Genomic DNA, 57,671 nt, shown 5'->3' with positions numbered 1-57,671 from the left:
TCGAGGCGGCGGGCTACGGCCGCCCCCGCACGGACCCGCGGGCGGTGCTCGACCGCCTCAGGGCCGGGGCCTGACCGGCGCCGCACGTTTTCCCGTCCGAAGATTCCACTGGAGACCGCACCATGACACCGCAGATGCCCCATACCGGCGCCTGGAAGACCTTCACGCTGGTCAGCTTCGCCGCCGCCGCCATGCTGACGATCGGCATCTTCTTCCTGCCCGCCGAGATCTGGATCAAGGGCTACCTCGCCATGGCGTCGCTGTTCCTCACGGGCACGACCTTCACCCTGGCCAAGACCCTGCGCGACGAGCACGAGGCGAAGCGACTGATCAACAAGATCGAGGACGCCGCCACCGAGCGCGTCCTGCGCGAGGCGGTGCCGGGCCGGCTCTGACCGGATCCCGGAGGCCCGTTCAGCCCGGGGCGTCCAGGAACGCGGCGAGCACCCGGGAAAATTCCGGGGTCCGCAGGTAGCCGTAGGACTTGTGCCGGTTCTCGGCGCCGTCCGGCCTCCGGTAGGCGTTGATCACCGGCACGTCCCGCACCCGCACGCCGGCGGCGTTCGGCGCGTAGAGGGCCGCGAGGTCGTCGCCCACCGTGGCGATGTCCTGGCGGTCCATCAGGTTGGTCCAGGCGGCGAGCGCCGCCGGCACCCGGAGATCGCCGTGCTCGTCGGCGAGCTTCAGCTTCAATTCGGCGAGCCCGAGGGGGGCGCCGAGGGTGACGAGGTCGCAGCGGGGCATCGGCGTCCCGTCCGCCTCGGCGGCGCGCAGCACGTCGTAGGCGATCAGGCCGCCCATCGAGTGCGCGGCGATCAGCACGCGGTCCGCCGCGGCCGCCGCGGCCGCCGCCAGGGCGTCGCGCAGGCGCGCCCGCGCCGCCGCCCGGAACGCCGCGTCCTCGTAGTAGCCCCACAGGTCGTCGAGGCGGTATTCCAGGATCAGGTCGTCCACCGGCGTCAGCCCGGCGGCCTCCTGCAGGTGCGACAGGCCGCGGTAGATCCGGTCGGTGAGGGTCGGCTCGGCGCGGTCCGGCTGCCCCGCCGGGGAGGGGAACGGCCCGAGGCCGTGATCGGGGCGGTAGGGCTCGCGGTTGCGGTCGCCCGCGAGCGGCTGCGGGTAGCGCAGGTCCGCCCAGTACACGAAGGTGAAGGACAGGTCGGCCTCCGCCACCCGGAGCCCGAGATTGCGGTCGAGCCCCTCGCGGATCGCGGCGCGCCACCAGGCGGCCTTCTCATCCCGGGGCGGCTTGTTGGCGAGCCCGTGGATGCCGATGATGTGCGCCCGACCCAGTGTCCGCTCCCAGACCGACGAGAGTGCCGGCCGGGCAAGATAGGGCCGCCCCGCGCCGACGGAACTGCGGCTTAGTTTCCGCGCGGCCCGTGATCCCTGCCGCCGCCCGCAGCCCCAGCCGTCCCCCGCCGTCACGCCCCGCCGTCCCCCCCGCCGTCACCCCATTGCCACGCGGCCGCTCCGCCATAGCTGCGCTGCGGGAACCGGATCGGGCCCGGGGCCTTCTCCCACGACAGATGATCCTGCCGCGCTTGCGTCCCGGTGCGCGCGGCCAATGACGAGGACGGTGGCCCGATGCGGCGCGCCCACAGCATGGAATTCGGGGCCGAGATGGTCGAGGGCGGCGTCCGCTTCGCCCTCTGGGCGCCCACCGCCGAGAGCGTCGACCTCGTCGTCGACGGCGCCGACCACCCCCTGCCCGAATCCGGCGGCGGCTGGCGCCGCACCGCCCTGCCCGGGGTGAAGCCCGGCGCCCGCTACGGTTTCCGCATCGACGGCGACCTCGTCGCCCCCGATCCCGCCTCGCGCTTCCAGCCGGACGACGTCTCGGGCCTCAGCGAGGTGATCGACCCGCGGAGCTTCGAGTGGTCCGACGCGGGCTGGACCGGGCGGCCCTTCGAGGAGGCGGTGATCTACGAGTGCCATGTCGGCACCGCGACGCCGGAGGGCACCTATGCCGGCCTGCAGGCCCGGCTGCCCGACCTCAAGGCGCTCGGCGTCACCGCCATCGAATTGCTGCCGCTCGCCGACTTCAAGGGCTCGCGCAACTGGGGCTACGACGGCGTCCAGCCCTACGCGCCGGACGGCGCCTACGGTCGCCCGGACGATCTCAAGCGCCTGGTCGACGCCGCCCACGGTCTCGGGCTGATGGTCTATCTCGACGCGGTCTACAACCACTTCGGCCCGGCCGGGAACTACCTCCACGCCTACGCCAAGACCTTCTTCACCGAGCGGCACCAGACGCCGTGGGGCGCGGGGATCAACTTCGACGGCAAGGAGAGCGGCGCCACGGTGCGGCAGTTCTTCATCCAGAACGCCCTGTACTGGCTGGAGGAGTACCGCTTCGACGGCCTGCGCTTCGACGCCGTCCACGCGATCCTCGACGATTCGCCCCGCCACTTCCTGGCCGAGCTCGGCGAGACGGTCCGCAAGACCTTCCCGGACCGGCAGATCCACCTGATGCTGGAGAACGAGGCCAACCAGGCCCGCTGGCTGGAGCGGGACGCCGCCGGGCGCCCGAAGATGCACGACGCCCAGTGGGCCGACGACCTGCACCATTGCTGGCACGTCCTGCTGACGGGCGAGGACGCCGGCTACTATAAAAGCTTTGCCGACAAACCGGTCGCCCACCTCGCCCGCTGCCTCGCCGAGGGCTTCGCCTACCAGGGCGAGCCGTTCCCGACCCTCGACAATCACCCGCGGGGCGAGCCTTCCGGGCACCTGCCGCCCTCCGCCTTCGTGACCTTCCTCCAGAACCACGATCAGGTCGGCAACCGGGCGCTCGGCGAGCGGCTCAACCACCTGGCCGATCCCCGGAAACTCGACCTCGCCCGGGCCGGGCTCCTGCTGGCGCCGCAGATCCCGATGCTCTGGATGGGCGAGGAATGGTCGGCCTCGGCGCCGTTCCTGTTCTTCGTCGACTTCGCGCCCGACGCGGACCTGAACAAGGCGGTGCGCGACGGCCGCCGCCGGGAGTTCAAGAGCTTCGCGGCGTTCGCGGACGACACCTCCAAGATCCCCGACCCGACCGAGGCCGAGACCTTCGCGGCGTCCAAGCTCGACTGGTCCGAGCGGGAACGCTCGCCCCACCGCGAGGTGCTGGCCGAGACGACCCGGCTCCTGGGGCTGCGCCGCGACGCGGTCGTGCCCCTGGCGAAGTCCGGCTACGAGGGCGCCGCCGCCACCCTGCCGCGCCCGGACGTGGTCGACTGCACGTGGCGCTTCGGCGCCGGGACCCTGCGCTTCGTGGCCAATGTCGGGACCGAGCCCTTCGCGCTGGATCCGGGCGGTGCCGAGCCGGTCTGGACCAATGCCCCGGACGGCGCCGGACGCGATCTCCCATCCTGGACCGGCGTGTTCCTGACGGAGTCCCGCTCGTGAGCGCCCTGGAACAGCTGGCCGACCTCGTCGGCGTCGCCGCCGGCTACACCGACGCCTTCGGCAAGCCCGTCGAGACGCCGCTCGAGGTGCGCCGCGGCCTGCTCGCCGCGCTGGGCTTCGCGGTGGAGGACGAGGCCGCGATCGCCGGGAGCCTGGCCGAGGTCGAGCGCCTGCGCCGCGGCCTGATCCCGCCGCTCCTGCCCGTGGAGGCCCGCCGGGCCGCCCGCGTCCCGGTGCGGCCGCAGAACGGCGCGCCGCACACGCTGGTCTGGCGTCTCGTGGACGAGCGCGGCACCGCCCGCGAGGGACGCGCCAACCCGCAGGGGTCGGAGCCGAGCTTCGAGCTGCCGCCGCTGACGCCGGGCTACCACCGCCTCATCGTGCAGGCCGGGCCGACCCGCACCGAATCCTGGGTGATCGCCGCACCCCAGCGCTGCTGGCGCCCGCGCCCCTACACGGAGGAGGGGGCCTCCGACTGGGGTCTGGCCGCCCAGCTCTACGGCCTGCGCTCGGCGACCAATATCGGCATCGGCACATACGCGGATGCCGGCGAGGCCGCCCGCGAGGCCGCCCTGCGCGGGGCGGCCTTCCTGGGCTTGAGCCCGGTCCACGCCCTGTTCGGCTCCGACCGGACCAAGATCTCGCCCTACTCGCCCTCCTCGCGCCTGTTCCTGGAGACGCTGTTCATCGCCCCGCGCAGCCTGCCGGGCCTCGCCGGGTCCCGGGCCGAGGCGCTGCTCGCCGAGCGCGCGGACGCGATCACGGCCTTGCGCGAGGCGGCCCTCGTCGACCACCAGGGCGTCCACGACGTGCTCGACCCGGTGCTCCGGGCGCTCTGGGCCGAGTCGCCGGCCCGCGCCGGCACCGATGCGGGCTTCGAGCAGTTCCGCCAGGAGGGCGGCGAGGATCTCGAATCGCACGCCCTGTTCGAGGCGCTGTCCGAGCATTTCCGGCAGCGGGGCGCCCACTGGCTGGGCGACTGGCCGGAGGATTATCGCCGGGCCGGCACGGACGCGGTGCGGGCCTTCGCGGCGGAGAACGCGGACCTCGTCGGCTACCACGCGTGGCTGCAGTACCTCGCCGACCGGCAGCTCGCCGAGGCCTCCGCGGCGGCGCTCGGCGCCGGCATGCGGGTCGGGCTCTACCGCGACCTCGCGGTCGGCGCCGACCGGGGCGGCTCCGAGATCTGGTCGCATCCCGAGCGCTTCGCCGACAGGGTCTCGATCGGCGCGCCGCCGGACCTGTTGGCGCCGAAGGGCCAGAACTGGGGCCTGCCAGCCTTCGACCCGCTGGCGATGGAGCGCGACGGGCTCGCGGCCTTCCGGGCCCTGGTGCAGGCCAACATGCGCCACGCCGGCGCGATCCGAATCGACCACGCCTTCCAGCTCGCCCGGCTGTTCCTGATCCCGCTGGGCGCCGGCGCCCAGGCCGGCGCCTACGTGGCGATGCCGTTCGAGCCGATGCTGGCGGTGCTGCGGCTGGAGAGCCACCGCAACAAGTGCCTCGTCATCGCGGAGGATCTCGGAACCGCCCCGGAGGGCTTCTCCGACGCGCTGATGCGGGCCGGGGTGCTCAGCTACCGGATCCTCGCCTTCGAGCGCGAGGGCGACGGACGGTTCAAGCCGCCCGCGGCCTACCCGCGGGACGCGCTCACCGCCATCACCACCCACGACCTGCCGACCTTCGTCGGTTGGTGGCGCGGGGTCGACACCGACACCCGCCAGTCGCTGGGTCTCTACGACCAGGAGCGGGCCGAGGCCGAGCGGGGCGAGCGGGTGGTGGAGCGCCGCCGCCTCGCCGAGGCGCTGGCGGCCGAGCAGCTCATCCCCTCCGCCGAGCCCCCGGACGCCGCGCCGTTCGAGGCCGCCGCCCGCTATCTCGCCCGGGCCCCCGCGATGCTCACGGCCGTCCAGTACGAGGACGTGGTCTCGGAACTCGCCCAGGCCAACGTCCCGGGCTCGACCGAGGGCTACCCGAACTGGCGGCGCAAGCTCGACCGGGACCTGGCCGACATCGCCGCCCCCGGCGGGCCGCTGGCGAAGCTCGCGGCCGCCCTCTCGGCCGAGGCGCGGGGCCCGCGCTCGGGCGCCGCGCGGCTCGCCGCGCCGCCGCCGCGCGCGACCTACCGGCTGCAGTTCCACAAGGACTTCACCTTCGCGGATGCGGGGAAGATCATCCCGTACCTGCACCGGCTCGGGATCAGCCACGTCTACGCCTCGCCGCTCCAGAAGGCGCGGCCCGGCTCGACCCACGGCTACGACATCGTCGACCACGGCGCGATCAACCCGGAACTCGGCGGCGAGGAGGGCTTCATCGCGCTCTCCGAGACGCTCCACGCCCACGGGATGAAGCTGCTGCTCGACATCGTCCCGAACCACATGGGCGTCGGCGGGTCCGACAATCCGTGGTGGCTGTCGGTGCTCGAGTGGGGCTCCCTGTCGCCCTTCGCCGACGCCTTCGACATCGACTGGCAGCGGCTCGGCGCCGGGCGCAACCTCGTGATCCCGTTCCTCGGCGACCGCTACGGCGAGGCCCTGGAGAAGGGCACGCTGGAGCTGAGGTTCGACCCCGACAAGGGCGCCTTCAGCGTCTGGCACTACGAGCACCAGCTGCCGATCCGCCCCTTGAGCTACCCGACCATCCTCAACCGGGTGATCGCCGCCATCGGGGCCGTGGACGACGACACCACCGCGGAGCTGCTCGCCATCTCCGAGCGGCTGCGGGCCATGGCGATCGACACCGACGAGACCCGCCGCAAGACCTTCCCCGAGGAGGCCGAGGGGCTGAAGCGCCGGCTCGCCGAGATCTACGGCGTGTCGCCGCTGATCCAGGAGGCCACCGCCAGCACCCTGGCGCTGCTCAACGGCTTCAAGGGCCGCCCGGACAGCTTCGGGCCGCTGCACCGGCTCTTGGAGGCCCAGGCCTACCGGCTCGCCCACTGGCGGGTGGCCTCGAGCGACATCAACTACCGCCGCTTCTTCGACGTGAACTCGCTCGCCGGTCTGCGGGTCGAGCTGTCCGACATCTTCCACCGCTCCCACGAGACCGTGTTCCGGCACGTCCGCGAGGGCCGGATCGACGGGCTGCGCATCGACCACATCGACGGCCTCGCCGACCCGCTGGGCTACGCGCGGGCGCTGCAGGCGGCGGTCGGCCCCGGCTTCTACGTGGTGGTGGAGAAGATCCTGGAGCCGGGGGAGCGGCTGCGGCCCTGGCCGGTGGCCGGGACCACGGGCTACGACGTGCTCAACCAGCTCGACGGGATCCTGGTCGACAAGGGAAAGCGCGCGAAGATCGAGCGGCTCTACACCTGGGCCACGGGCTTCGACGAGCCCTACGGCTTCCAGCTCCGCGCCGCCAAGGCCGAGATCCTGGAGATCAGCTTCGCGAGCGAATTGGAGGTGCTGACCTCCGACCTCAAGGAGGTCGCCGATGGCGACCGGCGCACCCGCGACTTCACCGTCAACGCCCTGCGCCGGGCGCTGATCGAGATCATCGCGCGCTTCCCGACCTACCGGAGCTACCTGCCGCCGGAGCTGGAGGAGGGCGAGGTCGAGCCCGAGGATGTCCGGCTGATCGAGGGGGCGGTGGCCAAGGCCAAGCGCTGGTCGAGCCTGCCCGACCGCTCGGTCCACGATTTCGCCGCCGAGGTCCTGCTCGGGCGGATCGAGACGGCGGGACCCGGCCGGCCGGACCCGCGGGTGGTGCTGCGCTTCCGCCGCCGGTTCCAGCAGCTCACCGGCCCGGTCATGGCCAAGAGCCTGGAGGACACGCTGTTCTACCGCTACGCCTGTCTCCTCGGCCTCAACGAGGTCGGCGGCGACCCGGGCGAGTACGGCATCGACGCGGAGCACTTCCACGACCTGCAGATCGCCCGCGCCCGGGACTGGCCGAGCGCCATGATCACCACGGCGACCCACGACACCAAGCGCGGCGAGGATGCCCGCACGCGGCTCCTCGCCCTCTCGGAGATCCCCGAGGAATGGGCCAAGGCCTGGGACCTGTGGCAGCGGGTCGCCGGCCCGCACCTCGCCCGGATCGACGGCGAGCCGGCCCCCGACGCCAACGACCAGTGGATGTTCCTTCAAGCCATCCTCGGCGCCTGGCCCCTGGAGCTGCTGGAGCGGGACGAGGCAGGCGCGATCGAGGATTTCCGCAATCGGCTGATCGCCTACGGCGAGAAGGCCATGCGCGAGGGCAAGCGCCGGTCGAGCTGGGTCAACGTCGACGCGGTCTACGAGGGCGCGGTCAAGAAGCTGTTCACGGCGCTGATCGCCCCCGGCTCGGATTTCCTCCGGGAACTCCGGCCCTTCGCCCGGCGGCTCGCCCATCTCGGCATGCTGGCGAGCCTCGGCCGGACGGTCCTGAAATGCACCCTGCCGGGCCTGCCCGACACCTACCAGGGCACGGAGATCTGGGACTTCTCCTTCGTCGATCCCGACAACCGCCGCCCGGTGGACTACCCGGCCCTGGAGCGGATGCTGGAAGAGGGTGGGGCGCCCGCCGAGCTGCTGGGCCACTGGCCGGACGGGCGGGTCAAGCAGGCGACGCTGACGCGGCTGCTCGCCGAGCGGGCCGAGCGCCCGGACTTCTACGCGAGCGCCGCCTACGAGCCCGTCGCGGCGACCGGCGCACGGGCCGACCACGTCATCGCCTACCGGCGGACCGATCCCGTCCAGGAAGGCGGCGACCTGTTCGTGGCGGTGCCGCGGCTGGTGGCGGGCTCCGTCGGGGAGGCCGTCTGGTCGGGCGAGGCCTTCGCGGGCACCCGGGTCGATCTCGGGGCCGGCAGCCGCTGGCGGGACCTCGCCTCGGGACGGGTGGTCGAGGGGGAGGGGGCCGATCTCGGGATCCTCCTGCGCGACCTGCCCTACGCGGTGCTGCGGCGGGAACCGTGACCGCGCCGTCGTCGCGCGCGCAGCGACGCGACCCAGGGCAGCGCGACGTTCGCGGACGTGGCGCTGCTGGATCTCTGCGCTGCGCTCGCAGAGACGGGGGCGCTCCGGGCAGTTCATTCGATGCCGCCGCGGCCTTGTCACGCGCGTCTGCTGAGACACGTCGGACCGGATCGCGAGGCACGCCCGCGCGGTTCGGGCGTTACGACACTGGGAACGGGAGCCGAGAGGCAGCATGAACGCACCGACCAAAGCCGCTGCGACGTCCGGGGCCGAGGCCGTCCTGCCGGCCGCGCTGGCGCCCCGGGCCGAGGGGCCGCGGATCTACAACTTGTTCCCGCTCCTGGTCGGGCGCGTCTCGGACTGGACCGCCGAGCTGCCGCGGATCGCCGCGCTCGGCTTCGACTGGGTCTACCTCAACCCGTTCCACCAGACCGGCGGCTCCCGGAGCCTCTACGCGGTGGCCGACCCGGACCGCCTCGACGAGCGTTTCCGCGATCCTGACGGCACGCCCGACGACGAGCAGATCCGCCGCTTCTGCACCGCCGCCGAGGCGCTGGGCCTGTCGGTGATGACCGACCTCGTGATCAACCACACCGCCGACAACGCGCGGCTCGCCACCGAGCGGCCCGACCTGTTCATGAAGGAGCCCGACGGCTCGATCATGCACCCGGCCGCCGTCGATCCGGACGACCCGTCGATCCGCACCGTCTGGGGCGACCTCGCCGAGCTCGACTACCACACCCCCTCCGCCCGGGACGAGCTGACCCGGATCTGGGGCGCCTACGTGGCGCATCTCCAGAGCCTCGGCGCGAAGGGCTTCCGGTGCGACGCCGCCTACAAGGTGCCGCCGGAGACGTGGCGCGTCCTGATCGGGCAGGCCAAGAGCCGAGATCCCGCCTGCCTGTTCGCCGCCGAGACCCTCGGCTGCACCTTCGAGGAGGCCCGGGCCACGGCCGGCGCCGGCTTCGACTACCTGTTCAACTCCTTCGCGTGGTGGGACCTGAGGAAGCCCTGGGCGCTCGAGCAGTACGAGCGCCTGCGGGTGCTGGCCCCCTCCATCGCCTTCCCCGAGAACCACGACATGAAGCGGCTCGCCGCCGAGATCGGCGGCGGCCCGGACGCGGTGGCGGCGCATCTGCGCACCCGCTACGCGCTCGCCGCCTTCTTCTCGGCGGGCGTGCTGATGCCGATCGGCTACGAGTGGGGCTACCGCCGGGCGCTGCACGTGGTCGAGACCACCCCGGGCGACCGCGAGAACGAGACCGGCATCGACATCTCCGCGTCCATCCGGGCCATCAACGCCCTGCGGGCGGAGCTGCCGGCCGCCAATGTCGAGGGCGCGCAGATCCGCATCTCGTCCCCCGACAGCGATCTGGTGGCGCTCGCCCGCTTCGACACCGGGCACCCGGCCTCGGCGCGGCACGGGCTGATCGTGCTCTACAACCCGACCGACAGGCCGGTGCCGGTCGAGGCCGGCGCGCTCATCGCCCGCACCGGCGGGATGCTGGGCGCCTTCGTCGACCGGACCCCGGAGGCCGAGCCGATCGCGTTCCATCCCGGCAGCGCCATCGACCTGATGCCGGGCGAGCTGCGCATCCTCGCGGCCACCGCCCAGGAAGTCGCCCGGTTCCCCGAGCGCGGGGCGCCGGACGGGGAGGGGCGGGTCGTGATCGAGGCCGTGGCGCCTGAGATCGACGGCGGCCGCTCGCCGGTGAAGCGGATCGTCGGCGAGTCCCTGCGGGTCGAGGCCGACATCTTCTCCGACGGCCACGAGATCATCGACGCCGCGATCCTGTCGCGGGTCGCCGGCAGCGACGCGTGGCGCGAGGACCCGATGGTCTTCGTCGACAACGACCGCTGGGCCGGGCACTTCCCCCTGGAGCGGAACGCCCGCTACGAGTTCACCCTGATCGCGTGGCGCGACGCGTTCTCGTCCTGGGTGCGCGACACCCTCAAGAAGCGCGCCGCCGGCGTCGATGTCCGCCTGGAGACGATCGAGGGCGTGGCGCTGGTCGGGACCGCCGCCTCGCTGGCCCGGACCCGGGGCGGCCGCGACGCCGACCGGCTCGCCGCGCTCGTCGCCGCGCTCGCCGCCGAGGAGACCGGCTCGGCCGCCCAGCTCGACCGGATCCTCCAGCCCGACGCGTCGAGCCTCGTGCGCCGCAACGCCGAGCGGGTGAACCTGACCCGCTATCCCGTGACCCTGCCGGTGATCGCCGACCGCCTCGCGGCCCGGTTCTCCGCCTGGTACGAGATCTTCCCGCGCTCGCAGTCGATGGACGTCAACCGCCACGGCACCTTCGACGACGTCATCCGGCGCCTGCCCGAGATCCGCGAACTCGGCTTCGACGTCCTCTATTTCACGCCGATCCACCCCGTGGGCCGCACCAACCGCAAGGGGAAGAACAACACCCTCAAGGCCGAGCCCGGCGACGTCGGTTCGGTCTACGCGGTGGGCGCGGAGGAGGGCGGCCACGAGGCCGTGCATCCCGAGCTGGGCACGCTCGCGGATTTCGAGCGGCTGGTCGCGGCGAGCCACGCCTACGGGATGGAGATCGCCCTCGACTTCGCGATCCAGTGCTCGCCGGACCATCCCTGGATCAAGAACCACCCGGAATGGTTCGAGTGGCGCCCCGACGGCACGCTGAAATTCGCCGAGAATCCGCCGAAGAAGTACGAGGACATCTCGAACGTCCACTTCTACGGGGGGGCCCTGCCCTCGCTCTGGATCGAGCTGCGCGACATCCTGCTCGGCTGGTGCGCGCGGGGCGTGCGCATCTTCCGGGTCGACAACCCGCACACCAAGCCGATCCCGTTCTGGGAATGGGTGATCGGCGAGGTCAACGGCCGCTACCCGGACGCGATCTTCCTCGCCGAGGCCTTCACCCGCCCGAAGATGATGAAGAAGCTCGCCAAGGCCGGCTACCAGCAGAGCTACACCTACTTCACGTGGCGCAACACCAAGCAGGAGCTCACCGACTACGCCCTGGAGCTGGCCGGCGAGATGGGCGAGTACTACCGCCCCAACTTCTTCGCCAACACGCCCGACATCAATCCCTACTTCCTCCAGACCAGCGGGCGCGCGGGCTTCGTCATCCGCGGCACGCTCGCCGCGACCCTCTCGTCGGTCTACGGCATCTACAACGGCTTCGAGCTGTGCGAGGCGGCGCCGTACCCGGGCAAGGAGGAGTATCTCAACTCCGAGAAATACGAGCTGAAGGCCTGGGACTACGACCGGCCGGGCAACATCCGCGAGCACATCGTCAAGTTGAACAGGATCCGGCGCGAGAACCCCGCCCTCTGGGACTTCCGCAACGTCACCTTCACGGGCGCCTGGAACGACGCCATCATCGCCTACGCCAAGGCGACGCCGGAGCGCGACAACTGCGTCTTCACCATGGTCAACCTCGACCCGAAGAACCGCCAGGAATGCACCTACGAGGTGCCGCTCTGGCTGTTCGGTCTGCCCGATGACGGCGCCGTCGAGGTCGAGGACCTGCTGCAGGGCTACCGGTTCGAGCTGCGCGGCAAGACCCACCGCATCGCCCTCGATCCGGCCGAGCGATCCTGCGTGATCTGGCGCCTCCGGGCGCCGCGGCGGGTTGCGGGCTGAGGCCGCCCGTGGCACTCGACCCTCCGGCACGCGGCCATGGCCGTTGAATCCGGCGGCGGGCCTGCCCGTCGCCACCCCCCGCACCCGCGCGGCGGCCCCCCGCCCGCGCCCCGGCCGGTCACCGCGCCGGTCCCGTCCGATCCGACCGATGAGGCAGCGACGCGATGATCGATCGCAGCGACCCGCAATGGTACCGTGACGCCATCATCTACCAGATCCACGTCAAGTCGTTCTTCGACTCGAACAACGACGGGATCGGGGATTTCGTGGGCCTGACCCAGCGCCTCGACTACGTGCGCGACCTCGGCGTCACGGCGATCTGGCTGATGCCGTTCTACCCCTCGCCCCTGCGCGACGACGGCTACGACATCGCCGATTACCGGGACATCAACCCGTCCTACGGGACCATGGAGGACTTCAAGGCCTTCGTGGAGGCGGCGCACGAGCGCGGCCTGCGGGTCATCACCGAGCTCGTCATCAACCACACCAGCGACCAGCATCCCTGGTTCCAGGCCGCCCGCGAGGCGCCGCCCGGCTCGCCGGAGCGCAACTTCTACGTCTGGTCGGACACCGACGAGCCGTACAAGGACACACGCATCATCTTCCTCGACACCGAGGCGTCGAACTGGACCTGGGACCCGGTCGCCAAGCAGTATTTCTGGCACCGGTTCTACAGCCACCAGCCGGACCTGAACTTCGACAACCCGGCCGTGCTGGAGGCCGTGATCGAGGTGATGCGCTACTGGCTCGACATGGGCGTCGACGGGCTGCGGCTCGACGCGATCCCCTACCTGATCGAGCGCGACGGCACGAACTGCGAGAACCTCGCCGAGACCCACGAGGTCATCAAGAAGATCCGCGCCGCGCTGGACGCCGAGTATCCGGACCGGATGCTGCTCGCCGAGGCCAACCAGTGGCCGGAGGAGACCGCCCAGTACTTCGGCGACGGCGACGAGTGCCACATGGCGTTCCACTTCCCGCTGATGCCGCGGATGTACATGGCGATCGCCCGGGAGGACCGGCACCCGATCACCGACATCATGCGCCAGACCCCGGAGATCCCGGAGGGCTGCCAGTGGGCCATCTTCCTGCGCAACCACGACGAGCTGACGCTCGAGATGGTCACGGCCGAGGAGCGTGACTATCTCTGGTCGTTCTACGCCGCCGAGCGGCGGGCCCGGATCAACCTCGGCATCCGCCGCCGCCTCGCGCCGCTCCTCGAGAACGACCGGCGCAAGATCGAATTGATGAAGTCCCTCGTCCTGTCGATGCCCGGCACGCCGGTGCTCTACTACGGCGACGAGGTCGGCATGGGCGACAACATCTATCTCGGCGACCGCGACGGCGTGCGCACGCCGATGCAGTGGAGCCCCGACCGCAACGGCGGCTTCTCCCGGGCGAACCCGCAGAAGCTGTTCCTGCCGGCGATCCAGGACCCGATCTACGGCTTCGACGCCATCAACGTCGAGGCGCAGACCCAGGCCCAGACGAGCCTCCTGAACTGGACGCGGCGCATGATCGCGATCCGCAACAACAGCGTCGCGCTGGGACGCGGCACGATCCAGTTCCTGTACCCGTCGAACCGCAAGGTCCTGGCCTGGATCCGCGAGCACGAGGACGAGCGGATCCTGTGCGTGGCGAACCTGTCGCGGGCGCCGCAGGCGGTGCAGCTCGACCTGTCGGAACTGCGCACCGCGGTGCCGATCGAGCTCACCGGCGGCACCGAGTTCCCGCCGATCGGCGACCTGCCCTACCTGCTGACCCTGCCGTCCTACGGCTTCTACTGGTTCAGCTTGAGCGCCGCGCGCTCCGGGGTGGTCGGCCCGCAGCAGGAGCCGCCGGAGCTGTTCACCCTGGTGCTCACCGGCGGGATCGAGACCCTGATGAGCGGGCGCGAGCGCGTCGCCTTCGAGCGCACCGTGGTGCCGCCGTTCCTGACGAGCCGGCGCTGGTTCGGCGCCAAGGGCTCGCGGATCAAGGCCACGAAGGTCGTCGACTGCGCCGCCCTGAAGGACGTCGACGGCAGCGCGCGCTTCCTGCTGCCGCGGCTGCAGGTGCAGCTCGCCAGCGGCGAGACCCAGGAATACTTCGTGCCCGTGGGCGTCGAGGAGGGCCGCGAGGACGAGACCCTCATGCCCTTCGCGGTGGCGCGGGTGCGCCGGGGACCGCGCACCGGCCTGCTCTACGGCGCGGCCGGCTCCAACGACTTCGCCGCCTGCCTGATCGACGACATGCGGCAGGCCCGCGAGATCCCCACGGAGACCGGGCGGCTCGTCTTCGCCGTCACCTCGGCCTTCGACCCGGACGTCACGGTCGACGTGGCCGACATCCGCCGGCTCTCGGGCGAGCAGAGCAACACCTCGATCGCCATCGGCTCGAAGATGATGCTCAAGCTGCTGCGCCGCCTGCAGCCGGGCCTGCACCCCGAGATCGAGGTCGGGCGCTTCCTCACCGAGCAGGCGGGCTTCTCCAACACCCCGGCCCTGCTCGGCACCCTGGAGCATGTCGCCGAGGACGGCACCCGCACGGCCCTCGCGGTCCTGCAGAAGTTCGTCATGAACCAGGGCGACGCCTGGACCCTGATGCTGGAGGGCCTGCGCCGGGACTTCGAGACCGTGGTGCTGACCCCGGAGAGCGAGGCCGCGACCCCCGAGGAGGCGTTCCAGGCCCACCGGCCCTGGGCCGACCTGCTGGGCCGGCGCACCGCCGAGCTGCACGCGGCGCTCGCCATCGAGACCGACGACCCGGCCTTCGCGGCCGAGCCGTTCACCGGGGACGACCTCGCCGTGCTGGCGCGCGACGCCCGCCACCAGGCCGAGCGCGCCTTCCGGGCGCTCAAGGGCCTCGCCGACCGGGGCCTCGACGCCGGCAAGCCGGCCTGCGCGGAGCTCGGCCGGCGCCGGGGCGAGGTCGAGGCGCTGATCGGGTCGCTCACCGCCGCGCCGGTCCGGGGCGCCCACAAGACCCGCATCCACGGCGACTACCACTTGGGCCAGGTGCTGGTCGCCGAGAACGACCTGATCATCGTCGACTTCGAGGGCGAGCCCTCGCGCCCGGCCGACGAGCGCCGGGCCAAGTCGATGCCCCTGCGGGACGTCGCCGGGCTGATGCGCTCCTTCGCGTACGGCGCCGAGACGGTGATCCGGGAGATCACCGCGCGGTTCGCCGACTCCGAGGAGCGGGCGCGGGACGCGGCGACCGCGTGGCGCGGCATGATCGAGGCGGCGTTCCTGGCGGGCTACGAGACCGCGGTCGAGGGCTCCCGGGCGGCGGTGACCGACGCGGATTCCAGGGCCCGGCTGCTGCGCCTCTGCCTGCTGACCAAGGCCCTCTACGAGGTCGACTACGAGGCCAACAACCGGCCGGACTGGATCGAAATCCCCGCCCGTGGGGTTCTCACCATTCTGGACACGGACGGACACGAGCCCGGAGCATCTGAATGACGGCGATCGACGAGACCTTCGCAACGCGGGTCGACCCGGAGGGGGCGACGGCGCGGTCCGCGGATGTCCCGGGCTCCGGCGCCGCGCAGCCGCCGAGCGTCCACCCGGACGCGATCGCCGCGCTGATGGCGGCCAATCACGGCGACCCCTTCGCGGTGCTCGGCCCCCACCGCGTCGGGCCCAGGGCCTGGGAGGTGCGCGCCGTGCTGCCCGAGGCGCGGGCCGCCACCCTGGTCATGGACGGCCGCACCGCGCCGTTCGAGAAGCGCCATCCGGACGGGTTCTGGGTCGCCCGGGTCGAGGGCGAGCACCGGCCGCTCTACGAGATCGAGGTCGAGTCCTGGGACGGCGCCAAGCGCCGCCGCTACGACCCCTACGGCTTCGGCTCCTCGATCGAGCAGTACGACGTGGCGGCGCTCCGCGAGGTCGGCACCAACCTCGTCTACCGGATGCTCGGCGCCCAGTCGGGTCAGCTCGACGGCATCGACGGTTTCCGCTTCGCCGTCTGGGCGCCCAACGCCCGCAAGGTCAGCGTCGTCGGCGACTTCAACGACTGGGACGGGCGGCGCCACCCGATGCGCCTCTGGCAGGACGGCGGCATCTGGGAGCTGTTCGTGCCGGGCCTCAAGGCCGGGGTCCGCTACAAGTTCGAGATCCGCGGCCCCGACGGGTCCCTGGTGCCCCTCAAGGCCGACCCGGTCGCCTTCGCGGCCCAGCACCCGCCGGAGACCGCCTCGGTCACCCACGGGTCGGGCGACTTCGACTGGCGCGATTCCGGCTGGATGAGCACCCGCGGCGCCAAGGACCCGCGCCACGCGGCGATCTCGGTCTACGAGGTCCATCTCGGCTCCTGGGCGCGGGTGCCCGAGGAGGGGAACCGCTACCTGACCTACCGGGAGCTCGCCGAGCGGCTGATCCCCTACGTGAAGGATCTGGGCTTCACCCATATCGAGATGCTGCCGATCACCGAGTTCCCGTTCGACGGGTCCTGGGGCTACCAGCCGGTCTCGCTGTTCGCGCCGACGAGCCGCTTCGGCACGCCCGAGGATTTCGCGGCCTTCGTGGACGCGGCCCACGCGGCCGGCATCGGCGTGCTGCTCGACTGGGTGCCGGGCCACTTCCCCCTCGACGCCCACGGGCTCGGCCTGTTCGACGGCACGCACCTCTACGAGCACGCCGACCCGCGCCAGGGCTTCCACCAGGACTGGGGCACCTACATCTACAATTTCGGGCGCACCGAGGTCGCGACGTTCCTCGCCGCCAACGCCCGGTTCTGGCTGGAGCACTACCACCTCGACGGCCTGCGCGTGGACGCCGTCGCGTCGATGCTCTACCTCGACTACTCGCGCCGCCAGGGCGAGTGGATCCCGAACCGCTACGGCGGCAACGAGAACCTCGACGCCATCGACTTCCTGCGCAAGACCAACGAGGCGACCTACAGCCACGCCCCGGGGACGATCACGGTCGCGGAGGAATCGACCTCCTGGCCGGGCGTCTCGCACCCGACCTACACGGGCGGCCTGGGCTTCGGCTTCAAGTGGAACATGGGCTGGATGCACGACACCCTGCATTTCATGCAGGAGGATCCGATCCACCGCCGCTACCACCACCATAACCTGACCTTCGGGCTGCTCTACGCCTTCTCGGAGAATTTCATCCTGCCGCTGTCCCACGACGAGGTCGTGCACGGGAAGGGCTCGCTGCTCGGCAAGATGCCGGGCGACCGCTGGCAGAAATTCGCGAATCTCCGGGCCTATTACGGCTTCATGTGGGGGCATCCCGGCAAGAAGCTGCTGTTCATGGGCGGCGAGTTCGGCCAGGAGCGGGAGTGGAACCACGACAACAGCCTGGACTGGCACCTGCTGGAGGATCCCCTGCACAAGGGCGTCCAGAGCGTGATCCGCGACCTGAACCAGCTCTACGTGTCGACCCCGGCCCTCTACAGCCGCGACGTCGAGCACACCGGCTTCCAGTGGCTGGTGGCGGACGACCAGGACAACAGCGTCATCGCCTGGGCCCGCAAGGGCGCGCAGTCCGGCGAGGTCGCCATCGTGGTGTCGAACTTCACGCCGGTGCCGCGGGAGGGCTACCGGATCGGCGTGCCGCAGGCGGGCTTCTACCGCGAGGCGTTCAACTCGGATGCCGGGGTCTACGGCGGCTCCAACCTGGGCAACCAGGGTGGGCGCCATACCGACGATCAGGCGAGCCACGGCCAGAAGCAGAGCCTGTCGCTGACCCTGCCGCCGCTGGCGACGATGATCTTCCTGCTGGAGGGGTGAGCCCCTCGTCCCGCCCGCGGGGTGCGCCCCCCGCGGGCCACGCGCGGCGAAGCCGGAGCGCGGGTGCGGGCGCGGCGGCACGGCAGGGTGCGGCTCGGATCCCCTCTCCCGCGCGGGAGACAGGGCGCGTCGCGCTCCGCCATCCCGGCCCGATGTGCAGCCTACGTCGACCCTACGCCGCCCGCCAGCGCAGTCCCACGCTGTTGCCGATGGCGCGGCCGTACAGGCCCGCGTAGTTGTCGGCGGCCTGATCCCAGCCGAAGCGGGCCGTCATGGCCCGCCGCCGCATGGCGTTGAGGCGCTTCTTCTGGCCGAAGGCCTCCAGCGCCCGGCGGACCGCCGCCCCGAAGGACGCGGCCGAGGCCTCCCCGAAGGTGAAGCCCGTCACGCCGTCCTCGACCGTGTCGGCGAGGCCCCCGGTCCGCCGCACGATCGGCAGGGAGCCGAAGCGCTGCGCGTACATCTGGGCGAGGCCGCAGGGCTCGAAGCGCGAGGGCATCAGCAGGAAATCGCTGCCGGCGAACATCCGCCGGGCCTGCGCCTCCTCGAAGCCGACATGCACGCCGACCGCGTCGGGATGGCGCTTGGCCAAGCCCCGGAGCGCCTGCTCGAACCGGCCCTCGCCCTGGCCGATCACCACCAGCTGGCCGCCCCCGGCCACGATGGTCTCGGCCGCCTGCAGGCTCAGGTCGATGCCCTTCTGGTGCACGAGGCGCGACACGATCGCGAAGAGCGGCCCGCGGGAGACCGCGAGGCCGAACTGCCGGCGCACCGCCTCGGCATTGGCGCGCTTGCCCTTCCAGTCGTCGATCTCGAACCGCGTGGCGAGGTGCGGGTCGGTGGTCGGATCCCAGGTCTCGTCGATGCCGTTGAGGATGCCGGCGAGCCGGCCCTGTCCGGCGCGGGTGCGCAGGAGCCCGTCGAGGCCGCAGCCCAGCTCGGGCGTCTGGATCTCCCGGGCGTAGGTCTCGCTCACCGTGGTGACCTGCGAGGCGTAGAAGATGCCGGCCTTGAGGAAGGAGAGCTGCCCGTAGAACTCCGCGCCGTCGACTTGGAAGGCCGAGTCCGGCACGCCGAGCCGGGGCAGGGCGTCCCGGGGGAACAGGCCCTGGTAGGCGAGGTTGTGGATCGTCAGCACGCTCGGGACCCGCCGGCCGCGCCACGCGAGATAGGCCGGGGCCAGGGCCGCCTGCCAGTCGTTGAGGTGCAGGAGGTCGGCCGCCCAGTCGGGATCGGCGCCCGTGGCGAGGTCCGCCGCCGCGAGGCTGAGGCAGGCGAAGCGCAGGTCGTTGTCGCCGAAATCGCCGTGCTGGTCGCCGTAGGGCGTGCCGTCGCGCTCGTAGAGGTCGGGGCTGAGCAGGACGTAGATGCGCAGGCCGTCGGCCGCCTCGACCAGGCCGAGGTCGCAGGCCGGGATGCCCGCGAATCCCTCGAGGCGGGCGACGACCGGGATCTCCGGGAAGGCGGCGCGGACCTGCCGGTAGCCCGGGATCAGGACGCGGATGTCGTAGTGCGGGACCAGGGCCCGGGGCAGGGCGGCCGAGACCTCCCCGAGGCCGCCGGTCTTCACGAAATCCGCCATCTCGGGCGTCGCGTAGAGGATGCGGCGGCGCAGCGAGGCCGGCCGGGCCGGAACCGGTACGGGACCGGCGCCGTTCCCCTCGCCGGACGACCACTCGGCGAAGGAACCACCACGGCGCGCATCGAGCATCAGCATTGATCCTGGCCGGGCGGAATGCCCCGGTCTGGCAGTCGACCGGGCAGGCACGGCTGTCACGATCTCAACCACGGCCAATGCTCCTTCGCCGCGACGGTTCCGTTGCGACGCACAAAATAGGCCACCGTGGTGATTAAGCGTCACTTACCTATGTGGCATCGCAGCGAGAAATCGCGCCGCCGAGGCAGATTTCGGCCGCTGGATACGGCGCTCCGGCCGGGGACGACGGCGCCGGGCCCCGCCCGGCGGGCTCGGCCGAGCGACCCCGCCCGACAGGCGGCGCGCGCCGGGCACCCGGTTCGGTTCCCGGACTGACGCGCCGGGGCCGGGCGCCGGCTCGCCTCACCCGGCGCGGCGCAGGATCACCCCCTCGGCGGGCTCGAGCGCGAGGGTCAGGCCGGCCGGCTCGCCCGCGCGCCCCGGGCGGGTCGAGAGCAGCACGGTCCAGGCCCCCTCGGGCAGCGGCAGGTCCTGCGACGCCGCGCCGAAGTTCAGGAGCACCCGCAGGACGGCCCCGTCGGCGAAGCGCTCGTAGGCGAACACCTCGGCGATCCCCAGCGGCACCTCCCGGTAGCCGCCCACGGCGAGCGCCGCGTGGTCGCGGCGCAGGGCGAGCAGCCGCCGGTGCAGCGTGAGCATCGAGCCCGGGTCCGAGCGCTGGTTCTCGACGTTGCAGGTTGCCCAATCCGCCGCCAGCGGCAGCCAGGGCTCGGCCGTGGAGAACCCCGCCTGGGGATTGTCGTCCCACTGCATCGGCGTGCGCTCCGGGTCGCGGCCGTGTCCCGGCTCGTTGTGCTCCCAGGGATCCCGGGCGCGGTCCGGAGGAATCGGCACGTGGCCGAGCCCGATCTCGTCGCCGTAATAGAGGGTCGGCGTGCCCCGCAGGGTCAGCAGCAGCATCGCGGCGATGCGGGCCTGCGCCGGACCGACCCGGGCGGCGATGCGCGGCTGGTCGTGGTTGCCCAGCACCCAGTTCGGCCAGCCGCCCTCGGGCAGGGCCGCCTCGTACTGCGCCACGAGGTCGGCCACCGCGTCGGCCCGCCAGGGCGTCTGGATCAGCTGGAAATTGAACGGCAGGTCGGCGCCGGTGAGGTCCGGACCGTAATAGGCGACGAGCCGCTCCACCGGCAGGTAGATCTCGCCGATCAGCACCCGCTCGCCGTACTGGCGCAGCACCGCCCGCATCCCGGCGATCACGTCGAAGATCTCGGGCCGGTCGGCGGAGTAGACCTGGGTGAAACGGTTGATCTCGGGCGAGCCCGGCGCGTAGTCGGGATTGGCCGGGTTGTCGCGGAAACCCGCGTCCTTCATCAGGTGCCAGATCACGTCGACCCGGAACCCGTCGACCCCGCGCTCCAGCCAGAAGCGGAGCACGTCGTGCATGGCCGCCCGCACGGCGGGGTTGCGCCAGTTCAGGTCCGGCTGCTCGGCCAGGAAGGCGTGGTAGTAGTACTGGCCGGTGGCCTCATCCAGCGTCCAGGCCGGGCCGCCGAAATTCGACAGCCAGTTATTGGGCGGGCCGCCGCCGGGCGCCGGGTCGCGCCAGATGTACCAGTCCCGCTTCGGGCTCGCGCGCGACGACCGGCTCTCGGCGAACCAGGGATGGGCGATCGAGGAGTGGTTCGGCACGAAGTCGAGGATCACCTTCAGCCGGCGCCGATGGGCCTCCGCCACGAGGGCGTCGAAATCGGCCAGCGTGCCGAACAGCGGGTCGATCCCGCAGTAATCCGCCACGTCGTAGCCGAAATCCGCCATGGGCGAGGGGTAGACCGGCGAGATCCACACGGCGTCGACCCCCAGCCATGCGAGGTAGTCCAGCCGCGCCGTGATGCCTGGCAGGTCGCCGACGCCGTCGCCGTTCGTGTCCTGAAAGGACCGCGGGTAGACCTGATAGACGGTCCCGCGCTTCCACCAGACGGTGTCGGTCATGCTGCGCCCCTCGCATCGGCGGCCCACGCTTAACCGCTGACCCGCGCGCTGGCGACCGGCGATGGATGCGCTCAGAGCGCGCGCCGCGCGCGGAACGCCGCGGCGCAGCGTCGCCGAGGGAATGGCTGCGGCCCGCAAAACCTGTGCGCATGCCCCTCACGCAGGGCGACGGCGCGCGGCTGTGTCTGGAATGTCACGCCGCCGTGCCATATCTGCTCCGGCGTGCCCGTGCGCTCCGCCGGAGCGGCGCTGCCACGACTTCGCCGGAAGCCGACCGCATCGTCGGACGCTTCGGGGCACGGATCGCCCGTCCGTTCATGCGGCGGCAATCCATCAAAAGAGATAATCCGCCCACGATACCCCCGGCGCTAGAATCCGGGGCGACGACTTTGGGGGACCCGCACGTGTTGAACGATGTTCTGACCCGGCCTGTGCCACAAGATGTCGCGCGCGACGAGCGCGCCGCCGAGGCGCCCGCCCCGGCCGCCTGGACCGCCCCGGTGCTGTCCGGCAGCGGCGACGCGGTGGTGGACCTGCGCGAGGCGATCCGCGCCAAGCTCACTTTCGCGCTGGGCCGCACGCCCGAGACCGCCCGCCCGCGCGACTGGTTCGCCGCGACCGCGCTGGCCCTGCGCGAGCGGATCGTGGCCGCCGCGCTGGCCTCGGAGCGCGGCGTGCCGAACAAGCGCGTCTACTACCTGTCGCTGGAATTCCTGATCGGCCGGCTGATGTCGGACGCGCTGAACAATCTCGGCCTCACCGAGACGACCCGCAGCGCGCTCCGGGAGCTCGGGATCGATCTCGACGCCGTGCAGGAGGCCGAGCCGGACGCGGCTCTGGGCAACGGCGGCCTCGGGCGGCTCGCCGCCTGCTTCATGGAGAGCATGGCCAGCATCGGCATCCCGGCCATGGGCTACGGCATCCGCTACGACCACGGCCTGTTCCGCCAGTCCTTCGAGGACGGCTGGCAGCGCGAGGCGCCGGAGACCTGGCTCGCCGAGGGCAACCCCTGGGAATTCGCCCGGCCCGAGGCGACCTACTCGATCGGCTTCGGCGGCAGCGTCACGCTGTCGTCGCCGGAGGAGGGGGTGATCCGGCGCCACTGGCAGCCGGCCGAGACCGTGCGGGCGGTGGCCCACGACGTGCCGGTGGTCGGCTGGCGCGGCCGCCACGTCAACGGCCTGCGCCTGTGGAAGGCCGAGGCCGGCGAGCCGGTGGACCTCGCCCGCTTCAACGGCGGCGACCACGTCGGCGCGGTGGCGGCGCGGATGCGCGCCGAGGCGATCTCGCGGGTGCTCTATCCGAGCGATTCCTCGGCCGAGGGCCAGGAGCTGCGCCTGCGCCAGGAATACTTCTTCACCGCGGCCTCGATCCAGGATCTCGTGGCCCGCCACGTGGCCGAGCGCGGCGACGTCCGGTCCCTGCCGGACCACGCGGCGATCCAGCTCAACGACACCCACCCGGCGATCGCGGTGCCGGAGCTGATGCGCGTCCTGCTCGACGTCCACGGCCTCTCCTGGGAGGACGCGTGGCACGTCACCACGCACACGCTGCACTACACGAACCACACCCTCCTGCCCGAGGCGCTGGAGACCTGGCCGGTGGAGCTGATGGAGCGGCTGCTGCCGCGCCACATGCAGATCATCTACCTGATCAACTGGATGCACCTGGAGGAGCAGGCCAAGCACGGCCGCCAGGATGCGGCCTACCTCGCGTCGATCTCGCTGATCGACGAGTCGCACGGGCGGCGGGTGCGGATGGGGCACCTCGCCTTCCACGGCGCGCGCCGGGTCAACGGCGTCTCGGCCCTGCACACCGACCTGATGCGCTCGACGGTCTTCTCCGACCTGCACGCGCTGGACCCGGACAAGATCGTCAACAAGACCAACGGCATCACCTTTCGCCGCTGGTTCCACAACGCCAATCCCGGCCTCACCCGGCTCGCGGTGGAGACCGTGGGCGCCGGCGTGCTGGACGATCCCGAGCTGCTCCGGGGCCTGGAGGCCCGCGCCGAGGATCCGGCCTTCGTGGCGCGCTACGCCGCCGTGCGTCGGGAGCGCAAGGAGGCCCTGGCGGCGCTCATCGCCGAGCGCACCGGCATCGACGTCGATCCGGCCGCGCTGTTCGACGTCCAGGTCAAGCGCATCCACGAGTACAAGCGCCAGCTCCTCAACGTGGTCGAGACGGTCGCGCTCTACCAGGCGATCAAGGCCGAGCCCCACCGGGACTGGACGCCCCGGGTGAAGATCTTCGCCGGCAAGGCGGCGCCGAGCTACGTCCAGGCCAAGCTGATCATCAAGCTCGCCTGCGACGTCGCCAAGGCGGTGAACGACGATCCCGAGGTCGCGGACCGGCTGAAGGTGGTGTTCCTGCCGAACTACTCGGTGAGCCTCGCCGAATCGATCATCCCGGCCGCCGACCTGTCCGAGCAGATCTCCACCGCCGGCATGGAGGCCTCGGGTACCGGCAACATGAAGTTCGCCCTCAACGGCGCGCTCACGGTGGGCACCCTCGACGGCGCCAACATCGAGATCCGCGACCATGTCGGGGCGGAGAACATCTTCATCTTCGGCCTGGAGGCCGACGGCGTCCGCGCCCGGCAGGCCGAGCCGGACTACGCGGCCCGGGCGATCCAGGCCTCGCCGCGGCTGGCGGCGGCGCTCGACATGATCGCCGCGGGGCGGTTCTCGCCGGAGGAGCCGGGCCGGTTCCGGCCGCTCACCGACGACCTGCGCCGGCGCGACCAGTACCTGCTCACCGCCGATTTCGACGATTACTGGCGGGTGCAGCGCGCCATCGACGCCGCGTGGCGCGACCCGCGCGGCTGGTGGGCCAAGGCGATCCGCAACACCGCCCGCATGGCGTGGTTCTCCTCCGACCGGGCGATGCGCGAGTACGCCGAGGAGATCTGGCGGGTCCGGCTCGGCTGAACCGCCGGTCGGACCGACAAACCGCCGGGGCGGGGATCGGACCGATCCCCGCCCCGCGGCCTGTCTGGTGCCCGGCGCGGGCTCTCAGGCCCCGCGGACGAGGCCGACCCGCAGCCCGACGCGGCACAGGCCGCGCCGCAACCGGTGAAGCAGGCGGGCGGCGCGCGGGGCGAGGCCCAGTCTGCGCCGGCAGACGACGTGCGACACCCGCCCGACCCGCGGGCCCGGATCCGGCGCGCCCTTGCGCAGGGCGATGTCCGGGCGCTCCGCCGATTGCGCGAGCGTCAGCGCGCGCGCCCCCGGGAAGGTCACGCTGCGGAACATCGAGCGCGTGTAGTAGGAGAACGCGTCGTAGGCGACGAGGGCCTGTGCCCGCCCGGTCGCCGGGTCCGCGACCGTCAGCGTGCCCGCCTGCGGCCCGTAGGTCACGAGGAGCCCGATCACGTCGCGGGGGCACCCGAGGGGAACGGCGACGCCCGTGCCCTCCGGGATCTCCAGGAAGTCCAGCGGGATGCCGTTGCGGCGCAGGGCGAACCCGCAGGTCAGGCCGGGGAGGGCGCGCAGCGGCAGGGCCTCGAACCGGCCCGGCAGGGTCCGGAACCGGTCGATGTAGGCCCGGCCCGGCGGCGGCGCGCGCAGGAAGCTGTAGACCAGGGTGCCGTAGAGGTCGGCGCCCGCCGGCGTGACGTGGGTCGCGTCCTTCAGCAGGTAGGTGATGTCGCCCGCGCCCGCGGCCGCCACCGGGGCGGCGATGTCGAGATAGGGGATCCCGTAGAGGGCGCGGTACTCCGCCAGCAGGCCGGCGACGGGCTCGGCCGCGTAGTCGACCCCGCCCTGGTGGAGGTTGAGGAAGGCGACGGGCAGGTCCCGCCGGGCGGTCGCCGCGAGGATGTCGTCGAGATAGGCCCGCATCGTCGCGCCGTCGAAGTAGCGGACGTTGCCGGTGAACAGCTCGAGGAGGACGCGGTCGCAGGGGAGCGCGTCCAGGATCTCGTCGATCAAGGCGGCGATGGAGGGCAGGGAATGGCCGCCCCAGCCGCTGCGGAGGAACGTGACCGGGCGGCCCTCGGCCTCGGCCAGGGCGTTGGCCCGCTCGACGTAGCCCGGCAGCTCCGTGACGCTGTAGCCGAGGCAGAGGACGCGGACCATCGGGGCTCGGATCGGGCTCAGGATCGGCCCCGTGCGGCCGGCCCGGCGCCGGTAGCAGCCGGGCGCCGCCGCGTCGAGGCGACGGCGGTCAGTCGACCACGATCGGGTAGCAGCGGGCGCCCACCGAGGCGGCGAGCACCTGCACGGCGCCGACCGTCGAGACGTCGCCCGCCACGTGGACCACGTCGGTGGCGCGCAGGCTCGGCAGGTGGGCGCTGAGCGGGCCGGAGCGCACGTCCGGCGGCCGATGGCGGCCGCGATCGGCGCAGAGCACGATCCGGCCGACGCCGGTGCGGCGCAGCCAGTCCAGGCTCTCGCGCATGTAGAGGTCCAGGGCGTCGCGGGCGCCGACGGCGAGGGCCATCTCGCGGGCGGGCTCGACGTAGCGGGCCGCCCGGGCGATCGCCCAGATCGCGCCGAAGCCGGCGCCGGCCGCCACCAGCACGAGCCGGCCGCCCCCGGGGCGGTACTGTCCCCGGCCGACGGGTCCCTTGAGCCGCACCGGCTGGTCGAGGCGGAGCCCGTCGAGGGGATCGCCCTCGGGATCGCGGGCGACGTGGAACACCGCGTCGTTGATCTCGGTGGTGCCGTCGACCCGCAGGGTCGGGGACAGCGTCCGCGTCGGCAGCCCCGCGAAGGTCACCAGCGCCTGGTGGCCGGGCTCGCCGGTCGGGCGCCGGGTCAGGGTCGCGACGATCTCGAGGATGCCGGGGCTGAGCCGGCGGATCTCCGTGACCGTCCCCTTGCGGACGGCGACGGGCGGCGGCGGCGCCTCCTCCTGGCCCTGGATCGGGGCGCCGGGGAGGGCCGGCCGCAGGGCCTCGGCCCGGGCCCGGCGGACCGGGTGCCGGCGGCCGGACGGCGCGGCGCCGCCCTGGGCCAGGCCCTGGGCCAGGCCCTGGGCCAGATTCTGGCCGGCGAGCAGGTTGCCGGGCTGCGCCTGCAGCGGCGCGATCATGCCCTCGGCCAGCGCCGCCTCCAGCGGCGTGTCGCCGGTCGAGACGCGGACCGACCGACCGTTGACGACGAGCGAGCAGCGCGCGCCCATGGCTCTCCCCCGCATGCCCTGGTGACGGATCAGCGGGCGCGGATCAGGAGCGAGTCGACCAGGGCCGCCCAGCGCTCGCGGGTCGCGCGGACATCGTCGGTCGGGGCCGATTCGGTGAGGAGCTGGCGCTGCGCCCGCAGCGACTCGACCTCCTGCCGCTGGGCCCGGAGCACCGCCTTCATCACCTGCAGCTCAGCCTCGAGGCGGGCGATCTCGTCGGCCTCGTCCCGCGCCTCCGCGTCGTCGGCGAACGTCTCGGCATACGCCTCGGCGCGCGCGTCGACGGGACGCGGGTCGCGGAGGGGCATCCGGGTCCGGACCTGCTGCTCCAGCCGGACCGGCCGGGCCATCAGGCGGCGCACGAGGTCCGAGCCGCCTGCCTGCTGGTAACGCCGTGCCGCCTCGGCCATCCGACCCATCCCCATCGCGGGCGCTGAAGGGCCCGCCTATCAACAGGAGCTTGATCGGACATGGTTAAGGCGGACTTAAACCGATCCGCGACTTTCGCCGCGTCGGAGCCCTGAGGCGGCCCTCGGGCCATCCGCACGCGCCGCGCACGCCGGCGACCGGCGCGCAGGTCTCGGTCCAGGCCCCCGGACCTTCGGGGTGAAGTCCCCGCGCCGAGTCCCGGCTCCTGGGTCCCGGCCGGGTCGCCCCACCGGCGCGTGGTGGGCGTCCCGCGTGCCGTAGCCGCCAGGCTCGCGCCCGAGATCCCGGAGCGCCGGCACCGCGGCCGCCGGACGGCTCAGGCCGGCCGCAGCTTCGCGAAGCGGTCCTGCAGGCGCCCGATCTGGGCCGGCCTCGGCGCGTCACCCGTCGCCGCGCGGATCGTCGGTCGGCCGTGTTGCCGGGCAAGCCGGTCCGGACCGGATCTCAGGCCGCTTCCGGGGCGGCGCCGACGATCTGGCGGGCCTGCAGCATGGTCATCGGCTCGCCGAAGGCCGGGCCCAGGGCGTACTCGCAGCCGAGCCCGGCGAGGGCCTGGGCGTCGGCCTCGGACTCGCAGCCCTCCGCCACGATGGCGAGGTTCAGCTCGCTCGCCATCCGCACGATCGAGCGCAGGATCGCGGTCTGCCCGGTGCCGATCTGGCGCACGAAGGTCGCGTCGACCTTGATCGTGTCGAACGGGAAGCGCTGGAGATAGGAGAGGGCCGAGTAGCCGGTCCCGAAATCCGACAGGCACAGGCCCGCCCCGAGGTCGTGGATCCGCGCCAGCATCTGGGCGGCGTATTCCGGGTTCTCCATCACGAGGCTCTCGCTGAATTCCAGCTTGAGCGAGCCGGGCAGGGCCCCCGAGCGGGCCAGCACGGTCTTCACGTCGTGCAGGAGGTCGTGGCGCAGGAGCTGGCGCGAGGACAGGTTGCAGGCCGCGAAGATCGGCGGCTCGACCTCCAGGGAGCGCTGCCACGCCGCGAGTTCCAGGGCGGTGCGCTCCAGGGCGAAGATGCCGAGATTGACCACGAAGCCGCTCTCCTCGGCGAGCGGCAGGAAGGTCGAGGCGGGGATGCGCCCGAGCTTCGGATGGTCCCAGCGCAGCACGGTCTCGAACCCCGCCACGGTGCGGTCCTCGAGGCGCACCACCGGCAGGAACAGCACCCGCATCTCGTTGCGCTCGATCGCCTTGCGCAGGTCGCTCTCCAGCATCAGCCGGTCCGAGCGGTCGGTGCGCATGTGGGCGCGGAACACCTCGATCCGGTCGCCGCCGTTGCGCTTGGCCTGGATCATGGCGATCTCGGCGCTCTTGAACACCTCGTCGCGCTTCAGGTTGGCGCCCGCCTCGTAGAGCGCGAGCCCGATCGAGACGGTCAGGAAGATCTCCCGGTCCGCGTAGGTGATCGGCGTGGCGATCGCCCGGCGGATCATCTCGGCGAAGGCCAGGATCCGGTCGGGGTCGCGCTCGGAGAGGAGGATCACCGCGAACTCGTCGCCGGCGACCCGGGCCAGCGTGTCCTGCGGCCGCAGCAGGCGGCCGAGGCGCCGCGACAGGGTCAGCAGGATCGAGTCGCCCGCCGACAGGCCGATCGCGTCGTTGATGCCCTTGAACCGGTCGACGTCGAGGACGATCACGGTGGGCTTGAGGCGCTGGTCCTGGCCGGCGAAGGCGAGTGCCGCGTCGAGGCGGTCGCCGAACAGCTCGCGGTTCGGCAGGCCGGTCAGGCTGTCGTGCACGGCGTCGTGGAGCAGGCGCTCCTCGGCGGTCTTGATCTCGGTGACGTCCGCGATGGTGCCGACCACCCGGATCACCTCGCCGTCGGCGCCGATCACCGGCCGCGCCTTCAGCCGGTACCAGAAGAACGTGCCGGCCTCCGAGCGCAGGCGGAAATCGTGGACGATGCGCCCGCGCCGCTCCTCGATCACCGTGTCGAGGGCCGCCGAGTAGCGCTCCACGTCGAAGGGGTGGAGCGCGCCGAGCCAGTTGGTCGCCGGCCCCTCGAGGGTGCCGCGGGCGAGGCCGAGCTGGCCCTCGATCTCCGGGCCGACGAAGACCCGGTCGGCGGGCACGTCCCAGTCGAACACCACGTCGCCGGCGCCGGTCAGCGCCAGCGCGCGCCGCTCCGTGTCGGACACGAGGGCGTGGCTGAGGCCGCCCCCCGCGAAGGCGTGCTGGAGCACCGTGAAGCCGATCAGCATCACGATCAGCACGAGGCCGCCGATCAGGGCGGGCTGCACGAGGTCGCTGCCGATCTGGCCGGTGACCGCGAAGCCCGCCGCCGTGACCCAGACCACCAGAAGCAGCCAGGTCGGCACCAGCAGGATGGCGCGGTCGTAGCCGTTATGGGCGGCGAGGTAGACGATCAGCAGCAGGCCGATGCCGGCCACCGCGGCGATCGAGATCCGCGCCACGCCCGCCGCCACCGGCGGGTCGAACACCGCGAGCCCGACGAGGCCCGCCAGGAAGGCGAGCCAGAAGAACGCCACGTGGCTGTAGCGCACGTGCCAGCGGGCGAGGTTGAGATAGGCGAATAGGAAGACCAGCAGCGTCGCCCCGAGCACCGCCTCCGCGGAGGCCCGGTAGACCCGCTCGGCGAGCTCGGTGACCGGGAAGACCCGCTGCAGGAACCCGAAATCGATGCAGGCATAGGCCAGCACCGACCACGCGAGCGCGGCGGCGGCCGGGAAGATGATCGCGCCCTTGACCACGAACACGATGGTCAGGAACAGGGCGAGCAGGCCGCTGATCCCGATGATGATGCCCTTGTAGAGGGTCAGGCCGGCGGTCTTGCGCCGGTAGGCGTCCTGGTCCCAGAGGCGGAGCTGGGGGACGTTGGAGCCGCGCAGCTCGGCCACGTAGGTGACGGTGGCGCCGGGATCCAGCGTGATGGTGAACTGGTCGGCCTCCGGGTTCTCGTCCCGCTCGGGCCGGATGCCCTGGCTCGCCGTGATGGCGGCGATGCGCGAGCCGCCGAGATCGGGCCAGATCACCCCGGAATCGACCAGCCGGAAATGCGGGGCGACCAGGATGCGGTCGATCTGCTCGTCGGTGTCGTTGGTGAGCGCGAACACGATCCAGTCGGGCCGGGCGCCGGCGTCGCGCGCCTTGACGACGATGCGCCGGACGATGCCGTCCTTGCCGGGCGCCGTGGAGATCTGGATCAGGTCGCCGTCGGAGCGGTAGCGCTCGATCGCGGTCGTCAGGTCGATCACCGGCGCGTCGAGGGTGACGCGGACCGCCTCCACGGCCCGGGCGGGCGCGCTCGCGGCGAGCGTGAGCGCGAGGGCACCGACGAGACCGCCGACCAGGGTCAGGAGGAGGGCGAGGATGCGCAAGGGTGTCTTGACTTCCGGCCGTGCGAGCTTCGGCATCGGCCGCCCGGGCGGCCTCGATCGATAGGCGCGGGCCCGACCTGGGGCAAGGTCGCCCCGGGGCCGGTCCACCGCCCGCGGATCGCGCCCCTTTGCGGCCAAATCAAGTTGGGCGGGGCGGGGGCGGCCGTTCTGCCGCCCTCTCCGTCATCGCGAGCGCGGAGACGGCGTCGGTCTCAGGCGGCCCGGAGCGCGCCCGCGATCCTGTCGAGGGCGGGCAGCTTGCGGATCGGGCCGATTGCCGCCAGGGTCGGCGTGCCCTGCAGCATCGCGGCCGCCGCGGCCCGGACATCCGCCACCGTGACGGCGTCGACCTTGTCGATCACCTCCCCGGCGGGAATCACCCGGCCCCAGGCCAGGATCTGGCGGGCGTTGCGCTCGATGCGCCCGCCCGGCGTCTCCAGGGCGGAGAGCAGCGAGACCTTCAGCTGCGCCTTGGCGCGGGCGATCTCGGTGGCGTCGAGGTCCCGGGCCGCCCGGGCGGTGGCCGCCAGCGTCACGTCGACGAGTTCGGGCAGGTCCGCCCCGGCGGTGCCGGCGCCGATGCCGAACAGGCCGCAATCCGAGAACGGCCAGTGGAAGGCCTGGATCTCGTAGGCGAGGCCGCGGGTCTCGCGCACCTCCTGCCAGAGCCGCGAGGTCAGGCCGCCGCCCAGCACCTGCGCGAACATGTGGAGCGCGTAGTAGCGCTCGTCCCGGAAGGAGAGGCCCGGCAGGCCGATCACCACGTTGGCCTGCTCGAGCTTGCGCGGCATCCGCCGCTCGCCGCCGCCGTAGACGCCCGGCACGGAGGCGGGGGCGGTCTTGGCGGGGAGCGCGCCGAAATGGCGCTCGGCCGCCGCCACGATCGCCTCGTGGGCGACGGCGCCGGCGCCCGCCACGACGATGCGGTCCGGCGTGTACTCCCGGTCGAGATAGGCGCGGATCCCGGCCTCGTCGAAGCTCCGGATCGTCTCGGGCCGCCCGAGGATCGGCCGGCCGACCGGCTGGTCCGGGAAGGCGGCCTCCGTGAACGCGTCGTAGACCACGTCGTCGGGGGTGTCCTCGACGGCGGCGTATTCCTGCAGGATGACGCCCTTCTCCCGGGCGAGCTCGCCCGCGTCGAACACCGAGTCGGTGAGGATGTCGCCGATCACGTCGAGGGCGAGACCGGCATCCTCGCCGAGCACCCGGGCGGTGTAGCTCGTCCCCTCCGTGGAGGTCGCGGCGTTGATCTCGCCGCCGACATTCTCGATCTCTTCCGCGATCTTCTGCGCCGACCGGGTGCGGGTGCCCTTGAACGCCATGTGCTCGATGAGGTGGGACAGGCCCGCCTCGTCGGCCCGCTCGTTGCGCGAGCCGGCCCCGACCCAGACGCCCAGGCTGGCGGTGGCGACCCCGGGCATCGGCTCGGTCACCACCGTGACGCCGTTCGGAAGCCGCGTGGTGCGCAGGGACGGCGAGGCGGCGTGCGTTGAGAAATGCTGGTTCATCGACGGCTCGTCGCGGAGGGGGCCGGATGCGGCGCGGATCCCCTCTCCCGTGCGGGAGAGGGGGAGGGGCGCGTGACCCGCGCCAAGCTCACGCGCCCCTCGCGATGCGGGCGCGCTCGCGGATCAGCGCCTCCAGGGCGGCCTGGTCGTTGGCCACCCGGGTCAGGCGCTCGGGCCGGTCCATCAGGTCGGCGAGGTGCGGGGGTAGGGCGGGGCGCAGGCCGCCCGTGGCCCTGGCGACCGCGTCCGGGAATTTCGCGGGATGCGCGGTGGCCAGCGCCACCACCGGGGTCGCCGGATCCTGCTCCAGGAGGCGGCGCCCGGCGCGCACGCCGATGGCGCTGTGGGGATCGAGCACCACGCCGGTGGCGGCCTGGGTCAGCGCGATCTCCGCCATGACGTCGGGCTCCGGCACCGCCACGGCATCGAAGTCCGAGCGCACCGTGGCCAGCACCTCGGGGCTCAGCGAGAAGCCGCCGGACTGCTTCAGCCCGGCCATCAGCCGCGACAGGGACGAGGCGTCGCGCCCGAGCGCCTCGAACAGCAGACGCTCGAAATTCGAGGAAATCTGGATGTCCATGGAGGGGGAGGTGGTGGGGACCACGCCGCGCAGCTCGTAGGCGCCGTGCTCCAGGGTGCGCACCAGGATGTCGTTGGCGTTGGTGCCGATCATCAGCCGCCCGACCGGCAGGCCCATCTGCTTGGCGACCCAGCCGGCGAGCACGTCGCCGAAATTGCCGGTCGGCACCGCGAAGGAGACCGGCCGGTGGGGCGCGCCCAGCGCCACCGCGCTGGTGAAGTAGTAGACCGCCTGCGCGGCGACCCGGGCCCAGTTGATCGAGTTGACCCCCGACAGCCGCACCGCATCGGCGAAATCGGCGTGCTGGAACAGGGCTTTGACGAGGTTCTGGCAATCGTCGAACGTGCCGTCGACGGCCAGCGCGTGGACGTTCTGCGCCGGCACCGAGGTCATCTGCCGCCGCTGCACCTCCGAGACGCGCCCGTGCGGGTAGAGGATGAACACGTCGACCCGGTCGAGGCCGCCGAAGGCCTCCACGGCGGCCGAGCCGGTGTCGCCCGAGGTCGCGCCCACGATGGTGGCGCGGGCGCCGCGCTCGGCCAGGACGTGGTCCATCAGCCGCCCGAGCAGCTGCATCGCCACGTCCTTGAAGGCGAGCGTCGGCCCGTGGAAGAGTTCCAGCAGGAACAGGTTGTCGTCGAGCTGGGTCAGGGGGCAGACCGCCGGGTGGCGGAACGTCGCGTAGGCGGCGTCGATCATCCGGTCGAGGTCCGGCCTGGCGATGTCGCCGTCGATCAGCGGGCGCAGCACCCGCTTGGCGGCCTCCGCGTAGGGCCGGCCCGCCAGGGCGGCGATCTCCGGATGGCCGATCTGCGGCCAGGTCTGCGGCACGTAGAGCCCGCCGTCGCGGGCGAGGCCCGCCAGGAGCGCGTCCGAGAACGAGAGCGGCGCGGCCTCGCCGCGAGTCGAGACGTGGAGCACAGGGTCCTCCGAGGGAAGGCGCCCCCTCTACACGATGCGGGCGGACCTGTCGAAAGCCCTGAATGCGTCGCCGGGACACGGGCCCGGGACCGGTCCGCGCACGGGACGGAGCCGGCGGTTTAACCGGGGCTGAACGGGCCGGTTCAGGGCCGGTTGCCCGGCCGCGTCCTAGAGCCGGACCGCCCCGCTGCCCCCGAGCTGCCGGGCGGATCCCGTCTCGGAGAGAGCCGACATGACCCGAATCATCGCCCTCGCGGGCGTCGCGGCGCTGCTGTCCGGCACCGTCGCCCTCGCGCAGACCCCGCCGCCGCCGCCCAGCGGCCCGAGGCCCGGCCCGAGGCCGGCGCGCCGCTCCGCGCCGCCGCCGCGCGAGCCGCGCGCGCGCGCGCGCCCGACGGTCGCCGCCGCCACCGCCGCCGCCGTCGCGGGCCGCCCACATCGTGCTGGAGCGCGGCGACGCGCGGGTCGACGTGAGATGCGCCGACGACGACACGACCAAGGCCTGCGCCGACGTCACCCTGCAGATGCTCGAGAAGCTCGCGACCTTCCGGCCCTGAGCCCCCCTCCCGCGCCCGCCGCACCGGCGGCGGGCGCCCCCCCGGGGGCGCCCTCAGGCGCGCGTGCCGGGCGCCCTGGTCAGGCGGCAGCCGGTGATGCGCCACTGCCCGTCCGCGTCGCGGGCGAGGCTGTACTCGGCCGTCCAGTCGACGCCGTACTCGTCCTGGATCGCCACCGACTGGACCACGCCCGCCGCGTCCGTGTCCCGCGCCTCGCCGAACACGAAGCTGCGGTGACGGTAGACCGGACGGTACTGGTTCCGGACCATGCCGATGAACAGGTCGGCATTCGGGAACAGCTCCCGGATCCCCGGCGCGGCCTGCTCGTAGGCGGTCTGCGCGTCGTCGCGGCCGAGCGCCTGCGCCTGCTTGGCGATGACCGCCCGGGCCGCCGCGCGCCCCGCCTCGTCGGCCGCCGCCGGCCCCGCGAGGCCCAGGACGAGGAGCAGGACGGACCAGGCGCGCATCGCTGTCACTCCGGCAGAGTCGGACCGAGATCCGTCATCGTCCCATGAAGATGGTCTCCGCCGCGCCCACGACAATGTCGGCCGCGGTGCCGACGATGATCGCCGCGCCGTCGCCGGTCACCGGGCCGCGCGGAAGCGCGTCCCGGCGGGCAAGCGCGGCCGGTCGGGAAGCGCGCACGGGTTGGGCAGACATCGCGCCCTGGTTGTGCAAGTCGCTGGAAAGATGGGCATTTTCGCACCCGTCGGGCGCCGCGGGTTTGACCCTCCGCCGCGGTTTTGCGAGCCTCCGTGGGCCGACTCGGTTCCGGCGGGGAACCGACCGGGCGGAGCGCGGGACGATGATGCGAAGCCACGCGGACGACAGCGCCGAGGCCCGTCCGGCGCCGGCCATGAGCGTCGGGGTGTTCATCCCGATCGGCAACAACGGCTGGCTGCTGTCGGAGAACGCCCCGCAGTACCGCCCGAGCTTCGCGCTCAACAAGGCGATCACCCTGAAGGCGGAGGGCTACGGGCTCGACTTCGCCCTGTCGATGATCAAGCTCCGCGGCTTCGGCGGCAAGACCGAGTTCTGGGACCACAACCTCGAATCCTTCACCCTGATGGCGGGGCTCGCCGCCGTCACCACCCGGATCCGGCTGTTCGCCACCGCGGCGACCCTGTGCCTGCCCCCCGCCATCGTGGCCCGCATGGCGGCGACCATCGACTCGATCTCCGACGGGCGCTTCGGCCTGAACCTCGTCACCGGCTGGCAGAAGCCGGAATACGACCAGATGGGCCTGTGGCCGGGCGACGCGCATTTTGCCAATCGCTACGATTACCTGGCCGAGTACGCGCAGATCCTGCGCGACCTGTGGGAGACGGGCGCCAGCGACCGCAAGGGCGCGTATTTCCAGATGAACGATTGCCGGCTGAGCCCCCGGCCGCAGGCGCCGGTGAAGATCATCTGCGCCGGCCAGAGCGGCGCCGGGCTGGCCTTCACGGCCCAGTACGCCGACTACAATTTCTGCCTGGGCAAGGGGCTCAACACGCCGACCGCCTTCGCGCCCGTGGTCGAGAAGCTCGCCGAGGCCAGCGCGCGGACCGGGCGACGGGTGACCGCCTTCGCGCTGTTCATGATCATCGCCGACGAGACCGACGACGCCGCCATGGCGACCTGGGCGCACTACAGGGCGGGCGCGGATGCCGAGGCGATCGCGTGGCTCGGCGCGCAGGGCGCGGCCGACACCAGGTCCGGCAGCGACACCAACGTGCGCCAGCTCGCCGACCCGGCCTCGGCGGTGAACCTCAACATGGGCACCCTGGTGGGCAGCTACGCCAGCGTGGCCGCGATGCTCGACGCCGTCATGACCATCGACGGGGTGGAGGGCGTGCTGCTGGTCTTCGACGATTTCCTCAAGGGCCTCGACGCCTTCGGGACCCGGATCCAGCCCCTGATGCGGTCGCGCCGGCACGTGACGGCGGCAGCTCTGCCCGAGGTCGCCTGATGGACCGCCCGACGACCTATCCGATGGACCAGCCCGCCGGCTTCCGCGACGCCCAGGGTCGGCACGGCGGCGTCGTCCTGCCGGCCCGCCCGGAGCCGATCGCCCTCGATCCCGCGACCACGTTCCTCATCGTCGTGGACGTCCAGAACGCCTACGCGAGCCCGGGCGGCTACCTCGACCGGGCCGGCTTCGACGTCTCGGGCACCGGCCCGGTGATCGCCCGGATCGCCCAGGCGGTGGCGGCGGCGCGCGCCGCCGGCATCCCGGTCCTGTGGTTCCAGAACGGCTGGGACCCCGCCTATGTCGAGGCCGGCGGCCCGGGCTCGCCGAACTGGCACAAATCCAACGCCCTCAAGACCATGCGTCGGAATCCTGAAGCGAACACGCAGCTCCTCGCCAAGGGATCCTGGGACTACGCGCTGGTGGATGCCCTGACGCCGGAGCCCGGCGACATCGTGATGGGCAAGCCCCGCTACAGCGGCTTCTACAACACGCCCCTCGACAGCACCCTGCGGGCCCGGGGCGTGACCACGCTGGTCTTCACCGGCATCGCCACCAACGTCTGCGTCGAGTCGACCCTGCGGGACGGGTTCCACCGAGAGTATTTCGGGATCGTGCTGGCCGACGCCACGCACCAGGCCGGACCGGAGAGCCTACACCGCGCGGCGCTCGCCAATATCGAGACCTTCTTCGGCTGGGTCTCGGACGTCGCCGCCTTCGAGTCCGCCCTCGGGGTGCCCTCGCGCGCCCCGGCCGGCGCCGATCTGGCCGGATAAGTGCATCGCCCGCCCGGCCGGTGACCGGCAGGGTGCGCGAGGACCGCCGCGACGCGGCCCTCCGCGCGGCCTGCCCGGCCCGGCCGTCAGGTCGAGCGCGGGAGGCGCGGGGAATGCCCAAGCAGGTCGTGATACCGCCGGGAACCGGCAAGCCGCTGGCCCCCTACGTGCCGGGCACGCTGGCCGACGGGGTCCTGTACGTCTCGGGCACGCTGCCGCTGGACGCGGAGGCCAACGTGGTCCATGTCGGCGACGCGGCGGCCCAGACCCGCCACGTGCTGGAGACCATCAAGGGCGTGGTCGAGGCCGCGGGCGGCACGATGGACGACGTCACCTTCAACCACGTCTTCCTGGCGGACTGGGCCGACTACGCGGCGATCAACGCCGTCTACGCCGAGTATTTCCCGGGCGAGAAGCCCGCGCGCTACTGCATCCAGTGCGGCCTCGTGAAGCCCGAGGCCCGCGTGGAGATCGCCGCGATCGCCCATATCGGCCGCTGATGGGCCCGCTCCACCACGCTGTGGCGGGCCCGGCGGGCGGTCGGCCGGTGCTGCTCTCGCCGGGGCTCGGCGGCGCGGCGGGCTACTTCGCGCCGCAGATGGCGGCCCTGACCGCGCGGTTCCGGGTCGTCACCTATGACCATCGCGGCACCGGGCGCTCGCCCGGCCGGCTCGCGTCGGACCACGACGTCCCCGCCATGGCGCGGGACGCGCGCGCGGTGCTGGACGCGGCCGGGATCGAGCGGGCCGACGTGGTCGGCCACGCGCTGGGCGGTCTGATCGCCCTCCAGATGGCTTTGGACGCGCCCGACCGGGTCGGGCGGGTCGTGGTGATCAACGGCTGGGACGCCCTGGACCCGGCCACGCGCCGCTGCTTCGCGGCCCGCCGGGCGATCCTGGCCGGGGGCGGACCGGAGGCCTTCGTGCGGGCGCAGGCGATCTTCCTGTACCCGGCGGCGTGGCTCTCCGCGCAGGCCGAGCGGGTCGAGGCCGACGAGGCGCAGGCCCTGGCGCATTTTCCCGGCGCCGAGACCGTGCTGATGCGCATCGCCGCCCTGGAGGGCTTCGCCATCGCCGACCGCCTCGGAGCGATCGGCCACGAGACCCTGGTGATGGCCGCCCGGGACGACGTGCTGGTGCCCTACACCCGGTCCGAGCGGCTGGCGGCGGCGCTGCCCAACGCCCGGCTCGTCCTCGCCCCGGAGGGCGGCCACGCCCACAGCATCACCCGGCCCGAGGCCTTCAACCGGGCGCTCCTGGACTTCCTGGACCGGGACTGAGAGCCCGCTACGCCCGCAGCGCGATCATCGGCAGCACCACCGCGTCGAGGGCGGCGGCCAGCACCGGGAGCAGGGCCGGCCAGCGCAGGGTCGCCGCGGTGCCGATCTGCCCCCGGGCGAAGGCCAGGATCAGCATCGGCACCAGCGGCAGCAGGTCCCGGACCTGCAACCCGCCGTGGCCGGCCGCCGGGGCGAGGGCCTGCGCCAGCACCGTCAGCCAGAGGCCGAGCAGCGCGCCCCCCGAGAGCCACAGCCGCTCCGCGAGCGGGGGAAGGGGCCCCCGCCGCAGCGCGAAGGGCGGCACCAGCAGCGCGGCGGCCCAGAGCGCGTAGAGGATCCCGGGCAGCGGGACGGGCAGGGATCCGAATCCGTCCCCCGCGCCGGCGGGGTGCGGCAGTCCGAGGCTCGCGGCCGGGAGGGCCGGCAGCAGGGCGAACACGGCGAGCGGCAGCCGGTCCCGGCAGGCGCGGGCCAGCCGCCCCGGAGGTGGGAACGGCACCAGCAGCATCCCCGCGAGCGGCGCGCAGGCCGGCCGCGCCAGCACCACCAGGCCGATCGCCAGCGCCGCTCCGGCGCGGCGCGCCGATCTGCGCCGGCCCGTCATCGGCCGGGGGCTGAGCAGCGCGGCCGCGAGCGCCGCCAGCGCCAGGACGGGCCCGTCCGGGCCGGAGGCGGCCGCGAGCGAGGCCGGGCAGCACAGCAGCGCGAACAGCGCGGCCCGTCCCCGGGTCGCCAGGGCCAGGGCGGCGAGCCCCAGGCTCAGGAACGCCGCGATGCGGGCGAGGGCGAGGGCGAGGGCGGCCGGCTCGCCGGGCAGGCCGATCCAGGCCAGCGCGAGGCAGGCCGGGAGGCCGAGGCCCAGGAAGGCACGGGCCCAGAACCGGCCGCCGCCGGTGACCGGCAGGTTCACGGCCGCATCCCGGGGGCCGCCGCGGCCCCGGCCGGGTCGACCGGGCGGCCGGCCTCCGCGCCGAGGGCGCGCGGCATCGCCATCCCGCTCAAGCCGCGCGCCGCGCGCGCGCGGCGCGCAGGAGGTCCGGCACGAGCCCCGGCAGCGCCGCGGCCAGGAGGCCCGCCGCCCGCAGGACCTCCGCGGCCTCCCGGGGGGAGCGACGGGCGAGGGCCAGGGCGAGCCGCAGGGGCACCTGCGCGCCGAAGCTCGCCGCCGCCAGGGCGAGGGCCGTCCCGGCGCCGTGGTGCTTGCCGGCATAGAGGATCTGGCTGCGCAGGAAGTAGAACAGCCGCCGCGCCCGCACCTGCCGGGTCGTGCCCTGGCCGACATGGTGGGCGACCGCCCCGGCCACGTGCCGCACCGCGAAGCCCGCCGCCCGGGCCCGGGCGCAGAGGTCGGCATCCTCCCAGTAGACGAAGAAGCGCGGGTCGAACCCGCCGAGCGCCCGGAACAGGTCGCGGCGGATCATCAGGAAGGCGCCCATCACCTGGTCGACGGCGCGGTCCTCCGCGTGGTCCCATTCGCGCAGGAAGTGCGGCCGCACGAGGCCCAGGCGGTCCAGCGCCAGGGCGCGGCCGACGAGGCCCAGCGCCGAGGGCGCCCGCGCGCAGGAGCGCGCGGTCCGCCCGTCCGGATCGACGAGCCGCGCGCCGACGATCCCGGTCCGCCGATCGGCCGTCAGGGCGGCCAGAGCCACGCCGAGCGCGTCGGGCGCGACCTGCGTGTCCGGGTTCAGGAACAGGATCGCGGGGGCGTCGCCGGCGGCGGCGCCCTGGTCGCAGGCCCGGCCGAAGCCGAGATTCGCGGCGTTCTGGATCAGCCGGAGCGGGCGGGGCAGGGCGGGCAGGGTCTCGGCGGAGCCGTCCGTGGAGGCGTTGTCCACCACGGTGACCTGCACGGCCGCGGCGTCCCGCGCGGCCGCGAGGCTCGCGAGGCAGGCGCGCAGCAGCGAGCCGCCGTTCCAGTTGACGATCACCACGTCGAGGGCAGGGCGGTCGGTCACGGCAGGTCCCGGGGCGGCCCGAGGCGGCCGAGGGCGCCGTCGCGGGCGGCCGCGAGGAGCCTGAGCAGCACGGCGGGCCGCCAGCCCGAATCCGCCCAGTACAGCCCGGCCTGGAGCGGCAGGTAGGCGGCCTGGGCGAGCTTCCAGCGCAGCGGCACGTGCGGCAGCCGCCACGCGTAGATCGCGTTGCGCAGGTAGGTCGCCATGCGGAACAGGGGCTGGCGCGGCATCGTGATCCCGAAGGCCCGGACCGTCCCGCCGCCGACGCGGTGCGGGATCGCGACGGCGTCGGTCTGGTAGCAGCCGTAGCCGAGGCTCCAGGCACGGAAGCACCATTCGAGCTCGACCCCGTCGATGAAGAAGTCGCCGCGGAAGGGCCCGACCCGCGCGAAGGCGTCGAGGTCGATGAGCGAGCCCGAGGTCGCCAGGAACTGCACCGGGGCGAGGTCGTCGCGTGCCGGCGCGCCGGGACGCGGCGGGTAGGCGGGCGCCTTGTGGCCCGGTGCCGGCGCCGGGACCGGGCCGACCACCGCCGCCGGGATCCCGGCCTCCCGCAGCCGGTCCCGCGCCGTCAGCAGCGCGGCGGCGAGATCCGCGGGCGGCTCGGCGTCCTGGTCGAGAAGGAGCAGGGTTCCGGCCCCCGCGGCGCGGGCGGAAGCGGCGATCCGGTTGAGCGCCTCGGCGATGCCGAGATTCGCGCCCTCCGACAGCAGGGTCACGCCGGACCGGGCGAGTTGATCGGCCGCCCCGGCCGGGAGGCCGCCGTTGTCGAAGGCGATCACCGCGGCGTATCCGGCCGAGGCCAGGGCCCGGACGCGCGCCAGCTGGTCCGGCCGCGGCCGGAACAGGGTGATCCCGAGGACGAGGCGGCCGGGCCGCGGATCGGGCACCGGCCGTGCCCCGGTAAAGGGTCCGGCAAAGGCCCCGGCGACGGTCGCGGGACGGCCCGTCACGCCCGCTCCACCGCGGCGGTCGCCGCCTCCAGCGCGGCCGTGATGGCGGCGGCCTGCTCGGCGCTGAGCGGGCCGCGGGCGAGCCGCATCTGCAGGGCGAGCTTCAGGCCCTCCTTGGCGCGCACGACCGAGGGCGGGGGACCGTCGCCCCGGGCGGCCTCGGCCTCCGCCATCCGGGCGAGGATCGCCTCGAGAATCGGGCGGTTGCCGTCCAGGAAGGCCTGCCCCTCCGGCGTGATCGTGTGCAGCCGCTTGGTGCCCTCCCCAGGGGTCACCGTGACGTGGCCGAGTTCTTCCAGGAGAGTGAGCGTCGGGTAGACGGTTCCGGGGCTCGGGCTGTAGGCGCCGCCGACCCGCTCCTCGATCGCCTTGATGATCTCGTAGCCGTGGCGGGGCTTCTCGGCGATCAGGTGGAGGATGACGAGGCGCAGGTCGCCGTGGGCGAAGAAGCGCGCGAGGTCGCCGCGGCCGCCGCGGCCGAACATCCGGCGCTCGCCGGGCCCGCGACCCGGGTGGCCGTGGGGCCCGTGCCGTCCGCGTGGATCGCCGCCCATCGGGCCGCGATGGGCGCGGACGCGGAAGGCGTCGAAGGGATCGGCGCGGAGGAAGGCCGAGAGACGGGGATGCATGGATTCGACTCGATTTCGATATGACTAATTTTCAGATATATCGAAATACCGTCGGCTGCAAGGCCGTCGCGCCCGTCGCGCGGCGCGGCCTCCGATGCGGCGTCCGATGCGGCCTCCGGCGCCAGCGCCGATGGGGCCCCACGGTTTACGGCCTCGGCCGGTTCCGTTAGTGCGACGGGTGTCCGACAGGACGATCGTTCCCGCGCCGCCTCGCGCCTCCGACGCTGCCCGCCAGCTGCCGCCCATGACCCGATCAGAGCCCCGCGCCCCGACCGCGCCCGCTTGGCGGGCGGCCGACGGATCCCGCGCCCCGTGACGGCCCGCGGCGAACGCCCCACCGCAGAGTCCTGAGATGCGCCGCGGCTCCGACGGGACCGGCCGGATCTCGGCCCTGACGCGGATGCGACGCCGCCTCGGCCGGCTGCGCGACCCGCTGGCCACGCCGTCGGCGCTGCACCGCCGCTGGGCGGGCGCGGCGACCGGCGCGGACCTGGAGGCGCGCCTGATCGCCGTCCTGGCCCCGCACGTCGACGCGGCGTTCTACGCGAGCTGGTACGGGATCGCGGCCGACCCGGTGCGCGACTACCTCGTCCACGGCTGGCGCGCGGGCCGCGACCCGCGCCCCGACTTCGACTCCGCCGCCTACCTCGCCCGGCACCCCCACATCGCCCGCGCCGGCATCAACCCGCTCCTGCACGCCCTCGCGCGCCGGCGCGGCGGAGCGGGCGGGGAGGGGGAGGCGGCCGCCCTGCCGAGGCCCGACACGGCCGAGGCCCACCGCCTCGCCCGCCGCCTCGTCGACGGCGCCTTCTACCTCGCCGGCAATCCCGACCTCGCCGCCGCCGGCGTCGACCCGGTCGACCACTACATGGCTTCGGGCTGGCGCGAGGGCCGCGAGCCGGCGCCGCAATTCGACACCCTGGCCTACTGCCTCACCCGCGGGATCACCTTCGCCACCCAGAACCCGCTGGTCCACTACGTCCTCCACGGCGGTCCCGCCCGGCCCGACCCGGACGCCGCGCTCGCCCTGCGGATCGAGACGCTCGCCCCCTACTTCGACGCCGCCCACTACCGGCAGCGCCTGCCCGAGCCGCAGGCCGAGGCCCTGGCCGGGGCCTCGGACGCCGCGCTGCTGCGCCACTACGTGGCGGAGGGCTGGCGGGCGCGGATCGGCCCGCGGCCGGACTTCGACCCGGCCGGCTACGTGCAGGCGCGGTCCGGCAGCCGGGCGGTCAGCGACGACCCGTTCTTCCGCACCGTCGCCGAGGCGCGGCTGACGGGGGCCGAGCCGTTCGCGGAGCCGCACCGGCTGAACCTGCCGGCGGTAGACGCGGACTGGTACCGGGCGACCTACCCGGACGTGGGCGGGCGCGAGCCGTTCCTGCACTTCGCCGAGGCGGGCTGGCGGGAGCTGCGCGATCCCGGGCCGGGACGCTCGACGCTGGCGGCGCTGCTGCGGGTCTGCGGGCTGCGGCCGGCGCGGGCGCCGGTGGAGGACACCGGCTGGCTGGGGGCGATCGGGCGGGAGACCCTCGACCGGGACGCGCTCCTGGACCTGCAGGCGCGGCTGGTGGCGGGGCATTTCGACCACGGCTTCTACCGGGCGCGCTACGGCCTGTCCGAGGCCGACGACGCGGTGCGCGACTACTGCGACACCGGCTGGCGGAAGGGCCGCAATCCCAGGCCCGATTTCGACGGGCAGGCCTACGCCGACGCGCATCCCGGGATGCGCGAGACGGGCCTCGCGCCCCTCGTCCACCGCCTCGCCACGGCGCTGATGCACGGCACCGACATCGCGGCCGGCGCCTTCCACCCCCGCTACGGCACGCCGGATTCGCGGGAGGCGGCGCTGGCCGACGAGGCCCGGACGGTCGCGCCGTTCTTCGACGCCGCCTTCTACGCCAAGCGCAACCCCGACGCCGCCGGCGCCCCCGGCGGGCCGCTCGCCCACTTCGTCGCCTACGGCCAGCACGAGGGGCGCGACCCGAGCAAGACCTTCTCCATCGCGTTCTACAGGGAGACCTACGGCCATCTGCTGGGGCCCGGGGAGTCGCCGTTCCTGCACTACGTGCGCACCGGCCGGGCCGCCGGGCTGATGGGCTGCCCCGAGGATCTCGGCACCTACCCGCCCATGGAGGCCCCGCCCGCCGACGCCTGGGACCGCCTGCCCCGCGCCCTGCCCATCGCGCAGGCCCGCGTCGTCGTCATCGTCCCGGTCTACAAGGGCCGCGGCGAGACCCTGCGCGCCATCCATGCCTGCCTGTCGGCGCCCCAGGCCACCCCCTTCACCCTGCTCGCCGTCAACGACCGCTCCCCCGACCCGGAACTCACCGCGGAGCTGGCCGCCCTCGCCGGCCGCGGCCTGTTCCACCTCGTCGAGAACGAGCAGAACCTCGGCTTCGTCCGCTCGGTCAACCGCGCCCTCGGCCTGCGCCAGGGCCGCGCCGTCGTCCTGCTCAACTCCGACGCTGAAGTCTTCGGCGACTGGCTCGACCGCCTCGTCGCCCACGCCGAACACAACGCCGAGCCTCGGGCCGGGTCCGGCACGGAGGCAGGGGCTGGGGCAGGCGCAGGGGCGGGAATGGGCGCGGGGCTGCCCGTGGGCAGCGTCACGCCCCTGTCCAACAACGCCACGATCTGCTCCTACCCGCGCTTCAACGCCAACAACACCATGCCGCTCGAGATCGCCCGGCCCGACCTCGACCGCGTGGCCGCGCAGGTCAACCGCGGCCGCGCCGTGCCCGTGCCCACCGGCGTCGGCTTCTGCATGTACATGACCGCCGCCGCCCTCGACGCGGTCGGCGACCTCGACGCCGAGGCCTTCGGTAAGGGCTACGGCGAGGAGAACGACTGGTGCCTGCGCGCCACCAAGGCCGGCTTCGTCAACCTGCTCGCCGAGGACGTGTTCGTCCACCATGCCGGCCAGATCTCGTTCGGGCTCGACGCGGGCGGCGAGTACGACCAGGGCCAGGCGGCGCTGCTGGCCAAGCACCCCGACTACCCGGCCCGGGTCGGGCAGTTCGTCCAGGCCGATCCCGGCCGGCGCGGGCGGGCGCGGCTCGACCGGGCGCGGCTGGCCCGGCACTTCTCGGGGCGGGCGCTGCTCTACGTGACGCACAGCTGGGGCGGGGGCATCCAGCGGCACATCGACGACATGGTCGCGCAGGCCCGGGCCGAGGGCCTGAGCGTGGTGCTGCTGCAGATCGACCGGACCCGCAACCTCGAGGTCCACGTCTCGTATCGCGGCCCCGAGTTCCTGTACCTGCCCAACCTCGACAGCCTGTACCTGCCGCGGGACGCGGCCGAGCTCGCCGACTTCGTCGGGCAGCTGGCGCCGGTTCTGATCCACGTGCACTCGCTGGCGGGACTGCGCTGGGGCGCGGCGCGGGCGCTGATGGCGGTGGTGGCGGGCGCGGGGCGTCCCTACGCGTGGACGCTGCACGACTACTCGCCGGTATGCCACCGCAACCACTTGGTGCAGCCGGACGGGCGCTACTGCGGCCTGGCGCCGGTCAGCGAGTGCCGGTCGTGCCTGGCGGTGGACGCGGACGGGTTCGAGGAGCCGGATCCGGGCGAGCGGCGGGCGGCGTTCGGGGCGTTCCTGGCCGGCGCCGCGCGGGTGTTCGCGCCGTCCTGCGACACGGCAGCCCGGATCCGGGCGGTGTACCCGGACCTCGTCGTCACGGTGCGGCCGCACGTCGAGCCGGAGCGGTCGGTGCGCTCGACCGCCCTGCAGCGGCCCGGCCGCGTCCGCCGCGTCGCCGTGCTCGGCGCGATCAGCGCCACGAAGGGCGGCCTGTTCCTGCAGGCGCTCGCCACCGACGCGCAGGACCGCGACCTGCCCCTGCACTTCGCGATCGTGGGCTACTCGGATCCGGCCCTGGCGATCGGCCTGGAGCGCGTCGGCGTCGCGCAGACCGGGCGCTATTCCGGCGACCACGAGGCCCTGGACCTGGTCTGGCGGCTCTCGGCCGATCTCGTGCTGCTGCCGGCGATCTGGCCCGAGACCTACTCGTACGCGCTGACCCTGGCGCTGCGCACCGGCCTGCCGGTGGCGGCCTTCGACCTCGGCGCCCCGGCCGAGCGGCTGCGCGCCTACCCGAACGGGCACCTGCTCCCCGGCGCGCTGGCCACCGATCCGGCCGCCTTCAACGACCGGCTGCTCGCCATCGACGTCTCGGCCGCCGGCCGGCTCACCGTGCCGATCCGGGCCGCCACCTACGGGGACCTGAGGCGCGACTATTACGGCCTGGACCCGGCGCCGGCCGGAACCCGACACCCCATCGACGAGGACGCCGCATGATCTCCGTCAACGAGGACATGAAGCAGGAGATGCTGCGGCGCGGCATCTCGGTGCTGCACCCGGCCCCGTTCGGCCTGCCGGAGGATTGCGTCTTCGAGCCGCCGTGCAGCATCAAGTGGATGGGCGTCGATTACTGCCTCACCATGGGGGCGTTCTCGTACGCGGTGAGCGGCTACTATTTCGGCGCCGACATCGCCCGCTACTGCTCGATCGGCGAGAGCGTCCAGGTCGGGCGCGGCAGCCACCCGGTTCAGTGCGGCTCGACCTCGCCGCTGTTCTACACGCACCACTCGGCCGTGTTCGACCGCCTCGACCCGCGGGCGGAGGATTACGAGATCTGCGGACCGTATCTCTGGCCCAAGCGCGTGCGCATCGGCAACGACGTCTATATCGGCCACGGCGCCTTCCTGATGCCCGACATCACGATCGGCGACGGGGCGGTGATCGGCGCCATGGCGGTGGTGACCAAGGACGTGCCGCCCTACGCGATCGTGGCCGGCAGCCCCGCCCGGATCGTGAAGATGCGCTTCCCCGACGCGCTGATCGAGCGCTACCTGAAGGTGCAATGGTGGCGCTACGCCTTCTGGGACCTGCGCCAGTGCTCGATCACCGACCCGGAGAAGTTCATCGACGCCGTCGAGGAGCGGATCGCCGGGGGCATGCAGGAATACCGCCCGGAGCGGATCCCGATCCAGTCGCTGATACCGGGCGCCTGAGGCCCGGGGCCCGCCGGAACGCGCCGCGGCGGGCGTCCGGGGCGGCGCGCTCAGCCCGCCAGCACCCGCACCGCCGCGTCGCCGAGGGCCCGCACCCCGAGGGCGAGGTCGGCGTCGGCGGTGTCCTCCGCCCAGTGGTGGCTGATGCCGCCGATCGAGGGCACGAACAGCATCGCGGCCGGCAGGATCCGGGCGACGTTCTGGGCGTCGTGACCGGCGCCCGACGGCATCACCTGCCACGAGCCGGGGCAGACGCTCTCGGCGGCCTCCGAGAGGGCGCGCATCAGGGCCGGGTCGCAGGGGGCGGGGACCGCCTTCGCCAGGGCCGTCAGGGTGGCCGGGCAGCGCTCGCGCCGGTTCGATTCCCGCACCAGCGCCTCCAGGCAGGCCTCCATCCGCTCCAGCACCGGCATCGCCACGTCGCGGAACTGGAAATACACCTCGGCCCGGCCCGGGATGATGCTGAAGCCGCCGGGATCCAGGGTGATCCGCCCCGTCGTCCAGGTGCTGCGCGGGCCGCAGACCTTCGGGAACTCCCGGTCGATCGCCGCCAGCAGCCGCACCGCCGAGAGGCCCGCATCCCGGCGCTCCGCCATGGTGGTGCCGCCGGCATGGTCCTGGTTGCCGGCGAAATCGATCCGGAACTGCCAGATCGCCACGATGCCGCTCACCACGCCGAGATGCAGGCCGGCGGATTCGAGCTGCGTCCCCTGCTCGATGTGCATCTCCAGGAAGCCGCGGTAGCGGGCCGGGTCGAGCCGCATCCGGGGCAGGCCGGCGAGGCCGGCACCCGCGAGCGCCGCGCGAAGCGGCGTGCCGTCGGTGCGGTTGCGGGCCTCGTCCATCTCGGCCTCGGTCAGGTCGCCGATCGCCGAGCGGCTGCCCAGGAAGCCGCCGGAGAAGTGCCCCTCCTCGTCCGCGAAGGCGACGACGTCGACGGGCAGCCCGGCGCGGGCCAGCGCCACCCCGGCCACGACGCCCAGCGCCCCGTCGAGCCAGCCGGCCTCGTTCTGCGTCTCGATGTGGCTGCCGACCAGCAGGTGCGGGCCGGGGCCGCGGTGGCGCCCCAGCACGTTGCCGATCCCGTCGATGGAAGCGTCCAGGCCGCAGGCCTCGAGCCGGGCCATCAGCCAGCGGCGGGATTCCATGTCCGCGGCCGAGAAGGTCGGCCGGTGGACGCCGGTGCGGAACCGGCCGATCTCGCGCAGCTCGTACAGGTCGGCCAGGAAGGCTCGGGTGTCGATCGCGGTCATGGTGCGCCCAGGATGATGAGGCCTCGGGCGGTGCAAGCCCCGTGCGGCTAGCTATTCCGCAGCCGCAGGTCTCGCCGCACCGTCCCGCGCGCCCTCCAACCAGAGAGCGAGATCGGCCCGGGCCCGGTCGGTGAGCGCGCGCTTCTTCAGCGCCGCCTTCTCGGGCCCGCGCAGGCGCCGGCCGGTCTCGTTGCGGGGGGCCCGCTCGAGCGGCGGGAACAGGCCGAAATTGACGTTCATCGGCTGGAACGAGCGCGGGGCGTTGGCCTCGCCGTCCGCCATCAGGTGGCCGCCGGTGATGTGGGCGATGAGCGCGCCGAGGGCCGTGCTCTGGGGCAGGGGGGCGAGCGGCCGGCCGGCCGCCTCCGCGACGGCGAAGCGGCCGGCCATCAGCCCGACCGCGGCGCTCTCGACGTAGCCCTCGCAGCCGGTGATCTGGCCGGCGAAGCGTAAGGAGGGCCGGGCCCTCAGCCGGAGGGTGGCGTCGAGGAGGCGCGGGCTGTCGAGATAGGTGTTGCGGTGCAGGCCCCCGAGGCGGGCGAACTCGGCCCGCTCCAGGCCGGGGATCATGCGGAAGATCCGGACCTGCTCGGAATAGGTCAGCTTCGTCTGGAAGCCGACCATGTTGTACAGGGTGCCCAGCGCGTTGTCCTGGCGCAGCTGCACGATCGCGCAGGGCTTGACCAGCGGGTCGCGGGGATTGGTGAGCCCCACGGGCTTCATCGGCCCGTGGCGCAGGGTCTCGGGGCCGCGCTCGGCCATGACCTCGACGGGCAGGCAGCCGTCGAAATAGGGCGTGCCCTCCCACTGCTTGAACCCGATCTTCTCGCCCGCCACGAGGGCGGCCACGAAGGTGTCGTACTGCTCACGGCTCATCGGGCAGTTGAGGTAGTCCGCGCCCGTGCCGCCGGGTCCCGGCTTGTCGTAGCGGGACTGGAACCACGCCACGTCCATGTCGATCGAGTCGCGGTGGACGATCGGCGCGATCGCGTCGAAGAAGGCCAGCGACGCGGCGCCGGTGAGCCCGCGGATGCCCTCGGCCAGCGCCGGCGCCGTGAGCGGGCCGGTGGCGACGATGCAGGGGCCCCATGCCTCCGGCGGCAGGCCCTCGACCTCCCCGCGGACGAGGGTGACGTTGGGGTGCTGCTCCAGGGCTCGGGTCACCGCGGCGGAGAAGCCCTCGCGGTCGACCGCCAGCGCCCCGCCCGCCGGCACCTGGTTGGTGTCGGCCGCCCGCATGATCAGCGAGCCCAAGCTGCGCATCTCCTGGTGCAGCAGCCCGACGGCGTTGCCCTCGGGGTCGTCGGACCGGAACGAGTTCGAGCAGACGAGTTCGGCCAGGCCGTCCGTCCGATGCGCCTCGGTGCCGCGCACGGGGCGCATCTCGTGGATCACCGCGCGGTGCCCGGCTTCGGCCACCTGCCAGGCGGCCTCGGATCCGGCGAGACCGCCGCCGACGATGTGGATGATCTGTGTCATGTCTGAGAATAGCGAAGGACCGCCGTCCGGATCAACGGGCGGCGGTCCTTCGGGACGTTCGTCTCGGGTGCTGTGACTCGGGCGCTGGGATCAGACGCGGGCGACGCCGCGGATCTCGCTGCGGTTGATGCCGAGATCGGCAAGATCGCGGTCCGACAGGCGGGACAGCTGGGAGACGGTGTCGCGGTACCGGAGATAGGCGCGGACGCGGCTCAGGACGCTACGGGCGGCGGACATGGTGTGCTGTGACCTCTGCTCAGGCAGACGATGGCGCCCCATTGCGCATCGCTGCCTCTTGTTGGTGCAATGCACATATAATCCGACCGCAGCGCAGCAGGAGGCGCAAGGTCAAGCACCAGACCTGCGGGAATTGCATAACCGGCTTAAGAAACCGGCAAGGTTTCCGAATGGTCATTCTTTGTGCGCATGCGGGGTCGCGCGGGGCTCCCCGCACGCGCGAAGGGCGCCCCACCGGTCGGCGGGACGCCCTCCCGGCGTCTCACGCGTGCCCGGACCGGGCTCAGTAGAACGGGCGCGGCCCGTAGAAGCCGTAGGGCCGGTAGAACGGCCGCGGCCGGTAATAGCCGCCGTACCCGCCGTAGTAGATCGGGCGCCGCCAGTAGCCGTAGGGCCGGGGGCCCCAGTTCGGCCGGCAGATGCCCCAGGGATTGGGGTGGAAGCCGGGGCCGCAGCCCCCGGCCGCCTCGGCGGACCCCGCGAGCCCTAGGCCGCCCGCGACCGCGGCGGCCATCACGAGCGCCTTCGCGCGCGGTGCGCTCAGAATCGTCATGACTGGATCTCCTCAACGCTTCCGGCGGATCGGGAGCCGGTGGTTGCAGATTCGGTCCCGCCACCTGAACCGTCGCTGAGCCGTAGGTTGTGTCCGGTACAGACCCGCGACGGCACCCGCGGCAACGCCGCCCGCCGCGCGAAAGTTGCGCGCTGCGGGCTCAGTGCAGCGAGGGCGTGCGCAGGAACCGCTCCCGGTCCCCGGAGACGAGGGCGAGCTTCACCCCGCGTCCCTCCCGGCGGATCGTGAGGGGGACCCGCACCCCGGCCTCGCCGAGGGCCCAGACGCTGCGGAACAAGGCGGCGAGATCGGCCACCGGCTCGCCGGCCACCGCCTCGATCACGTCCCCGGCCTGGAGGCCGCCGGTCTCGGCCGGGCCGTTGTCGGCGAGGCCCATGACGACGATGCCCTCCTCGCTCTCGGTGGCGTAGAGGCCGAGCCAGGGGCGCGGCGGCCGGTTGGCGCGCCCGCGCGTGGCGAGGTCCTCGAGGATCGGCGTCAGCAGGTCGATGGGCACGACCATGTTGATCGGCCGCGCCGCGCCGGCGCCGCCCTGCTGCAGCTGCAGCGAGCCGATGCCGAGCAGGTCGCCCTGGGGACCGATCAGCGCGGTGCCGCCCCAGTGCGGGTGGGCGGGGGCGGTGAACAGGGCCTCGTCGAGGACGTATTCCCAGTAGCCGGCGAATTCCTGCCGGGCGACCACCTCGACGGCGACGCAGCGCTGGCGCCCGCCCGCCCCCGCCAGCACGGCCCGGTCACCGGTCTTCAGCCCGGCCGAGCGGCCGAGCGGGAGGGCCGGCACGCCGAGATCGCCGAGCGCCTGGACCAGGCCGAAGCCCGTGGCGGCGTCGAAGCCGAGGACGTGGCCGGGCACCGAGCGGCCGTCCCGGGTGGTGAGCCAGACGCTCTCGGCCTCGGTGACGAGGTAGCCGATGGTGAGCACCAGCCCGTCCTCGCGGATCACCACGCCGTTTCCGGCGCGCTCGGTGCCGAGCGTCTCGGCCGTGAACGCGCTCTCCGGGATCCGCGCCGACAGGGCCAGGACGGCGGAGAGCGCCCGGTCGAGGTCGTAGCCGTAATCCGCGGGCCTGGGCTGGGCCTGCGCGGGGATCTTCCACTCGCCCTGCGTCGCCATGACATTCCTTCGGCTCGTCCGCCTGCGCCCCGGTCGGCCCCGGAGCCGCGCAATCGGCACACCATAGGATGTCCGCGCCGCCCGCGTCACCCGCGGCCGGTTGCGACCCATGGCCGGGCCCGCGCGGGGCGGCCCGCGGCGGGGCCGGCACAACAAAAAACCGCCCGGCGGGGCCGGGCGGCGCGCCGTCCCGGGGGACGGCCTGTCGGAGATCCGGGAGCCCCCGCCGCGCGGTGGCGGGGAGCCCGGCGTCTCGGGAGGGTCTCAGTACTTGCGGACCAGGGCCGCCGGGACCGGCGAGGCGGCCGGGGCCGGCGAGTACAGCGGCACGATGAACCGGATCCAGCCGTCGGTGGAGTAGTTGCTGCGGGTCTGGCCGAACGCGTTGGTGGTCTGGAGCCCGGTCACGACGTCGCGGGCGACGTAGGCCTGGACGGTGAAGATCTTGAAGTCGTAGCCGATGAGACCGCCGATGGCGAAGCGGCCGCGGTTGCCGGCCGCCGCGCTGGCCTGGCTGATGTCGAAGTTGTAGGTGCCGTAGGCGACCGGGCCGATCTCGAAGTTGCCGAACTTCTTCGTCGCGGTGAGGTCGAAGTTCAGCGAGTCCGACAGGCGGATCGGGCCGATGGCGGCGCCGACCTGGCCGGGGAAGCGACCGGGCGAGTCGTAGATGTTGGCGGTCAGGTTGGCGGTCAGGTTCCAGCCGTCACCGGTGTAGCTGCCGGCGATGCCGAAGCGGTAGGTGTTGGAGGAGAGCTGCGGCAGGACCGGGGTGGCCGTCGCGCCGGTCGGCGTGATGATCGAGCCGCGGTCGCCGTTCAGGTCGTTCAGGTAGGCGCCGCCGAGCAAGCTGACGCCGAAGTTGTTGCCGAGGTCGAAGGCCCAGATGCCGCCGACGAAGGTGCCGACGTTGATCGAGATGTCCTTGTTGCGCACGCCCGCCGGGTTGCGGGTGAAGGCGAACACGGTCGGGGGCGCCACGAGCAGCTCGACGCGGCCGCCGAACGGCACGAACGGGGTCGACCAGACCAGGACCGGGATGTTGACGGCCGTGTCGGGATCGTTCCGGCCGTCGGTGCGGCGGTAGGTGAACGTGTTGATGGCGTAGAGGCCTTCCGGCAGCGGCGCGCCGACCGCGAGGCCGACCTGCTCGCCGGGAACCGTGGTGGTCTGCGCCTGCGCGATCGTCGAGGTCATGCCGACCGTGAGCGCGACCGTGCCGGCCGCGAGCCAGTTCTTCATCATTTTCTCATTCCTTCCCAAGGTCACACGGCGTCCGTCCCGCATTCGGCACTTCCCTGCCGGTCTGCTCGCCTATCGCGGCTGCCGGCTTCGGACCTGCCGAGCGCCCCCACGGAGCCTGCCCGTCTCAACGTCTGCGACTATTCTACAGAGACCTGCGGAAAGACAGTGGAATGCTCGCCGAAACGCCACAACCAGCCGAACCGTTGCGCAAAAGCCGCATTTTTGCGGCGATGCAACACTGTCCACAGACCCTGCTCGAACGCGGGGTCCGGCAAAATATCGTTGAACGGTCAAGCTGTTGTCGGGCCGGGCGGCGGGAGAATCCGGCAAGGTCGGGGCGGCGATCGGGCAGGCGGCCGGTCCGGACGCGGCGTCCGGAATCCGGCGCCGGACCGGCCGGCAACCGGTTCGGACCGGCGCCCCGCGGCTCGAATCACCGCCCGCTCGGGCAGGTTCCGGACCGCACCCGGCAGAAACTGCCGCGCCGGGATCGGCCGGCGGGGCGGGCCAGCCGAGACGGCCGCCGAGCGGGACGGTCCGCCGCGCTACTCCGCGGCGCGACCGCGGCTCGCCGGTGAGGCGGGGCGCCGCTCCAGCACCTCGCGCAGGAACCGGCCGGTATGGCTCGCGGTCGCGCGCGCGATCGCCTCGGGCGTCCCCTGGGCCACCACCCGGCCGCCGCCGTCGCCGCCCTCGGGGCCCATGTCGATCACCCAGTCGGCGGTCTTGATCACTTCGAGGTTGTGCTCAATCACCACCACCGTGTTGCCCTGGTCGACCAGCTCGTGGAGGACCTCCATAAGCTTGGCGACGTCGTGGAAGTGCAGGCCGGTGGTCGGCTCGTCGAGGATGTAGAGCGTGCGGCCGGTGGCGCGCTTCGACAGCTCCTTGGAGAGCTTCACCCGCTGCGCCTCGCCCCCCGACAGGGTGGTGGCCTGCTGGCCGACATGGACGTAGTGCAGGCCGACCCGCTTCAGGGTCTCGAGCTTGTCGCGGATCGCCGGCACCGCCTTGAACAGCTCGGCCGCCTCCTCGACGGTGGAATCGAGCACGTCGGCGATCGACTTGCCCCGGTACTTCACCTCCAGGGTCTCGCGGTCGTAGCGCTTGCCCTTGCAGACGTCGCAGGTGACGTAGACGTCCGGCAGGAAGTGCATCTCGATCTTGATGACGCCGTCGCCCGAGCAGGCCTCGCAGCGCCCGCCCTTGACGTTGAACGAGAAGCGGCCGGGCTGGTAGCCGCGCGCCTTGGCCTCGGGCAGGCCCGCGAACCAGTCGCGGATCGGCGTGAAGGCGCCGATATAGGTCGCGGGGTTCGAGCGCGGGGTGCGCCCGATCGGCGACTGGTCGATGTCGATGACCTTGTCGAGGTGCTCCAGCCCCTCCAGCCGCCCGTAGGGCGCCGGGTGCTCCAGGGCGCCGTTCAGCTTCTTCGCCACCGCCTTGTAGAGCGTGTCGATCACCAGGGTCGACTTGCCGCCCCCGGACACGCCGGTGATGCAGGTGAAGGTGCCGAGCGGGATCTCGACATCCACGTCCTTCAGATTGTTGCCCCTTGCGCCGAACAGCCCGAGCTTGCCCTTCCGGCCCTTGCGGCGCGCGGTCGGGGTGCGCACGGACATCGCGCCGGTGAGATACTTGGCGGTGAGCGAGGCGGGATTCGCCAGCACCTCGGCGGGCGTCCCCTGCGCGATGATCTCGCCGCCGTGGATGCCGGCGCCCGGCCCGACATCGACCACGTAATCGGCCTGCAGGATCGCGTCCTCGTCGTGCTCGACCACGATCACCGAGTTGCCGAGGTCGCGCAGGCGCTTGAGCGTGCCGAGCAGCCGCTCGTTGTCGCGCTGGTGCAGGCCGATCGAGGGCTCGTCCAGCACGTAGAGCACGCCGGTCAGCCCCGAGCCGATCTGCGAGGCGAGCCGGATGCGCTGGCTCTCGCCGCCCGAGAGCGAGCCGGAGCCGCGGGCGAGCGTCAGGTATTCCAGGCCGACATCCACCAGGAAGGTCAGCCGGTCGCGGATCTCTTTCAGGATCCGGACCGCGATCTCGTTCTGCTTGGCGGTCAGCTTCTCCGGCAGCTCCGAGAACCAGCGGTGCGCCTCGCTCACCGAGAGGGCCGTGACGTCGGCGATGTCCGCCATGGCGACCTTCACGGCGAGCGCCTCGGGCTTCAGCCGCTTGCCGCCGCAGGCGGCGCAGGGCGTCTCGCTCATGAAGCGCCCGATCTCCTCCCGGACGGCGTCCGAGTCGCTCTCCTTGTAGCGGCGCTCCAGGTTCGGGATCACGCCCTCGAACGGCTTGTTGACCGTGTACTTGCGCAACCCGTCGTCGTAGGCGAAGCGGATCGACTGCTTGCCCGAGCCGTAGAGCACGATGGCGCGGGCGGTCTCCGACAGGCTCTGCCAGGGGAGGCCCGTCTTGAAGCCGAAATGCTCGGCCAGCGCCTCCAGGGTCTGGCCGTAATAGGGCGAGGTCGACTTCGCCCAGGGGCCGACCGCGCCGCGCTTCAGGCTCAGGGCCGGGTCGGAGATCACCAGCTCGGGATCGATCCGCATCTCGTGGCCGATGCCGCTGCAGGTCGGGCAGGCGCCGAACGGGTTGTTGAACGAGAACAGACGCGGCTCGATCTCCGCGATGGTGAAGCCCGAGACCGGGCAGGCGAACCGCGACGAGAAGGTGATGGTCCGGGGCGCCTCGCCCTCGGGGGCGTCGGCGAACACGATCTCGGCGACGCCGTCGGCGAGCTCCAGCGCCGTCTCGAAGGATTCGGCGAGGCGCGAGCCGATATCGGCGCGGACCACGATCCGGTCGACCACCACGTCGATGTCGTGCTTGAACTTCTTGTCGAGCTTGGGCACGTCGTCGATGGCGTAGTACTCGCCGTTCACGCGCAGACGCTGGAAGCCCTTCTTCTGGTACTCGGCGATTTCCTTGCGGTACTCGCCTTTCCGCCCGCGGACCACCGGCGCGAGCAGGTAGAGCCGGGTCTTCTCCGGCAGCTCCAGCACGCGGTCGACCATCTGCTGGACGGTCTGGCTCTCGATCGGCAGGCCGGTGGCCGGCGAGTAGGGGATGCCGACCCGCGCCCAGAGCAGGCGCATGTAGTCGTAGATCTCGGTGACCGTCCCCACGGTGGAGCGGGGATTCTTGGAGGTGGTCTTCTGCTCGATGGAGATGGCCGGCGACAGCCCGTCGATCTGGTCGACGTCGGGCTTCGACATCATCTCCAGGAACTGGCGAGCGTAGGCCGAGAGCGACTCGACGTAGCGGCGCTGCCCCTCGGCGTAGATCGTGTCGAAGGCGAGCGACGACTTGCCCGAGCCCGAGAGCCCGGTGAACACGACGAGCTTGTCCCGGGGGATGGTCAGGTCGACGTTCTTGAGATTGTGCTCCCGGGCGCCGCGGATCGCGATGACCCGCCGGTCCTCGACGGGGGCCGGCGCGGCGTCGAACAGGGCCTCCAGCCTGGCGTCGATGGCGGCCTCGGTCCGGGCCGCGGGCGCCTCGCCCTTCGCGCGGGCCTGTCTGGGCAGGGCCGCCTTCGTTGAGCCTGCCTTCGTCGAGGCTGTCTTGAGGGGCGCCTTGGGAGCGGCTTTGGCGGCGCCGGCGCGGCTTGCGACACGACTTCCAGCTTGGGCTTTGGCCATGAGGGCGGCGGTCTTTCGAGGCGTCGACGCGGTCAGAGTCGGATTCGCGCGCGGGCCAGCCGCCGCACCGGCCTCATGTCGAGCCCGCGGGGGCTCACGGCAAGATGCGGCCGGCGGGACGCAGGCCCGTCATGCGCCGCCCTTGCTAGAACGAAACGCGTACGTCGGCAACCGCTCGGTGAACGCGCAGCCGTCTTTGCGCGCGCAGCGAAGCAATCCGGATGGCGCCACGCTGACGAGCCGCGCGCCGGGCCCCTTCGCTGCGCGGGCGACGACGTGCAGCCAACGGCCGCGATCGGAGTCCGGCGGCCCCGGGTTCGCCGGACCTCGATTCGCCAAACCTTGGCCCACCTTCGGTGTTGCACCGCGGGAGTTGAGATCCACATTGCCCAATCCCGCCCACAGATCCAAGTCCCGACAGGCATCGATGCCAGCGCTCGACCTGACCGATCCGGTTGCCATCCCGGGGGCCGACGACCGGGCCGCGGCCCGGCAGAGGCTGTCCACCCGGCTGCTGTTCCTGATCGTCGGCATCGCCAACGCCACCTGGGCGCCCCTGGTGCCGCTGGTGAAGGACCGCGCCGGCCTCGACGCGGCGGGGCTCGGCCTGCTGCTCCTCACCTTCGGCGTCGGCTCGATCCTGGCAATGCCGAGCGCCGGGGCCGCGGCCGCGCGGCTCGGCTTCCGGCCGGTCCTGCTCGCCGGCACGCTGGCCCTCGGCCTCGCCCTCCCGGTGCTGGCCGCGGCCTCGGGGCTCGTGACGCTCACCCTGGGGCTGCTGCTGTTCGGGGCCGGGATGGGGGCGGTGGACTGCGTCATGAACCTGCAGGCGGTCGCGGTGGAGCGCCGGAGCGGGCACCCGATGATGTCGGGCTTCCACGGCCTCTACAGCCTCGGCTGCATCCTGGGGGCGCTGATCGCCAGCGGCCTGCTGGCGGCGGGCCTCGGCGCGGGCTGGAGCGTGCTTCTCCTGTCCGCCGGCATCGCGGCCCTGTTCGCCGCCGCCTGGCCCGGCATCCTGCCGCCGGACAGGGGAGGGGCGCGCGGCGGCCCCGCCTTCGCGCTGCCCCGCGGCCCGGTGCTGGTCCTGGGGCTGCTCTGCTTCGTGGTGTTCCTCACCGAGGGCTCGGCCCTCGACTGGAGCGCGGTCTTCCTGATCCAGCAGCGGGGGCTCGATCCGGCCTGGGCGGCGCTCGGCTACGCGGCCTTCTCGGTGACGATGACGGTCGGCCGGCTCGCGGGCGACCGGGTCGTGGCCCGGCTCGGGCGCCGGAGCGTGGTCGTCCTCGGCGGCCTGCTGGCGGCCGTCGGCCTCGCGCTCTCGGTCCTCGTCCCGGCCTGGGAGGCGGCACTCGCCGGCTACGCGCTGGTCGGGGCGGGCTGCGCCAACATCGTCCCGGTCCTGTTCACGGCGGCCGGCCGCCAGAGGGCGATGGCCGAGAGCGTGGCGGTGCCGGCGGTGACGACGCTGGGCTATGCCGGGGTGCTGGCGGGCCCGGCCCTGATCGGCTTCGCCGCGCAGGCGCTCGGCCTTCCCGCGGCGCTCCTGATCGTGGCGGCCCTGCTCGTCGGCGTGGCGGCGGCCGGGCGCTCCCTGCGGGTCTGACCTCAACCCTCCGCGTTGCGCGCCATGAAGCTGGCCGGCGTCCCGTCCTCCGGGTTCACGAAGATGATGTCGGTCGGCGCCCGGCGGGGCGTGTCGATCGACAGGAACACCACCGGGTCCCCGGGCTCGAGCGCCGGCATCGCGTGGACCGTGCCCTTCTCGAAGAACAGGAGCTGGCCGGGGCCGAACGCGGTCACCGCGGCGGGATCGCGCATCCAGAA

At 73.0% G+C, this 57,671-nt stretch carries 37 protein-coding genes (2 of these 37 running past the window's edge); 15 read left to right on the top strand and 22 right to left on the bottom strand.

What is annotated here, in order from left to right; translation table 11 throughout:
- Positions 1-74 carry the 3' portion of a PspA/IM30 family protein gene (locus tag BKE41_RS09375; protein WP_012318587.1) on the top strand. Its footprint begins 601 nt before the window's first position, so only the last 74 of its 675 coding nucleotides appear in the window; the start codon falls outside the window, past its left edge; the stop codon is at positions 72-74.
- 48 nt (positions 75-122) lie between these two features.
- Positions 123-395 (top strand): YiaA/YiaB family inner membrane protein, encoded by a 273-nt coding sequence (locus tag BKE41_RS09370; protein WP_070999220.1) that lies wholly within the window; start codon positions 123-125, stop codon positions 393-395.
- Positions 396-414: 19 nt separating this feature from the next.
- Here BKE41_RS09370 and BKE41_RS09365 read toward each other — a convergent pair whose 3' ends face one another.
- The gene (locus tag BKE41_RS09365) at positions 415-1,293 is read right to left on the bottom strand and encodes a hypothetical protein (protein ID WP_071000665.1); all 879 of its coding nucleotides are present in this window, start codon (positions 1,291-1,293) and stop codon (positions 415-417) included.
- A 294-nt stretch (positions 1,294-1,587) separates the two neighbouring features.
- Between BKE41_RS09365 and treZ the strand changes: the two genes are divergently transcribed.
- The 5 genes from treZ (at position 1,588) to glgB (ending at position 17,626) form a co-directional block, all read left to right on the top strand.
- Complete coding sequence (treZ, locus tag BKE41_RS09360) at positions 1,588-3,393, top strand: malto-oligosyltrehalose trehalohydrolase (RefSeq protein ID WP_012318584.1); 1,806 nt, start codon at positions 1,588-1,590, stop codon at positions 3,391-3,393.
- Positions 3,390-8,291: a malto-oligosyltrehalose synthase gene (locus BKE41_RS09355; protein WP_058608349.1), complete on the top strand. Its 4,902-nt coding sequence runs from the start codon at positions 3,390-3,392 to the stop codon at positions 8,289-8,291. Before treZ ends, BKE41_RS09355 begins: the two co-directional genes overlap by 4 nt.
- Positions 8,292-8,523: 232 nt before the next feature.
- Complete coding sequence (locus tag BKE41_RS09350; protein WP_070999218.1) at positions 8,524-11,904, top strand: maltotransferase domain-containing protein; 3,381 nt, start codon at positions 8,524-8,526, stop codon at positions 11,902-11,904.
- 164 nt (positions 11,905-12,068) lie between these two features.
- Positions 12,069-15,347 (top strand): maltose alpha-D-glucosyltransferase, encoded by a 3,279-nt coding sequence (gene treS / locus BKE41_RS09345; protein WP_012318581.1) that lies wholly within the window; start codon positions 12,069-12,071, stop codon positions 15,345-15,347.
- Positions 15,344-17,626: a 1,4-alpha-glucan branching protein GlgB gene (gene glgB / locus BKE41_RS09340; protein ID WP_070999217.1), complete on the top strand. Its 2,283-nt coding sequence runs from the start codon at positions 15,344-15,346 to the stop codon at positions 17,624-17,626. Before treS ends, glgB begins: the two co-directional genes overlap by 4 nt.
- A gap of 172 nt (positions 17,627-17,798) precedes the next feature.
- Here the strand turns inward: glgB and glgA are convergent, their stop codons facing one another.
- Positions 17,799-19,337 (bottom strand): glycogen synthase GlgA, encoded by a 1,539-nt coding sequence (gene glgA, locus BKE41_RS09335; protein WP_071000664.1) that lies wholly within the window; start codon positions 19,335-19,337, stop codon positions 17,799-17,801.
- Between the two features lie 348 nt (positions 19,338-19,685).
- Entirely contained in the window at positions 19,686-21,272 is a 1,587-nt protein-coding gene (locus BKE41_RS09330) for an alpha-amylase family glycosyl hydrolase (RefSeq protein WP_012318578.1), read from the bottom strand.
- Positions 21,273-21,703: 431 nt separating this feature from the next.
- Between BKE41_RS09330 and BKE41_RS09325 the strand changes: the two genes are divergently transcribed.
- Positions 21,704-24,202 carry a glycogen/starch/alpha-glucan phosphorylase gene (locus BKE41_RS09325; protein WP_107645299.1) on the top strand — a complete coding sequence of 833 codons (2,499 nt, stop codon included), beginning with the start codon at positions 21,704-21,706 and terminating at the stop codon, positions 24,200-24,202.
- Between the two features lie 84 nt (positions 24,203-24,286).
- Here BKE41_RS09325 and BKE41_RS09320 read toward each other — a convergent pair whose 3' ends face one another.
- The 7 genes from BKE41_RS09320 to BKE41_RS09285 all read right to left on the bottom strand — a co-directional run bounded on the left by BKE41_RS09320 (position 24,287) and on the right by BKE41_RS09285 (position 34,200).
- A complete protein-coding gene (locus BKE41_RS09320) occupies positions 24,287-25,351 on the bottom strand; it encodes a hypothetical protein (protein ID WP_029361317.1) in 1,065 nt (354 codons plus the stop codon).
- 88 nt (positions 25,352-25,439) lie between these two features.
- On the bottom strand, positions 25,440-26,399 hold the full coding sequence (locus tag BKE41_RS09315) for a ferredoxin--NAD(+) reductase (RefSeq protein ID WP_107645298.1): 960 nt from the start codon (positions 26,397-26,399) through the stop codon (positions 25,440-25,442).
- Positions 26,400-26,428: 29 nt separating this feature from the next.
- A complete protein-coding gene (locus BKE41_RS09310) occupies positions 26,429-26,809 on the bottom strand; it encodes a hypothetical protein (protein WP_024830457.1) in 381 nt (126 codons plus the stop codon).
- A 463-nt stretch (positions 26,810-27,272) separates the two neighbouring features.
- Positions 27,273-30,203 (bottom strand): EAL domain-containing protein, encoded by a 2,931-nt coding sequence (locus BKE41_RS09305; RefSeq protein ID WP_012318573.1) that lies wholly within the window; start codon positions 30,201-30,203, stop codon positions 27,273-27,275.
- Between the two features lie 176 nt (positions 30,204-30,379).
- Positions 30,380-31,675 (bottom strand): pitrilysin family protein, encoded by a 1,296-nt coding sequence (locus BKE41_RS09300; protein WP_024830459.1) that lies wholly within the window; start codon positions 31,673-31,675, stop codon positions 30,380-30,382.
- A gap of 88 nt (positions 31,676-31,763) precedes the next feature.
- Positions 31,764-33,176 (bottom strand): threonine synthase, encoded by a 1,413-nt coding sequence (gene thrC / locus BKE41_RS09295; protein WP_063110520.1) that lies wholly within the window; start codon positions 33,174-33,176, stop codon positions 31,764-31,766.
- A gap of 610 nt (positions 33,177-33,786) precedes the next feature.
- Positions 33,787-34,200, bottom strand: a complete 414-nt coding sequence (locus BKE41_RS09285) for a DUF4864 domain-containing protein (RefSeq protein WP_012318569.1) — start codon at positions 34,198-34,200, stop codon at positions 33,787-33,789.
- Positions 34,201-34,589: 389 nt separating this feature from the next.
- Here BKE41_RS09285 and rutA point away from each other — a divergent pair, with 389 nt between their 5' ends.
- From rutA to rutD, 4 genes are all read left to right on the top strand, one after another.
- Positions 34,590-35,684, top strand: a complete 1,095-nt coding sequence (gene rutA / locus BKE41_RS09280; RefSeq protein WP_024830461.1) for a pyrimidine utilization protein A — start codon at positions 34,590-34,592, stop codon at positions 35,682-35,684.
- A complete protein-coding gene (gene rutB, locus BKE41_RS09275) occupies positions 35,684-36,460 on the top strand; it encodes a pyrimidine utilization protein B (protein WP_280944525.1) in 777 nt (258 codons plus the stop codon). Before rutA ends, rutB begins: the two co-directional genes overlap by 1 nt.
- 113 nt (positions 36,461-36,573) lie before the next feature.
- Positions 36,574-36,960, top strand: coding sequence for a pyrimidine utilization protein C (gene rutC / locus BKE41_RS09270; RefSeq protein ID WP_012318565.1), 387 nt, complete (start codon positions 36,574-36,576; stop codon positions 36,958-36,960).
- Entirely contained in the window at positions 36,957-37,739 is a 783-nt protein-coding gene (rutD, locus tag BKE41_RS09265) for a pyrimidine utilization protein D (RefSeq protein ID WP_199825850.1), read from the top strand. Before rutC ends, rutD begins: the two co-directional genes overlap by 4 nt.
- A 7-nt stretch (positions 37,740-37,746) precedes the next feature.
- On the opposite strand, the gene BKE41_RS09260 is transcribed toward rutD, so the two are convergent.
- The 4 genes from BKE41_RS09260 to BKE41_RS09245 form a co-directional block, all read right to left on the bottom strand.
- Positions 37,747-38,649 (bottom strand): hypothetical protein, encoded by a 903-nt coding sequence (locus tag BKE41_RS09260; RefSeq protein ID WP_058608358.1) that lies wholly within the window; start codon positions 38,647-38,649, stop codon positions 37,747-37,749.
- An 88-nt stretch (positions 38,650-38,737) separates the two neighbouring features.
- On the bottom strand, positions 38,738-39,694 hold the full coding sequence (locus tag BKE41_RS09255) for a glycosyltransferase family 2 protein (protein WP_058608359.1): 957 nt from the start codon (positions 39,692-39,694) through the stop codon (positions 38,738-38,740).
- Positions 39,691-40,647, bottom strand: a complete 957-nt coding sequence (locus BKE41_RS09250; RefSeq protein WP_012318561.1) for a glycosyltransferase family 2 protein — start codon at positions 40,645-40,647, stop codon at positions 39,691-39,693. Before BKE41_RS09250 ends, BKE41_RS09255 begins: the two co-directional genes overlap by 4 nt.
- On the bottom strand, positions 40,644-41,276 hold the full coding sequence (locus tag BKE41_RS09245; protein ID WP_012318560.1) for a PadR family transcriptional regulator: 633 nt from the start codon (positions 41,274-41,276) through the stop codon (positions 40,644-40,646). Before BKE41_RS09245 ends, BKE41_RS09250 begins: the two co-directional genes overlap by 4 nt.
- Positions 41,277-41,628: 352 nt before the next feature.
- Here BKE41_RS09245 and BKE41_RS09240 point away from each other — a divergent pair, with 352 nt between their 5' ends.
- Together BKE41_RS09240 and BKE41_RS32420 are read left to right on the top strand one after the other, a co-directional pair.
- Positions 41,629-45,579: a glycosyltransferase gene (locus tag BKE41_RS09240; protein WP_070999211.1), complete on the top strand. Its 3,951-nt coding sequence runs from the start codon at positions 41,629-41,631 to the stop codon at positions 45,577-45,579.
- On the top strand, positions 45,576-46,295 hold the full coding sequence (locus BKE41_RS32420) for a CatB-related O-acetyltransferase (protein ID WP_012318558.1): 720 nt from the start codon (positions 45,576-45,578) through the stop codon (positions 46,293-46,295). Before BKE41_RS09240 ends, BKE41_RS32420 begins: the two co-directional genes overlap by 4 nt.
- A 50-nt stretch (positions 46,296-46,345) precedes the next feature.
- On the opposite strand, the gene BKE41_RS09230 is transcribed toward BKE41_RS32420, so the two are convergent.
- The 7 genes from BKE41_RS09230 to uvrA all read right to left on the bottom strand — a co-directional run bounded on the left by BKE41_RS09230 (position 46,346) and on the right by uvrA (position 55,844).
- Positions 46,346-47,548 carry a Zn-dependent hydrolase gene (locus BKE41_RS09230; protein WP_012318557.1) on the bottom strand — a complete coding sequence of 401 codons (1,203 nt, stop codon included), beginning with the start codon at positions 47,546-47,548 and terminating at the stop codon, positions 46,346-46,348.
- Positions 47,549-47,599: 51 nt separating this feature from the next.
- The gene (trmFO, locus tag BKE41_RS09225; protein ID WP_063111676.1) at positions 47,600-49,027 is read right to left on the bottom strand and encodes a methylenetetrahydrofolate--tRNA-(uracil(54)-C(5))-methyltransferase (FADH(2)-oxidizing) TrmFO; all 1,428 of its coding nucleotides are present in this window, start codon (positions 49,025-49,027) and stop codon (positions 47,600-47,602) included.
- A gap of 90 nt (positions 49,028-49,117) precedes the next feature.
- Positions 49,118-49,264, bottom strand: coding sequence for a DUF1127 domain-containing protein (locus tag BKE41_RS30230; RefSeq protein WP_012318555.1), 147 nt, complete (start codon positions 49,262-49,264; stop codon positions 49,118-49,120).
- Between the two features lie 283 nt (positions 49,265-49,547).
- Entirely contained in the window at positions 49,548-49,817 is a 270-nt protein-coding gene (locus BKE41_RS09220; protein ID WP_012318554.1) for a hypothetical protein, read from the bottom strand.
- Between the two features lie 160 nt (positions 49,818-49,977).
- Positions 49,978-50,952 (bottom strand): S1C family serine protease, encoded by a 975-nt coding sequence (locus tag BKE41_RS09215; RefSeq protein ID WP_012318553.1) that lies wholly within the window; start codon positions 50,950-50,952, stop codon positions 49,978-49,980.
- 264 nt (positions 50,953-51,216) lie between these two features.
- Entirely contained in the window at positions 51,217-52,197 is a 981-nt protein-coding gene (locus tag BKE41_RS09210; protein ID WP_070999209.1) for a transporter, read from the bottom strand.
- 545 nt (positions 52,198-52,742) lie between these two features.
- Positions 52,743-55,844 carry an excinuclease ABC subunit UvrA gene (gene uvrA / locus BKE41_RS09205; RefSeq protein WP_070999207.1) on the bottom strand — a complete coding sequence of 1,034 codons (3,102 nt, stop codon included), beginning with the start codon at positions 55,842-55,844 and terminating at the stop codon, positions 52,743-52,745.
- Between the two features lie 427 nt (positions 55,845-56,271).
- On the opposite strand from uvrA, the gene BKE41_RS09200 reads away from it, so the two are divergent.
- Positions 56,272-57,450: an MFS transporter gene (locus BKE41_RS09200; protein ID WP_029360891.1), complete on the top strand. Its 1,179-nt coding sequence runs from the start codon at positions 56,272-56,274 to the stop codon at positions 57,448-57,450.
- A gap of 2 nt (positions 57,451-57,452) precedes the next feature.
- Here the strand turns inward: BKE41_RS09200 and BKE41_RS09195 are convergent, their stop codons facing one another.
- Positions 57,453-57,671: the 3' portion of a cupin domain-containing protein gene (locus BKE41_RS09195; protein WP_012318549.1), read on the bottom strand. It continues 207 nt past the right edge of the window; the window shows 219 of its 426 coding nt (coding positions 208-426); the start codon falls outside the window, past its right edge; the stop codon is at positions 57,453-57,455.

Source organism: Methylobacterium sp. C1 (assembly GCF_001854385.1).
Taxonomy (GTDB): domain Bacteria; phylum Pseudomonadota; class Alphaproteobacteria; order Rhizobiales; family Beijerinckiaceae; genus Methylobacterium; species Methylobacterium radiotolerans.
This window is presented reverse-complemented; position numbering and strand designations above follow the sequence as displayed.

What these genes read in the sequence shown, in the direction of transcription:
- rutC (WP_012318565.1), top strand. Translation starts at nt 36,574, where the DNA reads ATGCCCAAGCAGGTCGTGATACCGCCGGGAACCGGCAAGCCGCTGGCC.
- uvrA (WP_070999207.1), bottom strand. Translation starts at nt 55,844, where the DNA reads ATGGCCAAAGCCCAAGCTGGAAGTCGTGTCGCAAGCCGCGCCGGCGCC.
- BKE41_RS09315 (WP_107645298.1), bottom strand. Translation starts at nt 26,399, where the DNA reads ATGGGCGCGCGCTGCTCGCTCGTCGTCAACGGTCGGTCGGTCCGCGTC.
- rutA (WP_024830461.1), top strand. Translation starts at nt 34,590, where the DNA reads ATGAGCGTCGGGGTGTTCATCCCGATCGGCAACAACGGCTGGCTGCTG.
- BKE41_RS09220 (WP_012318554.1), bottom strand. Translation starts at nt 49,817, where the DNA reads ATGACGATTCTGAGCGCACCGCGCGCGAAGGCGCTCGTGATGGCCGCC.
- BKE41_RS09230 (WP_012318557.1), bottom strand. Translation starts at nt 47,548, where the DNA reads ATGACCGCGATCGACACCCGAGCCTTCCTGGCCGACCTGTACGAGCTG.
- treZ (WP_012318584.1), top strand. Translation starts at nt 1,588, where the DNA reads ATGCGGCGCGCCCACAGCATGGAATTCGGGGCCGAGATGGTCGAGGGC.
- BKE41_RS09300 (WP_024830459.1), bottom strand. Translation starts at nt 31,675, where the DNA reads ATGAACCAGCATTTCTCAACGCACGCCGCCTCGCCGTCCCTGCGCACC.
- glgB (WP_070999217.1), top strand. Translation starts at nt 15,344, where the DNA reads ATGACGGCGATCGACGAGACCTTCGCAACGCGGGTCGACCCGGAGGGG.
- BKE41_RS09200 (WP_029360891.1), top strand. Translation starts at nt 56,272, where the DNA reads ATGCCAGCGCTCGACCTGACCGATCCGGTTGCCATCCCGGGGGCCGAC.
- BKE41_RS09305 (WP_012318573.1), bottom strand. Translation starts at nt 30,203, where the DNA reads ATGCCGAAGCTCGCACGGCCGGAAGTCAAGACACCCTTGCGCATCCTC.
- BKE41_RS30230 (WP_012318555.1), bottom strand. Translation starts at nt 49,264, where the DNA reads ATGTCCGCCGCCCGTAGCGTCCTGAGCCGCGTCCGCGCCTATCTCCGG.
- trmFO (WP_063111676.1), bottom strand. Translation starts at nt 49,027, where the DNA reads ATGACACAGATCATCCACATCGTCGGCGGCGGTCTCGCCGGATCCGAG.
- BKE41_RS09350 (WP_070999218.1), top strand. Translation starts at nt 8,524, where the DNA reads ATGAACGCACCGACCAAAGCCGCTGCGACGTCCGGGGCCGAGGCCGTC.
- BKE41_RS09330 (WP_012318578.1), bottom strand. Translation starts at nt 21,272, where the DNA reads ATGACCGACACCGTCTGGTGGAAGCGCGGGACCGTCTATCAGGTCTAC.
- BKE41_RS09215 (WP_012318553.1), bottom strand. Translation starts at nt 50,952, where the DNA reads ATGGCGACGCAGGGCGAGTGGAAGATCCCCGCGCAGGCCCAGCCCAGG.
- glgA (WP_071000664.1), bottom strand. Translation starts at nt 19,337, where the DNA reads ATGCTCGATGCGCGCCGTGGTGGTTCCTTCGCCGAGTGGTCGTCCGGC.
- BKE41_RS09310 (WP_024830457.1), bottom strand. Translation starts at nt 26,809, where the DNA reads ATGGCCGAGGCGGCACGGCGTTACCAGCAGGCAGGCGGCTCGGACCTC.
- rutB (WP_280944525.1), top strand. Translation starts at nt 35,684, where the DNA reads ATGGACCGCCCGACGACCTATCCGATGGACCAGCCCGCCGGCTTCCGC.
- BKE41_RS09285 (WP_012318569.1), bottom strand. Translation starts at nt 34,200, where the DNA reads ATGCGCGCCTGGTCCGTCCTGCTCCTCGTCCTGGGCCTCGCGGGGCCG.
- BKE41_RS09370 (WP_070999220.1), top strand. Translation starts at nt 123, where the DNA reads ATGACACCGCAGATGCCCCATACCGGCGCCTGGAAGACCTTCACGCTG.
- BKE41_RS32420 (WP_012318558.1), top strand. Translation starts at nt 45,576, where the DNA reads ATGATCTCCGTCAACGAGGACATGAAGCAGGAGATGCTGCGGCGCGGC.
- BKE41_RS09210 (WP_070999209.1), bottom strand. Translation starts at nt 52,197, where the DNA reads ATGATGAAGAACTGGCTCGCGGCCGGCACGGTCGCGCTCACGGTCGGC.
- BKE41_RS09240 (WP_070999211.1), top strand. Translation starts at nt 41,629, where the DNA reads ATGCGCCGCGGCTCCGACGGGACCGGCCGGATCTCGGCCCTGACGCGG.
- treS (WP_012318581.1), top strand. Translation starts at nt 12,069, where the DNA reads ATGATCGATCGCAGCGACCCGCAATGGTACCGTGACGCCATCATCTAC.
- BKE41_RS09320 (WP_029361317.1), bottom strand. Translation starts at nt 25,351, where the DNA reads ATGGTCCGCGTCCTCTGCCTCGGCTACAGCGTCACGGAGCTGCCGGGC.
- BKE41_RS09245 (WP_012318560.1), bottom strand. Translation starts at nt 41,276, where the DNA reads ATGCATCCCCGTCTCTCGGCCTTCCTCCGCGCCGATCCCTTCGACGCC.